This window comes from Rhodococcus sp. TAF43, assembly GCF_052113525.1.
Lineage (GTDB): Bacteria > Actinomycetota > Actinomycetes > Mycobacteriales > Mycobacteriaceae > Prescottella.
The window spans coordinates 1-55931 of the sequence record NZ_JBFRDL010000054.1 but is presented as its reverse complement, the minus strand read 5'-3'; the positions used below and the strand labels follow the sequence as shown (position 1 = coordinate 55931).

The window sequence follows — 55931 nt, the reverse complement described above, 5'->3', positions numbered from 1 at the left end:
GCGATCGGGGTGGGTTGTCGATCCGGGCTATTTCGGGAGGTCGGATCGTGGCGCCGGATGGCCATGGCGTCTCCTTCACGGCCGCGGCGAAGGCGCTGTTCAGGCTCGTTTATGGGGTGGATCGACGTTCCGGGCGTTCGGCCGCTCGGCGTCCCGGCCGGCCGTGTGCAACGTCCGGTGCCGCGGCTTCGAGGCATGGCGGGCGTCGGGGTTTCGGGTCCCGCGAGTGGAATTCTGAGACTCGGACACGGTGGACCTTTGACAGGTGAACACGTTCTAGTTAATATGACCTGGATCACAGGGCGTTTGTGCTGTTCGGGCGCTCTGGGGGATGTGCTGCGTCGCGGAAGCGATCGGCGCACACACGATCGACAACGACGAGTTACGAGTACTGGTGAGGAGGAAGATGTGGTCGACCTCCTCGAAGTACCCCTGAGAGCGGCCGGCGGATTCTTCGCGATGTCGGCGGACACGCTCAAGGCCGTCTTTTCGCGTCCGTTTCAACGGCGGGAGTTCATCGATCAGGCATGGTTCGTCGCCCGCGTGTCGATGATTCCGACCGTGCTTGTCGCGATCCCGTTCACGGTGCTGGTGAGCTTCACGATCAACATCCTGCTGAGGGAGATCGGTGCGGCCGACCTCAGCGGCGCGGGTGCGGCCCTCGGCGCGGTCACGCAGGTCGGCCCGATCGTCACGGTGCTCATCGTTGCCGGTGCCGGCGCGACCGCGATCTGTGCGGACCTCGCAGCGAGAACCATCCGCGAAGAGATCGACGCGATGCGCGTGCTCGGCATCAATCCGATCCACCGACTGGTGGTGCCGCGAGTGCTGGCCTCCACCGCGGTTGCGCTCCTGCTCAACGGCCTGGTCTGCACCATCGGTATTCTCGGCGGTTTCCTCTTCTCCGTGTACGTGCAGGACGTCAATCCGGGTGCCTTCGTCAACGGCATCACCCTCCTCACCGGCTTCGGCGAGTTGATGATCTCGATGCTCAAGGCCGGTCTGTTCGGAATGATCGCCGGTCTCATGGCCGCGTATCTCGGGATGAATGTCCGGGGCGGCGCCAAGAGCGTCGGCGACGCCGTCAACCAGACCGTCGTGTTCTCGTTCATGGCGCTGTTCGTGGTCAACGTGCTCATCACCGCCATCGGTATCAAGCTGACGTCCGGATGAGTGACAGGGGGGTGAAGTAGATGGCTCTGGTGGCATCGGGGCGTTTCGTCCGCACTCGGCGGCGGATCGCAAGAACGTCGCGGTCGGTGGACAAGGTTGGCGAGCAGGCGCTGTTCTTCTGGCGCGCGCTCGTGGGGGCGCCGCGCGCGCTGGTGCACTATCGGAGGGAAGTAATCCGCCTGATCGCCGAGATCGGCATGGGCACAGGCGCGCTCGCCGTCATTGGCGGCACCGTCGTCATCGTCGGCTTCCTGACGCTGTTCACAGGCGGTGTGATTGCCGTCCAGGGCTTCAGTTCGCTCGGGAACATCGGCGTCGAGGCCCTCACCGGCTTCTTCTCCGCTTTCATCAACGTGCGCATCGCCGCCCCGGTCATCGCGGGCATCGGCCTGGCCGCCACCATCGGCGCCGGCTCCACCGCGCAGCTCGGTGCGATGCGCGTCTCGGAGGAGATCGACGCGCTCGAATCGATGGCCATTCCGTCGGTTCCGTACCTGGTGTCGACACGTGTGATGGCCGGCATCATCGCGATCGTCCCGCTGTATTCGCTCGCGGTGATCGCGTCATTCATGGCGAGCCGGTTCGCGACCGTTGTGCTCAACGGGCAGTCGGGCGGCGTCTACGACCACTACTTCTCGACGTTCCTCATACCGACAGACATCCTGTGGTCGTTCGTGCAGGCGATCGTGATGGGCGTGGCCGTGATGCTCATCCACACCTACTACGGTTTCAACGCGAGCGGTGGACCGGTGGGTGTCGGTGTCGCGGTCGGTAACGCGGTCCGCGCCTCGCTCATCGCCGTCGTGACCGTGACCCTGCTGATCTCACTGGCCATCTATGGCCAGTCCGGCAACTTCAACCTCTCGGGATAGGGGGGACGATGCCCGAAGCAAGGTGGAAGACGAAACTCGCTGCGGCCGTGATGGTATTCGGCCTCGTGGCGATCGTCGTGGTGGCGCTGACGATGTTCGTCGGTGGATTCACGAAGAGCGAACCGGTCACGGTGACAGCCTCACGCTCAGGCCTGGTCATGGAACCCGACGCCAAGGTCAAACTCCGTGGTGTCGAAGTCGGTCGGGTGGCTTCGATCGACGAGGTCGACGGCCAGGCCCGGATCAAGCTCGACATGGATCCGTCGCAGATGCACCTCATTCCCGCGAACTCTCCCGTCGAGATCAAGTCGACCACGGTGTTTGGCGCCAAGTACGTCAACTTCGTTACTCCGAGCGATCCGTCGCCCAAGTCCCTTCAGCCGGGCTCGGTGATCGGCGCCGAGAGCGTCACTGTCGAGTTCAACACGCTGTTCCAGAACCTGTCGACGCTGCTGCAGCAGATCGAGCCGGAGAAGCTCAACGCGACGCTCGGTGCCATCTCGTCGGCGCTCAATGGGCGCGGTAACGAGCTGGGAGAGCTGCTGGGCGAGACGGATGCGTACCTGAAGAAGATGAATCCGACTCTGCCGCAACTGCAGCGGGATCTCGACGCTGCGGCCACCGTGACCAACACGTACGCCGACGTCACACCGGACCTGATGACACTGCTCGGCAATCTGACCGCGACCAGCGGCAGCATCGTCGAGGAGCGGGAGAACCTGCGCATGACGCTGGAGAACGCTGTGGCCCTCGCGAACAACGGCAACCAGTTGCTCACCGACAACGAGGCGAACCTGACGCGGTCGCTTGCGCTGCTGGAGCCGACCACGGCTCTGCTGTCCGGATATTCGCCGGCCATCTCGTGCCTCATCGTCGGGCTCAACAAAGCCCGCCCGATGGCCGAACAGATCGAGGGCGGTGGTCAGGCCGGGTTCGCGATGAGCTCGAGCTTCCTGGCGGGACTGGAGCCGTACACGTATCCGAGGGATCTACCCAAGGTCAACGCCACGGGTGGTCCGAGCTGCTGGGGCCTGCCCGACTTCGACCCGCGGCGTGACGGCAACGCGCCGTTCGTCGTGACGGACAACGCGAACACCCCGTACATGCCGGCGACGAAGTCGACCCTGAGCATGCCCACGCTGTTCCAGATGCTCTACGGCGGAACCCCGGTTGCGGAGGGTCAGAAGTGATGCGCGCGACCACAGTCAAGTTCCTTGCGTTCACCACTGTCATGGTGCTGATCTTCGCCGGTCTGGCAATCGTATTCAGTCAGGCCCGATTCAGCAGCACCGACGGCTACCGTGCGGTGTTCACCAACGCGTCCGGTCTCAAGTCCGGGGAGAAGGTGCGGATCGCGGGTGTCCCCGTGGGCACGGTCAAGGGCGTCGAGGTGAACTCCGACAACCTCGCCAAGGTGACGTTCGACGTCGATGCGAAATACCCTCTGGTGCAGAGCACCCGGGCCACGGTCCGCTACGAGAACCTCGTCGGTGACCGGTACCTCGAACTGCTCGAGGGCGAGGGCTCGACGGCGCCGCTCGACACGGGCGGGACCATCCCGGAGTCGCAGACAGCGCCGGCCCTCGACCTCGACCTGCTTCTGGGTGGCTTCAAGCCGCTTCTCCGGGGACTCAGCGCTGAGCAGGTCAACGATCTGAGTGGCGCGCTGCTGCACGTCCTTCAGGGACAAGGCGGCACGCTGGTGTCGCTGCTCGGCAACACCAGTTCGTTCACGTCGACGCTCGCCGACCGGGACAAGTTGATCGGCGACGTCATCACGAATCTGAACACCACGTTGACGACCATCAACGACAAGGGTGACCAGTTCTCGTCGACGATCGACCAGCTCCAGCAATTGGTGAGCGGCTTGGCGCAGGACAAGGACCCGATCGGAGCCGCGATCCCGAAGATCGCCACGGCGACCGACGATCTTGCGCAGCTGCTCCAAGGAGCACGTCCGGATCTGCAGTCGACGATCGCCCACGCGAGCGATCTCGCGACGAACCTGCAGAACGGCCAGGACGACATCAACTGGGTGCTCGAGCGGTTGCCTGAGGCGTACCGGAAGCTGATCCGCACGGGTTCATACGGCGCGTTCTTCCAGTTCTATACGTGCGAAGTGGCGTTCAAGTTCTCCGGGCCCGACGGGAAGGAGCTGCGGGTGGACCTGCCGACCACACCGCTTCAGACAACGGGGAGGTGTGCATTCGATGGCCAAGGGTGAGCGGAATTTCACGCGCATCGGCATCATCGGTGTCGCTGTCTCGGCGTGCCTGGTGTTGGCTGGACTGCAGTACGACAGACTGCCGTTCCTGTTCGGCAACGTGCGCTACGAGGCGCTGTTCGAGGACGCGGGCGGGCTTATGCCCGACGACTTCGTGACCCTCGCCGGCGTCAACGTCGGCAAGGTGGAGAGTATCGAACTCGACGGTGCCGAAGTGCGGGTCGCCTTCTCGATGAACGAGGGTATTCGCCTCGGCGGCAGTTCGGGCGCCGACATCAAGACCAACACGATCCTCGGACGCAAGTCGCTTCAAGTGACCTCCGAGGGCGAGGACGTCATGAAGGTCGGCAGCACCATTCCGTTGGAGCGCACCAACTCTCCGTACTCGCTCAACGATGCGCTCGGGGACCTCACCTCGACCGTCTCGGATCTCGACACGAACCAGCTCAACGAGTCGCTCAACGCGGTGTCGGAGACGCTCTCCGACACCCCGCCCGAATTGCGCGCCGCGCTCGACGGCGTCACTCGCCTGTCCCAGAGCATCAACTCGCGAGACGAGTCCCTGAAGGACCTGCTGGGCCGGGCCGAGGGCGTGACGAAGATCCTTGCGGACCGCAGCGACCAGATCAACACGCTGATCCTCGACGGCAACCAGTTGCTCGGCGAACTCGACCGTCGCCGCAACGCGATCAGTGAGCTGATCACGAACGTCTCGGCCGTCTCGCAGCAGCTCACCGGTCTGGTTCAGGACAACGAGCAGCAGATGAAGCCGACGCTCGACAAGCTCAACGCGGTCGTCGCGAACCTGCAGAACAACAAGGACAACATCGGCCAGGCGCTCGAGGGTCTGGCGCCGTACGCGCGTTCGCTGGGCGAGGCTGTCGGCAGTGGCCCGTTCTTCATGGCGTATGTCGCGAACTTCAGCGTCAGCGCGCTCACGCAGACTGCGGTCGATCAACTGTTGTGGCCCGAGCATGTGCCGCAGGACCTCGCCCAGCTCCCGCCATTGACGACCGAGCTCAAGGATCCGAACCGATGAGCGACGAACAGCAGCAGACAAGTACCAGGAAGAAGTGGCTGACGATCGGTGGTGCTGCCGTCGTCGTGGTTGCCCTTCTCGTGGCCGGGGTGATCTACCTGTTCCCCGGGCTCGGAAAGACCACCATCACGGCGCAGTTCCCCTCCACCACAGGCTTGTACGCCGGCGACGACGTTCGAGTGCTCGGTGTGACGGTGGGCTCGATCGAGAGCATCGACCCCACCGGAACCGGCGCGACGGTCGTCATGAACGTCGATCGCTCGGTGGACATCCCGGCCGACGCCAAGGCGGTCATCATCGCGCCCAGCCTCGTCGCTGCGCGGTTCGTGCAGCTCACCCCGGTGTACACCGGGGGAGAGGCGATGGCAAACGGTGCTGAGATTCCGATGGAGCGCACCGCTGTTCCGGTGGAGTGGGACGAGATCAAGACGGAGCTGACGAAGCTGTCGGACGCACTCGGTCCACAGGGCGGTGCCGATCAGGGCTCGCTCGGCAACTTCATCGACACCGTCGGGGACAATCTCGACGGCAACGGTGATGCACTGCGCAGCACACTGCGCGAGCTGTCCGACACGATGAAGACCCTGTCCGACGGGCGAACCGATCTGTTCGCGACGATCCGCAACCTGCAGGTGTTCGTGTCGGCACTCGCGTCGAGCAACCAGCAGATCGTGCAGTTCGGCGGACGCCTGCAGTCCGTGTCGTCGCTGCTGGCCGACACCAGTGACGAACTCGGCACGGCGCTGCAGGATCTCGACGTCGCGATCGGCGACGTGAACCGCTTCGTCACCGAGAACCGCGCCTCACTCACCGAGCAGGTCGGCCGGTTGGCGGACGCGACCTCGGTGCTCGTCGAGAAGCGCCCGCAGCTCGAGCAGATTCTGCATGTCGCACCGAACGCCCTGGCGAACTTCAAGGACATCTACACCCCCAAGCAGGGATCGGTGAACGGTGTTATTGCCGCGAGCAACGCAAGGAACCCGATCAATATGGTCTGTGGTCTCATCGCGGGGCTCGAAACCAATGATTCGGATCGATCGGCAGACCTTTGTGCTCAGTTCCTCGGCCCGGTGCTCAACTCGATCACGACGAACTACCCGGCGATCCTGACGCGTGTAGCGGATTCCCAGGGTGCGCTGCCAGAGCAGATCGAGTTCAGCCCGCCGAGTCTCGCCGGCCAGGTGCCGGCGCGGGCGCCGTCGGGACCGTCCTCCTCCGAGATTGCGCCGCTCTTCACTATGCCGTCGGTCCAGGTGCCCAAGGACCTCAGCGAACTGCTCAATCCGGGAGGTGGGCGATGACCGGGAACCGTAAGCGAACCCGAGTGCTGGCCACGTCGGCCATCGCCCTCACCCTCACGCTGGCCGTGACAGGCTGCGAGTGGAACGGTCTCAACTCGGTTCCGTTGCCGGGCACCGAAGGCCGAGGAGACGACTCGTACACCGTGCAGGTTCAGATGCCGAACGTGACGACTATGTCGCAGAACTCACCGGTTCGGGTGAACGACGTGACGGTCGGCGCGGTCACCGGCATCGAGGTACAGGACTGGCACGCCCTCGTCACGGTGTCGCTCAACAAGGATGTGCAGTTGCCGGCCAACACGACGGCGAAGATCGGGCAGACCAGCCTGCTCGGTTCGCAGCACCTCGAGTTGTTGCCCCCGGTGGGCATCGCCCCGCAGGGAACCCTGAAGGACGGGGACGTCATCCCGCTCGAGCGAGCGGGCGCATACCCCACGACGGAGCAGACGCTGTCGTCCCTGTCGGTCGTGCTCAATGGCGGTGGCCTGGCGCAGATCAACGACATCACCCGGGAACTCAACGCGGCCCTCGGCGGGCGCGAGGATTCGATCAGAGACCTCCTACCGCAACTCGATCAGCTTGTGGGCAGTCTCGACGATCAGCGCACGCAGATCATCTCCGCCATGGAAGGGATCGATCGACTGGCCGGCACGGTGAACCAGCAGACCGACACGCTGAACCGCGCTCTCGACGGGATTCCGCCTGCCCTCGAGGTGCTGGTGGCGCAGCGTCAGAACCTGACGAATGCGCTTGTGGCGCTGGGTAACTTCAGTGACACCGCGACGCGGGTCATCAACGAGAGCGGCGACGATCTGAAGGCGAATCTTGCTTCGCTGTCACCGCTTCTGGAGCAGCTCGCCAGCACGGGTAACAACCTGACCGAGGTGCTGTCGCTGATGCTGACCTTCCCGTTCACGATGAAATACATGGATCAGGTGTTCCAGGGTGACTACGCGAACCTCAACATGATGATCGATCTGACCAACGAGCGCCTGACCAGCAACTTCATCGACTCGACGGGTTTGGGGCCGACACTCGCAGGTGTCGAGGGCGCGCTCGGGACGTTGGCGGGCACTGCCGGCCAGACCAACGATCCGCTCAAGATCCCCGAGCCGAAGAAGCCTGATCTGATCCAGCCCCAGCCCAAACCTGCGACGGCGGACGATATTCCGTCGCTGCAGATTCCTGGCCTTCCGCAACTAGGAGCGCCGACGCCATGATGCTCTCGAGGTTCGTCCGCATTCAGTTGGTGATCTTCTCGATCCTGACCGTCATCGGTCTGGTCGTGATGGGCACCCAGTACGTGCAACTGCCCGCGCTGTTCGGCATCGGGCAGAACCGCGTGACCGTGCAGCTGCCCTCGAGCGGTGGGCTGTACGTCAACGCCAACGTCGCGTTCCGCGGCACCAATATCGGCAAGGTCGACGACGTCGTGCTCACCGAGGACGGTGTGGACGCGAAGCTGTCCATCAGCAGCAGCTACGACATCCCCGCGGACCTCGACGCGGCGGTCAAGAGCGTGTCCGCGGTCGGTGAGCAGTACGTCGACCTGATTCCGCGCACAGATTCGGAGCCGTACCTCACCGACGGGGACGTGATTCCCGTGGACCGCACGAGCATTCCGCAGGACGTCGGCGTGATGCTCGACCAGGCGAACACTCTCGTCCAGAGTATCTCGAACACCCAGTTGCGCACCGTCGTCGACGAGTCGTTCAAGGCGTTCAACGGCGCCGGCCCGGACCTGCAGCGGCTCATCGACTCGGCGCGCCTGTTCGTCCAGGAGGCCAACGCCAACTCGGACGCCACCAAGACACTGATCGAACAGGCCGAGGGCCTGCTTGACACGCAAGTGGTCACGAGCGACGCGATCCGTGCGTGGACACAGAACCTGGTGACCTTCTCGAACCAGTTGCGCGCCAGCGATCCCCAGATTCGAAGTGTGCTGGCGCAGACGCCGAACGCCGCGACCGAGGCCAATGCCCTGTTCCAGGAGCTGAAGCCGACCCTGCCGCTGCTGCTCGCCAATCTGGTGAGCGTCGGTGAGGTCTCCACCATCTACCACAAGAGCATCGAGCAGGTGCTCGTGATCTATCCGCCGCTGGTGGCGTCGCTGCTGACCATGGCGATGAACGGGCCGATCGACGACGGCGCGATCGTGAACTTCGCGCTGCAGGTGAACGATCCGCCGCCGTGCACCACGGGCTTCCTCCCGGCCGACCAGTGGCGTGCACCGAACGAGAGGACGACGCCTCCCACGCCGTCGGACCTCTTCTGCAAGGTGGCCCAGGACGACCCGAGTGTGGTTCGCGGTGCGCGCAACTACCCGTGCATGGAGTTCCCGGACAAGCGGGCCGCTTCGCCCGAGGAGTGCCGTAGCGCAGCTGGATACGTTCCGCTGGGCAACAACCCGCCCAGTGGGCCGCCGCAGGATCCGTCTGTACCCTCGTACACGACGGCTCCGGCGAGCGTCGGGAGCGCGAATGTGCCTGCCACAGCGCGCCCCTACGACCCGACGACGGGCAAGTACGTCGGGCCCGACGGCCTGCTGTACTCGCAGCCGGGGCTTGCGGGAGGAACACCGAGAGAGGACACGACGTGGCAGACGATGATGACACGTCAGCAGGGCTGACACCCGACGAGTACAAGCGGCCGACACGTCGGCGTGCCAGTCGAAGTGCGGGACCGGCGAACGGCGACGGCGCACAGTCGGTGAAGAACGTACAGTCTGCCGACTCGGGTACCGGCCCCACAGGCATTATCACGTTGGAGAAGGCCCGGACGCCGGTCGTGGATGCCTCGGCGACGGAATCCTCCGCGGACACCGAGGCGGCAAACCTCTCGGGTCCGGCGGGGGAGGCTGCGTCGGACGATCGGAACCCGGTCGCCTCGACCGAACCCGGTCGGAGCCGCGGTGCGCTGGCGGCCATGATCGCTGTGGGCTTGGTGATCGTGGCGCTTCTCGGGGTCGGTGGGTGGTTGGTGTTCGAGCGGATGGCCGCCAATGATCGTGACGCCCGGCGAGAAGCCTTCATGGGAACCGCTCAGCAGACGGTCCTCAATCTCACGACGATCAAGCCGGAGACTGCCAAGGAAGACGTCGAGAAGATCCTGGCGGGGGCGAGCGGCGAGTTCAAGTCCGAGTTCGATGGCCGCGAGGACCCGTTCGTCAGCATCGTGAAGGAAGCCGGCGTGACCACGGTGGGCCGGATCGTCGCGTCCGGAATCGAGAGCGACAGCGAGGACACTGCAAAGGTTCTCGTGTCCGCGCGCGCCGATGTGACTACCCCCGACGGAGCGCAGAACGGTACGCGTGACTTCCGGATGCGAGTCACGGTGACCGACAACGACGGGACGTTGACCGCTTCGAAAGTGGAGTTCGTGCCGTGACCGACAAGAGTGTTGAGAACGAGGGCGCTGCTATGAGCACCGACACAGGTTTGCCGCCGACCGAGCTCGCGTCCGAGTCCGTGCCCGTGAAGTCCTCGTTGCCGACGGCGCTCGTGGCCGTCGCCGGCGTGGTGGTTGCAGCCCTGCTGGTGGGCGTCGGGTTTCTGGGCTGGGGCTACCTGCAGGATCGCGCCACCGAACAAGCCAGGACCGACGCGGTCCAGGCGGCAACGGCTCAGGCTACGGCGATGCTGTCTTACAACTTCAACGACGTCGACCAGCAGTTGGCTGCCGCCGGTGACGGGCTCACCGGTGACTTCAAGGCCGACTACGACAAGTTGGTGAAGGAAACGATCGCGCCGGGCGCCAAGGAGAAGAAGATCACCGTCGAAGCCACGGTGCAGGCGGGGGCGATCGAATCGGCGAGCCCTGACGACGCGGTGGTCCTGTTGTACGTCAACCAGATCACAACCAGTGAGGACATGCCGGACGCCGCCACCACCGGCAGCCGGGTGCGGATGGAGATGCACAAGGACGGCGATCGCTGGCTGACAGGGCGACTCGCGCCGGTGTAGCGATCGAACCGAACGACCGAACGACAATGGGCTCCCGCACAGCGCGGGAGCCCATTGTCGTTCGGTGGCAGTCCTATTCGGTGTACTCGCCGTCCGCGGGCAGCAGAGCCGCCCCGGCGACGCCCTGCCGGCTGAGTGCGTCGAGGAAGGACCGGGCCCAGCGGTCGACGTCATGGGCCAGGACCTGGCGGCGCAGGGCGCGCATGTGGCGTCGGCCGTCCTCCCGGTTCTGGTTCAGTGCTTCCTCCATCTTGTCCTTGACGTCGTCGAGGTCGTGGGGGTTGCACAGGAAGGCCTGGCGGAGTTCGGCTGCGGCGCCGGTGAATTCGCTGAGCAGCAGGGCGCCGCCGAGGTCGCTGCGGCACGCGACGTACTCCTTGGCGACGAGGTTCATGCCGTCACGCAGCGGCGTCACGAGCATGACGTCGGCGGCGACGAAGAACGCGATCAGCTCGTCGCGGCCGATGGGCCGGTGGATGTAGTGCACCACCGGGCGGCCCACCTCGGCGTACTCGCCGTTGATGCGGCTGACGGTCTGCTCGATCGCACCACGCATCTGGACGTAGCTCTCCACACGCTCCCGGCTGGGGGTGGCGAGCTGCACCATGACGGTGTCGGCCGGATCGACCCGGCCCTCGTTGAGCAGCTCGTACAACGCGTCGAGTCGGACGTCGATGCCCTTGGTGTAGTCGAGGCGGTCTACGCCGAGCATGATGTGCTTGGGGTTGCCGAGTTCCTTGCGAATCTGCTTGGCGCGGTCGCGAATCGACTTGCGCCGGGACAGCTCGTCGAGCTTGCCGGAGTCGATGGAGATCGGGAAGGCGCCCACCCGCACGGTGCGGAATCCGACCTGGACGACGCCGAGCTTGGACCGGACACCGACCGTGCCGCGCGAGGTCTGCTGGCCGGCGAGACGGCGCGCGAGGAACATGAAGTTCTGTGCGCCGCCGGGCAGATGGAAGCCGATGAGGTCGGCACCGAGCAGTCCCTCGACGATCTCGCGCCGCCACGGCATCTGCATGAACAGCTCGACCGGCGGGAACGGGATGTGCAGGAAGAAGCCGATGGTCAGATCGGGGCGCAGCATCCGCAGCATCTTCGGCACCAGCTGCAGCTGATAGTCCTGGATCCAGACGGTGGCACCCTCGGCGGCCGCCTCGGACGTGGCCTCGGCGAAGCGCCGGTTCACCTCCACGTAGGCGTTCCACCATTCACGCCGGTACTCCGGCTTGACGATGACGTCGTGGTACAGCGGCCACAGGGTGGCGTTGGAGAAGCCCTCGTAGTAGTCCGCGACCTCCTGCGAGCTCAGCCGCACGGGGTACAGGTCGAGGCCGTCCTCGACGATGGGCTCGAGGTCCACGTCGGGGACGCCCGGCCAGCCCACCCAGGCGCCCTTGTTGTTGCGCAGGATCGGCTCGAGGGCCGTGACGAGACCGCCGGGGCTGCGCTTCCAGCGCGTGGTGCCGTCCGGCAGCTTCTCGAGATCGACCGGCAGACGGTTTGCGACGACGACGAAGTCGGATCCTCCGCGCTCCGCGTCATCGGAGTCGGCGCCCGCAGCGCCCTCGGAACTGTTCGATAATTCCGAGAGCTCAGCCACGGATTTCCTACTCTTTCTCAGTCGTCTTCTCAGTCGTCGTTCGTCAGTCGAGCTTCGCGGCAGGTCCGATGCCGAGCATCGAGAGCAGCATGCGGCACTCGTCGGCGTCCGTGGCATACGCAGCGACGACGCGCTGGGCCTGCCGGGCGGTCTCGTCGGCTACGGGCTCGAGGTCCTCGTCCGCGATCTCGTTCTCGGCGGTCGTCTTCGCGGCCATCTTGTTCCTTCCGGCTTGCTGCTACTTCACGAGCAGGTAGTTCCTGACTGCGACTCTATGAGAACTGCCCCGGTCAGCGCCACTCACCACCGGGTTAGGGTCTACTAACACACGCTGTGGTCGAGGGCTGGAGGGTTGATGGCAGGTGGTACCGCGGTGCTGCGCCGCACGTTGGCACGGAATCGTGCGCGTCTGATCGCGGGCACGGTCCTGGTGAGCCTGCATCAGGTGGCGGAAACGGCGGTGCCGATCGCGATCGGCGTGATCGTCGACCGCGCCATCGAGACCGGCGATGTCACCGCGCTGGTGGTGTGGCTGGCCGCGCTCGCCGCGCTGTTCGTGGTGCTGACGTCGGCGTGGCGTTTCGGTGCCCGATTCATCGTCGTCGCCGTCCAGCAGGAGGCGCATCGCCTCCGCGTCGAGGTCGCCGGACGGATCCTCGATCCGCGCGGGGTCCGCACCGACCTGCGGGCCGGTGAACTGCTGACGGTGTCCACGTCCGACGCGGACCGCGAGGCCTGGATCCTCGACGTGGTCCCGCGCGTCGCGGCCGCGCTCACCGCGTTGATCGCGTCGGCGATCGCGCTGCTGTGGATCGACGTTCCGCTCGGACTGGCGGTGCTGATCGGCACCCCCGTCGTGCTCGGCCTGCTGCAATTGGCGGCGCCGTTGATCACCCGTCGGGTGACGGCCCAGCAGGAGAGCACCGCGCGGGCGGTGGGCATGGCGACCGATCTGGTCAGCGGTCTGCGGCCGCTGCGGGGCATCGGCGCGGAGGCCACCGCCGCGCGGCGCTACGGCGACGTCAGCCGCGGCGCGCTGGCCGCGACGATGCGGGCCGCGAAGGCGACCGGTGTGTTCGTCGGGGTGTCGACGACGGTCAGCGCGCTGCTCGCGGTGGCGGTGGCCGGGTTCGCGGGCTGGTTCGCGCTCGACGGCCGCATCTCGGTCGGCGAGCTGATCACCGTCGTCGGCCTGGCGCAGTTCATCTCGGAACCGCTCGGCATGCTCGCTCTGGTGCCCGGCTACTACGCGAACGCGCGGGCGTCGGCGGATCGTCTCGCGTTGGTGCTCGACGCCGAGCCGCTGCTGCCGACCGGGACCGTCGAACCCTCCGGCGCGAGCGACGTGCGGCTGCGGTCGGTCGCGTACCGGTCCCTCGACGGCGTCACCCTCGACGTCGCACCGGGCGAGCTCCTCGGAATCGTCGCGTACCGGCCCGAGGACGCCGAGGCGCTCGCCGAGGTCCTGTCGGGGCAGGTGCCGCCCGACCGTCGCGCGGGCGAGGTGCGGATCGGCGGCGTCGACGTCACGGAGCTGGGGCTCGTGCACGCGCGCCGCACGATCCTCGTCGAACCTCACCACACGGATCTGTTCGCCGGCACCGTCCACTCCAATGTCACGGCCGGGGCCGCGGACGCCGACCACGACGTCGTGCAGCACGTGCTGCGGGCGTCGGCCGCCGTCGACGTCGTGGACGCGCATCCGGACGGTCTCGATCACGAGGTGACCGATCGGGGCGCGAGCCTGTCGGGTGGTCAGCGGCAGCGGGTCGCGCTCGCCCGGGCGCTGGCGGCGCGGGCCCCGGTGCTGGTGCTGCACGATCCCACCACCGCGGTCGACGCCGTGACCGAACACGCGATCGCCGACGGCATCGCGGCCGGCCGTCACGGTGGCACCCGCGCGCACTCGACGATCCTCATCACCAGCAGCCCGGCTTTGCTGTCCGTCACCGACCGCGTGGTGGTCCTCGCGGACGGCCGCAGCGCCGCCGAGGGCACCCACGCCGGGCTGTCGGCCACCGACGAGAACTACCGGAAGGCGGTGCTGCGATGAGCGCCCCGGAGCGGCAGTTGCTGCCGATCGCGTCGGCCTCGGAGAGCTGGCGCTGGCTGCGCGGCGAACTGGGCCGGCACAAGGGCCTGGCGACACTGACCCTGCTCGTCGGGCTGATCGCGGCGGCGGCCGCGGTGGTCCCGGTGTACGTGTTCGGTGTCCTCGTCGATCGGGTGCGTGAGGGCGCCCCGGCGTCGACGATCGTCGGGGTCGTCGCCGTCATCACGGCCGCCGCGATCGTGGCGGGCGCGCTCACCGGGCTGGGTTCGTATCTCATCGCACGCCTGGGCGAGGGCACGCTGGCGCGGCTGCGGGAACGGGTGGTGGCGCGGGCGCTGCGGCTGCCGATCCCGACGGTCGAACGCGTCGGCAAGGGGGATCTGCTCTCCCGCGTCGGCGACGACGTCTCGGTGATCGGCAAGGCCGTCGCCGACGTCGTGCCGGGACTGGTGTCCGCGCTGCTGCTGGTGGTGCTGAGCATGGTGGCGATGGTCGGCATCGACTGGCGGCTGGGTCTGGCCGGGATGGTCGCGCTGCCGATGTACGCGCTCGCGCTGCGCTGGTATCTGCCCCGGTCGGGCCCGCTGTACGCCGAGGAGCGCGTCGCGATGGGGCGGCGCTCGCAGGCGCTGATCAGCAGCATGCAGGGTGTGCGCACGGTCCGTGCGTACGGCCTCGAGGACCGTCATCTCGCGGACATCGACCGGGCGTCGGCGGAGGCGCGTGATGTTGCCGTCGGGGTGTTCGGGCTGTTCACCCGCTTCGCGGGGCGTGGCAACCGAGCCGAGTTCGTGGGACTGGCGGTGATCCTCGCGGTCGGGTTCGCGCTCGTGAAGCAGGACGTCGTCACCGTCGGTCAGACCACCACCGCGGCCCTGCTGTTCCATCGTCTGTTCAACCCGATCGGCACGCTGCTCTTCACGTTCGACGAGGTGCAGTCGGCCGGCGCGAGTCTCGCCCGACTGGTGGGCGTGCTGCGGATCCCGGAGTCGGACGACGAGGGCAGGACCACCGACCCTGCCGATGCGTCACTCGAGTTGGTCGATGTGCGGCACAGCTACGACGACGACCACGAGGTGCTGCACGGCGTGAGCGTGCGGATCGAGCCGGGGGAGCGGGTGGCGCTGGTCGGTTCCACGGGCGCCGGCAAGACGACGCTCGCGGCGCTGGCGGCCGGTTCGCTGCTGTCGACGTCGGGCGCGGTGCGGCTCGGCGGCGTGCCGATCGCCGACCTCGGGGACCGGCTGCGGCGTCACGTCGCGATCGTCAGCCAGGAGGTGCACGTGTTCGCGGGCCCGCTGATCGAGGACCTGCGGCTGGCCCGGCCGGACGCGACCGTGGACGACGTCACCACCGCACTCGACGCGGTCGGGGCGCTGGCGTGGGTGCGCGCCCTCGACACCGGCCTCGACACCGTCGTCGGCGAGGGCGGCCATGCGCTGACGGCGGCACAGGCGCAGGAGCTGGCACTGGCCCGGTTGGTGCTGGCCGATCCGCCGGTCGCGGTCCTCGACGAGGCGACCGCGGAGGCCGGCAGCGCCGGCGCCCGCGAACTCGAACGGGCCGCCGATGCCGCGACCCGGGGTCGGACGACGCTCGTGGTGGCGCACCGGCTGACCCAGGCGGCGGCCGCCGACCGCGTCGTGGTGCTCGAGCACGGCCGGATCGTGGAACAGGGCACTCCCGCCGAATTGGTCAGCGCAGGTGGCCGTTACGCACAGCTGTGGGCGGCCTGGGAGGGCGCCGGTTCAGGCGAGCAACTTGGTGCGCAGGGCGTCGACGGTCTGCTGATCGACACCTAGCCCCTTGCGCACGTAGTTCTCGACGCTGCCGTACAGCCGGTTCACCTGCGCGAAAGAGGCGTCGAGCCAGGACTTCTCGACGGCGTCGGAGCGTCCGAGGTAGGTGTTGCTGGCGAGGAAGTCGGCGTACACCGTCTCCTTCGGGACCCCGAGCAGCGTCAGCAACACCGCGGTGCCCCAGCCGGTGCGGTCCTTGCCGGCGCTGCAGTGGTAGACCGTGGCGCCGTCGGTGTTGCCGGCGATCGCCGTCAGCAGGTCGCGGAACGCGACGTCGGAGCCGCGGTAGGTGACCATGAACGGGTAGCCGATGGACTGGCCGATGTCGGACGATCCGTTGACCGCCGCGTCGATCAGCGCGCGGCCCAGCGTGAGCGGCACGAACTCGTGGAATGCGATCCCGTGCTCGAACGAGACGACATCGGCCACCTGATAGCGGACGCCCTCGGGGATCCGGTCGGGGTCGTCCTTGCGCTCCCACATGTTTCGCAGGTCCACGTCGAGCGTGACGTTCGCGGCGGTCAGCGCGGCCTGATCGGCGTCGGTGAGCGAGCTGAGCCTGTTCGACCGGAACACGAGGCCGGTGCGGACCCGCTTGCCGTCGGACGTCTCGTAGTCGCCGATGTCGCGGAAGTTCTTCGCGCCCTCGAGGCGGATCGCGGTGGTGGGCTCGGTAGCCGGTTCGGCGGATGCGAGCGGAGCGACGAAGGCCGGCGCCACCAGGGCGAGCACGCCCACCACGAGCAGCAGTAGGCGGTTGACGGCGGAGCGGACGGAGCGTGTCGATCCCATGGGGTCCTCACGTCAGACGGGGTAGGTGAGCGGCCCAGTGCCCCTCTCCGATTCGGTGGGAGGGTAGCCGGTCCGGAGCGGTGGCAGCAGGCGAATCGTCGAACCCGGCAGCGCGCCGGCCACATCCGGACCGCGACGCGCTCGATGTTCACGCGTCCTTCACCCGGCGGTCAGCGGGGGCGCACCTCGTACTGTCCGGCGCCACCTAGCTTAATTGGTCCAGACCAATTATCGGATCGAGTCTGGTGACCGCGCCGAAGACAAAGGAATTCTCGTGAGACGCAAACCTATCGTGATGGCTGCCGTGGCTGCGGCGCTCGTCGCCCCGGGCGTCGCCCAGGCGGATCCCGCGTGGGGAAGTGCCGGAAGCCTCGGGTCCGGATGGGGCAGTTCCGCCGGACCGAACGACGCGCCGCCCGCCGCACCGGGCGTCAGCGTTCCCGGTGGGCGGTACGAGCACCCAGTCGAGCTGAAGTTCACTGCCGAACGGGGCACGACCGTCCGCTACACCCTCGACGGGACGACCCCGACCCGGGACAGCCAGGTCTATGCGCCCGGCCGCCCGTTGAAGATATCGGACGACACGAACGTCACCGCCGTCGCCTTCCGTGGCGATCAGGCCAGTGCCCCGGTCTCGTTCGGATACCTGATCAGGACGGCGGAGAAGCCGATCGCGCAGCTCGTGGTGATGTCGGACGTCCACGTCGGGGACTACGAGAACAACAGCAAGAAGTACGAGAGCTTCTTCGAACCATCGGATCGATCTTCCCGGAGCCTGACGCGATCCTGTCGAACGGCGACATGATCAACGACAACTGGAACGGCAAGGGGCCGGACCACAAGATCGTCTCGCGTATCTTCCATGAGAACCTCGCGCGCAAGGGCATGACCGATACCGAGGTGCTGATGTCCTACGGCAACCACGACGCGTACCTCGACGACGTCCGGGCCGGCTATCCGAAGGAATGGTTCCCGGATTCCGGCGGGGGCTACTACGAATCGCAACAACAATGACGACCGGTCGATCCACCAGCGTGATTTCACGTCGGTGAACGACGGTTCGATGTCGTACATCGAGATCGATCACGGATATCAGATGGTCACCGAGACGGGGCTCGCGAACCGCTTCGAGTCGCCGACCGCCCAGGCACTGTTCGTCGAGGTGTATCAGGATCGGACGGACATCAGCCGCATCAACATGGCCGCCGACAAGCACGACATCTACGCCGGTGGACAGTGGTCCGCGAGTTGGCAGCCGCCGTACGCGAGCGCGGGCACGCTCAGCGGCCCGGGGTGGACGGTGGAGTCGAAGGGATCCACGGGCCAGCAGATCAAGGACAACTTCCGCTACACGTCTGCGGCCCGAAACGCTGTCGCCCCCGAATTCGCCACGGCCACACCGCTGTCGGCGGTGACCGCACCCGACGGCGCTGCGGCCCTGCGGATCGAGCAGGCGCGTGACGACCAGATGGTCCACCACTACCGCGTCGACATCACGGACACGACGACCGGTACGAAGGTCGTCTCGTCGAAGGTGCTCTCGGGCTTCTACTTCATGCCGCGCCCCAACGTCCTGGACATCCCCGTCCCGGATGCGGTGGCGGGCAACACGTACGAGGCCAAGGTCGTGGCGGTGGACGCGTACGGCAATGCCTCCCCCGAGGCGACGCTGACGTTCACTCGCTGACCGTCGACCGGAACGTTCCGAACTGGGGAAGACTGTTGCCGCAGGGGTTGTCGTGCTGTCGCACGGGTTGTCGGTACTGAATCGGCATGCGGCACTCGCACAAACCCTGCGGCAACTAGCCTGTGCGCGACTCGACGGCGGCTTCGATCACGACCAACTCGACGGATCGGATGATCTGGGCCGCATCGAGACCCCCGACTTCGACGGTGACGTGTGCTGATCGTGTCGAAACAATTCCGCCGCGTGGGGCCGGGATTCGTGGCACACTGGGCGCCCGGAAGTCAGCCACGCGATCAGGAAGGAACAGTCGGATGCACATCAATACGTATTCGCAGTGCATGTCGCATCCGCTGATTCAGCGCATGGACCGGCACTCCGAGAATCCTGTCGCCACAGCCGGATTCCGCGTCCTCTGACGCCCCACTTCTCGGGGCGTGCGCGCCCCGACGGTGTAGTCGCCTTCCGGTGATCCACTGGCCGATTCAGGCCGCCACGGGCCGTGCATACCTCGAGAACCCGCCGCTCCCTTTGTGAGAGAACGAGGTTGTCGATTGTCATGGCCCGTATATCCCCCAACGCAGTCACCGCGCGCACCTGGATGAACACCCACGTTCGGGTGCTCAACGTCACGTACGAGGACTTCGACGTAGTACCAGCAGCGCGCGCAATCGTGCTGATCGCCGAAGGGCTCGCCGTCACGCTGGTCGAGCGCACCCCGCGATTCGTGGTGCGCTCCCAGCACGTCGCGTTCCCGCTCCCGTGCACGATCCAGCTGCTCGAGTACGTCCACACACCGCCGCGTCCGGTCGTCGACGACGACTCCCGGGCCGCGTTCCCGGCGATCCTGGTGCGCGATCACTACCGGTGCGCGTACTGCGGCCGGACCGGCGCTCGCACGGTCGACCACGTGTTTCCCCGCAGTCGGGGCGGTGGAGACACGTACGACAACCTGGTCGCAGCGTGTGCGGACTGCAACGGCCGCAAGGCGGACCGGACCCCCGAGGAAGCCGGCATGCCACTGCTGTGGATCCCCCGGGCGCCGCGCGAGGACCTCAAGCGTCAGCGTGCGATCTGGCGCGATCTGACCCCGACGGCGTGAATCACCCTGTAAGGAGGCACAACCGATGACCACCGTGATCTTGGCCGATCTGTTGCCGGTCACCGACGACAGCGACGACTGGGATGTCGCCGCCTGCCGCGGCGACAAGCACCCTGACCGCTGGTTCCCGGACCCGAGCGAGCCGCTCGACTACGCCGCCAGCGTCTGCGCATGCTGCCCCATCGCGGCCGCGTGTGGCGACTACGCCGTGGCCACCCACCAATCCGGTGTGTGGGGCGGACGGGAGTACCGGCGCGGCACCATGGTGCGGTAGCCCGGCGGTGGCGCCGGCGGTTTCGAGGCGGTCGCCGGGTGGCCTCGCTGATCACGGGAGTGTTCGTGCACGGCTCAGTCTCGAAACAGCGCCGCGGCCGCGAGTCCGTCGTCCAGGTGCTCGTAATCCCCGATCATCGCAGCGCGAAGGATCGCTTCGTCCATGTCGGACCCGGCGGCCAGCAGTGTCTCGAGTGCCGTGTCGTCTCCGCGCACCGCTGAACCGAACAGGTCCTCGGATGCCTGCTCGAGGAAGTCGGCGAGGGTGGAGAGCGCGGACGTGGGCTCCCGTGACGGGCCCGGTGCCAGCATCATCGGCGCGATGCGCATCGGGTCGTGGCCGACCGCAAACCACCGTCCACTGTCGTACCCGTACGCGAAGTTCGAGATGGCTTCGCTGCATGCTGATTCGAGCCACCAAGGAGTGGATCCGAGGTCCTGCAGCACCTGGCGATTGTCCTCGAGGGGGGGATCGGGGCAGGCGCGATCGAAACCGAAGATCGTCGCCCGACCGTTCGAGAGTCGGGCGAAATGGAAGTGGGAGCCGCCACCATCGTGGTAGGTGACCCGACCAGCCTCGATGGAGAAGGCGCTCTCGAGTTCCGGCAGGGAGAAGATTGCCGCGTGGACGGCAGCCCATCCCGCGAGCATCCGATGAACTGAATCCGGATCCGGTAGTTCGACCTGAATCTGTTCCATGGGGTGTGCTCTGTCGGCCGGCCCGGACCTACTGGGCGGCGGGGGGCTCGTGCGCGGCGCTCGACGCGGCCAGCAGCTGGTCGAGCAGCGCCGGGATGGCGTCCTTGGGCTCGAACCCGAACAGGCGGCCGATCGAGGTGAGCATTCCCATTCGTGTCTCCTGAGGTCTCGGCCCGGCCGAAGCCGTGCCCGGTGGGGGGAGAGGTGATCTCCGCGGTGCCGTCGGGGACGGTATCAATCGGGTGGGGAGCGCCGACGTGATTCGGCCCAAACCGGGTGTGCGGTGCATTCGAGCAGGGTGACGCCCGGCACCGCCTCACGATCCGGGTCCGGGACCGACTGCGGGGTACCGTTGCCCCAGGATTGGTAGCCCCAGGCCCGATCGCAACTAGCCGAAACGTCACGAGGAAGGCCGACATGCCCATCGCCACCATCAACGGGATTCCTCTGAACTACCAGGTCAAGGGTGACGGCGACCTGGTCGTGATGATCATGGGCACCGGAAGCCCCGGCCGGGTGTGGGACCTGCATCAGGTTCCGGCCCTGTTGTCCGCAGGATATCGGGTGTGCACGTTCGACAACCGTGGGATCGCCCCGTCGGGGGAGAGCGTCGACGGCATCACGATCGAGGACCTGGTGGCCGATACGGCGGGGCTGATCGAGCTGCTCGGCGGCGGCCCCACGCATGTCGTCGGCACGTCGATGGGTGCCCGTGTGGCGCAGGAGCTGGCGCTCGCGCGTCCGGAGTTGGTGCGCAAGGCGGTGTTCCTCGCGGGCCACTCCCGGATGGACCAGTTCCAGCGGACCCTCAACGAGGGCGAGCGCGAGCTCGAGGATGCCGGGATCACGCTGCCGTCCAAGTACCGCGCCGCCATCACGGCCGTCATGAACCTCTCGCCCGCGACGCTCGCGGACCAGCATGCCGCGCGGGACTGGCTCGACGTCTTCGAGTTCTCCGGCGGCAAGACGTCGGCCGGTGTGCGGGCCCAGCTCGCGATGGACCGCGACTTCGACCGGGCCGACGCCTACCGCGGCATCACCCGTCCGTGCCTGTCCGTCGGATTCGCGGACGATCGGATGATTCCGGCCTACCTGTCGAAGGAACTCGCCGACGCCATCCCGAATGCGGTGTACCAGGAGATTCCGGACACGGGGCACTACGGTTACCTCGAGCGTCCCGAGGCCGTGAACAAGGTGGTTCTGGACTTCCTGGCGGACTGAGACCGACGGGCTGAAGAAAGCTGCAGGACATGACCGGCCTATCGGTGACCGCTGCGCAGTCCCGGATCCTGATCGCACGGCAACCGGATCCGCAGAGCCCCGCCCACAACCTGTCGCTCGTCGTCGAGGTCGCCGGTCCGATCGATCTGGATCGGACCGCGGAGGCGATCCGCCGCACCGTCTCCCACGCCGAGGCGCTGCACGTGCGGTTCCGGGCGGGGGAGGACGGCACGCCGCGGCAGGTGCCGGCCCCGGCCGATACGTGGCCGCTCGACGTGGTCGACCTGCGCGCGGCCGCAGATCCGGAGGCGGCGGCGCAGGCGTGGATGGAACGCGACGCGCGCACCCGCGTCGACGTCACCGGGTCCGACCCGCTCTTCGCGCACGCGCTGCTGCGGGTCGCCGACGACCGCACCGTCTGGTACCAGCGCTACCACCCCGCCCTCGTCGACGGTTACGGGATCGCGCTGCTCGTCGCCGACACGGTCGCCCGCTGCGACGACCCCGATCTCGAATCGAATGCGGGGGAGTGGGCGCTGCGCGATCTGGTCGACGCCGACCGCGCCTACCGCGGCTCGGCCCGGTTCGCCGCGGACCGCGACTACTGGCTCGCCGAGGTCCTCGGATCGCCCGAGCCGCCGCAGCTGTGCGCCGGTGCCATCGACGCGTCGGCGCCCCCCGAATCGACGACCGTCCACATCGACGCCGGCATCGCGGATGCGTTGTCCGCGTTCGCCGCCGACGTCGGTATCCGTCGCAGCCGGCTGCCGATGGCGTTGCTCGTCGCCTACCTGCACCGGATCACCGGACTGCGCGACCTCACGGTGTCCGTGCCGATCGCCGCCCGCGTGGGACGCGGGATCCGTCGCACGCCGGGCGCCGTGTCGACGGTCCTGCCGGTGACGTTCCACGTGGATCCGGACGCCACCGTCGGCGAACTCGCCCGCGCGATCGACGTCCGACTGGTGGCGGCGCTGCGCCACGGCCGCTTCCCGGGCGGGGATCTCGAGCGCGAGGTCCAGGCGATCGACCCGGACCGCCGGGTGTTCGGCCCCGGCATCAACTCCATGATGTTCGAGCATCCGCCCGCGCTGGGCGGTTCGCCCGCCGGCGTTCGGGACCTGGTCACCGGGCCGGTTCGCGACCTCGACTTCTCCATCCTCGGCGGCGGGGACGGTGAACCCGTCCGCATCGACCTGCGGGTTCCCGCGGGTCGGCGCGCGGACCTGCTCCGGCACCAGGATCGGTTGGTGCACTTCCTGTCCCAGTTCTTCGCCGACCCCATGGCCACGGTGGGCACGCTCGACCCGATGACCGACGACGACCGCAGCCCGACGCTGGTCCCGACGGACGGGTCCGGGCCGGTCCCGCTCGCGCCGTCGCAGCGCCTGCACTGGCTGCGGCATCGCGCGGCGGGCAGGTCGGCCCGTGCCGACCACGCGCTGGCGCTGCATTTCGCCGGATCGGTGGATCCCGAGCACCTGACGCACGCGCTGGACGACGTCGTCGACCGGCACGCCCCGCTGCGGACATTGTTCGCAACTGACGGGCGGGAGGTGCTCGCGTCCGACGGCCCGCGGCCGCGCCTCGAGGTGATCGACATCGGTGACGACGACCTGCAGCGCCGGGTCCACGGACTGGCGCAACTGCGGATCGACCTCACCGAGGAGGCGCCGGTGCGGCTGCACCTCGTGTGCGACGACGCCGGACGGCAGGTGCTGCTCCTCACGATGCACTACCTGGCGGTCGACGACCGGTCGGTGGGTCTGCTTCTCGCGGACCTGTTGTCCGCGTACGCGGCTCGATCCGGTGGCGGCCGTCCGCCGTGGGCGCCGCTCGAGGTGGCGTACCCGGACTACGCCCTCTGGCAGGACCGGTTGCTGGGCGATCCCGCCGACCCGGACAGCAGGCATGCCCGGCAGCTCGACTACTGGCGGAATCGGCTGTCGGACATGCCTACCCGGCTCCACCTACCGGCCCCGGCCGGTGTCCGCGAGCCCCGGCGCGAGACGATCCGGGTCGAGATCGGCGCGGCGCTGCGCGACGGCATCGACCGCCTCGCGGACCGGACGGAAACCAGCACGTTCATGGTGCTGCAGGCGGCGCTCGCCACGATCCTCACGAGACACGGTGCGGGGAACGACATCCCGATCGGTTCGCTGGTCGCGGGTCGTACGGAGGACGCGCTCACCGGCCTGGTCGGGTGCTTCTCCAACCTGGTGGTGCTGCGTACCGACACGAGCGGCTCGCCGAGATTCGACGAGTTGCTCTCTCGCATTCGAGCGTCGAACCTCGAGGCTTTGGATCATCGGGATGTCGGATTCGCCTATGTTGCAGCCGAACTCGGTGGTCGGGCGGGCACCGGCTACCCGCAGGTGCTGCTCGTCCACGACGAGCAGCCCCGGGTCGACGCCCCCGACGGTGTCCTCGACGGACTTCTGCCGGTTCCGGTCGGGATGCCCTCGGCGGAACTGACACTCGGCTTCCGCGAGCCTGCGGGCGCAGGTCCCGTGCACGCGTACTTCGAGTTCTCCACGGGAGTTCTCGATCGGGATACCGTCGAGCGATGGGCGCGAGAGGTGCCGGTACTGCTGGAAGTGGTTACGGACGCCGAAGCGCGGGTCTGAGCGGGGGCGCGAGCGACGAAGCGCGCGGTCGGTCCTCAGTTGGCCACATCCCTGGGTGAGGATAGCCTTTGCTATCTTCTGCAATGCGCCCGACGTGCGGATCACCGCACGCTTCTTCGAGAAGCAGGATCAGTTCGGCTGGCACCAGGGCATGCTGCTCGACGGTGCCACCATGCAGATCGCGTTCCCGAAGGATCTGGTCACGTTCCGTAATCCGCGCAGCGGCTACAGCTTCTTCGCCTACCTGTACGCCCGCGACCGGCTCGTCGACTTCGTCAACCATCAGACGTTCTGCCCGACTCGCCACGAATTCCAGGACTACCTGCAGTGGGCGGCGGAGCGGGTCGAGGCCGACGTCCGCTACGGCACGGTCGACGAACTGCACGCCGCTCCGCCGGAGGAACGCGCCCGACTGATCGAACTGCACCGCAGCACCAACTATTCGGTGGTCGACATCGAACTGATCAACGAGCTGTACGCGACCGAGTACCGGGAACGGGTCCGCGGTGAGTGGCGCCTGTTCATGCGCCGCGCCTCCGAGATCGACGGCGTCCGCGAAGTAGAGGACGGCATCGAGGTGTCGGTGCGCAGCGCGGTCGACGGGCTCACCGACACGCTGACCTGTGACGCGCTGATCCTTGCCACCGGGTTCTCGGCCGCGCCGCTCGAGTCGCTGTTCGGGAGTTCCCTCCCCGAGGTGAGCGTCGATCGTGGTGTCGGCCGGGGCTACCGACTCGAGGTCGGTCCGGCTGTTCGCGGCGGCATCTACCTGCAAGGTGGGACCGAGAAGACCCATGGTCTGACAGCATCACTGTTGTCCGATGTTGCGGTGCGCGCAGGAGAGATTCTCAATTCGATTCTCGCTCATCGAGATCTCGGCGGCAGCCTTGCTAGGCTGAACGCAGACAACCCGTACGCGACAAGCGAGGTTAGATGAGCACCAATCCGTTCGACGACGAAGACGGCCGCTTCTACGTGCTGGTCAACGACGAAGACCAGCACTCACTGTGGCCCACGTTCTCCGAGGTCCCGCAGGGCTGGAGGATCGTTTTCGGTGAGGATTCGCGTCAGGCATGCGTCGAATACGTCGAGAAGAACTGGACCGACATGCGGCCCAAGAGCCTGCGTGAGGCGATGGAGCAGGACCAGAAGAACGCCGGGAAGTAGCCACTTCCGGCCCGCCCCGTCGACCTACTGCGTCACGGAATCGGGCACCGAATCGCTCATCACGACGCTGCGTCGTCCGAACCTCGGACGGCGCAGCGTCGTGTTTCGGCGAACTATCGCATTCCGGCGCATCCGGGGCGGCCGCCGTAGCGTCCGGGCGCCCCATTCTCCGAGCGTGACCCCCGCCGCCAGCGCACACCCGATGCCGAACGCGGACAGCAAGGCGCTCAGCCCGATGATCAGTTCGTCGTTCAGCAGCGCGTACAACCCCCGGTAGAGCGACAGACCGGGCAACAGCGGGGTGATGCCCGCGACCGCGACCACGAGTGGCGGTGTCAGGGCGCGGCGTGCCATCAGGCCACCCGCGAAACCGACCACCGTCGCCGCGATCGCGGACGAGATGACCGGGCCGATACCCACGCTCTGGGCAATCACGAAGAAGAGGAGCCCGGCGGCGCCGCCCAGTCCGGCCGCTGTGAGTGCCCGACGCTCGGCGTAGCAGGCCAGCGCGTAGAACATAGAAGCCAGCGCGCCCGCGGCCACCTTGACCGGGAGCTGTGTGAGGTCCGGTTGCGCGGCGTTGCTGATCACCGGCAGGTCCGCCCCCAGCGCCGACGCCACCCGCAGCGACAACGCGACGCCGGCAATGATGCCTCCCGTCATCATCACGACCTCGAAGAACCGGGCGGCCGCCGTGATCGGAGCCCCCGTGATCGCGTCCTGCACCGAGCCGACCAGCGACAGCCCGGACAGCAGCACCACCACACCGGCGGCGATGACCTGGGAGGGTCTGATGACGACCCCCAGGTGGTCCTGGACCGTGTACAGCGCGGTCGCCGGCGCCGCCGCGATCAGTCCACCCATCATCTGTTGGAAGAAGTACGGAAGGCCGAAGCGGTTGAGGACCCGGTTGACGCGGTCGATGACGACGGTGGTGAGGAACGCGACGGCCGTGATGAGCGGACCACCGCCGAGCAGCACGGCCACCGCGGCCGCCAGTCCGGCCCAGCCCAGCGTCGCGATCCACCGGTTGTAGGGGTGCGGCGCGGAGACGATCGCGTCGGTAGTGCACGATGCGCATCGTGCCCGSCGGCGGGATCAGCGGACCGCGGTGCGCGGAGACCACGATCGAGTTGTAGGTGACGTCCACGTCACACTGCGCCAGCCCGTAGGTCGCCGCGATGAACTTCACCTGTGTGGCGGTGTCCATCGCGGCGGTGCCGGATGCGAGCAGCACCTCGCCGACCCGGACCGCGAGATCGAGCACTTCGGCCACTCGCGCATCGTCGGTGAGGTCGATCGGCTGCAGCGGGGTCGGCGCGGCGGTGACCGAGTCGACCGTCGCCCGGCGGTCCTTGACGAGACTGCCGATCGACGCTGCAAACCTGCGCACGTCAGATGTCGGTGACGAGATCCTTCTCGCTGAGATCGGTGGCCTCCAGTGCCTCTTCGAGGGTGTCGTGCCGGAAGACGGTGGTCACCTGGTCGTTCACGACACGGAAGGCGGTCGCCACGGTCTTCGACTGGTCCGGCTGAGACGCCCAGGTGGCCTGCTCCTCGACGACGATCACCCCGTCGTGCATGAACATCCGGCCGGGAACCAGTGTAAGGCCGGACGATGAGGCCCATTCTCGGAGCACCGTGAGCCCCTGCGCCGCGCCCTCCTCCCCGGCGATGTCGATGTCGTCACTCGAGACCGCGAGGAGAGTGTCGATGTCGGACGAGTTGAGAGCGTCGTGCCACGCGAGGACAGTGGCGATCTCCGAGATGCGCATGGGACAACGCTAACGAAAACGGGCGGTCGCGGCACGGTTACGCACACCACTGTCGGCTATGGATATGATGAGCGCGCTCGAATGCCTCCTTAGCTCAGTGGTAGAGCACTCGCCTTGTAAGCGAGYGGTCGTCAGTTCAATCCTGACAGGGGGCTCCACCAGCGGAAACCCGTCGAAGCAGGTCAGGGGTCGGTACCGGAAACGGGACCGGCCCCTTCTCGCGTTCCGGCCCACTTCTCGCCCACACGTGGGCCTCAGGGGTGCAGTGGCGCCTGGAGGAGCACGTGGTCGTTGCCGGGGGCGCTGATTCCGAGCGTCGTCGCGTCCGACATCGGCAGAGCCACCGCCAGTTGCATCGACATCGTCCGATCGCCGCCCGCGATGAAACTGCCTGCATTCATGCGACTTCCGTCCGGGCGCTGCAGCCAGACGTTGTAGGTGCCCCCTTGCGGGAGTCCGGTGACGTCGAGGCTGATGCCGGTTCCCCAGGCCCGGTTCTCCACCCGTGCGGACGCCTCCACTCCCGGGGACAGCGCGGTGAACGCCACGGCCTGTCCGGGCGAACCGCCCGCGGTGGCGCCGCGGAGCAGGAACCCTGCGGTCACCAGGCCCACGGCGATCACGGCGGCCGCGGCGACCAGTCCGATCCGGCGGTACCGCTGCCGTCCGCGTTCGCGGTCGAGGGCTCCGAAGATCGTGTCGGGCAGAGTCGGTGGCGGCAGTGGCGGCGGCTCGGCGAGCCGATCCGGGTCGGCCTCGGACAGGGCCGCCGCGACGGGCGCCAGCTGGCGCAGCTCGGAGCGGCAGTCCGGACATCCGTCCAGGTGGGCGCGCAGCGCGACGGTCTCGCGGCCGTCGAGGTGCCCCAGCGCGTACATCCCCAGCAGGGGACGCGTCTGCCGGCAGTGCTCACTGGTCACCGTGCCACCCCATTTCCTCCAGTACGAGTCTCAGTGCCTTCAGCCCGTAGTACACGCGACTGCGGACGGTGCCCACGGGTATGCCCAGTTGTGCCGCGACCTCGGCGGCGGGGCGATCGCGCAGATGGATCTCCACGAGCACGAACCGATGCTGATCGGACAGCCGTCGCAGCGCCTCCTCCATCTGCAGTCCCACGAGGAGTTGTTCGAGCGGTCGTTCCGCCGTCGGCAGGTCCGGGGGCTCGGCGTCGGCCAGGCGTGGGCGGGCGGCGAGGGCACGACTTGCGTCGATGACGACGTTGCGGCAGATGGCGTACAGCCACGTCCGGACCGTCGAGCGCCGCGGGTCGTATCGGTCGGCGCCGCGCCAGGCCCGGAGAAACGTCTCCTGGACAGCCTCTTCCGCGCGTCCCCGGTCCCCGAGCGAGCGGTAGGCCAGGGCGAAGAGTTCGCCGCCGTGGTCGTCGTACGCGGCCCGCAACACCGTGCCGTCGGCCAAACTGCCGACCGACTCGTCCGTTTGCCGACGCGACCTGCGTAGCCGCACGCCGTCACCTCCTGCCTCAGCGGAAACTCGTCGGTGCGCCCGACGTCCACCGAGGAGTACGTGACCGAGAGCCGCGGCGTTCACGGTCGATCCTCGCATCGGTCCGAGTTGCCGCGTCGAGTTACCCGTGAACGGTCCGGGTGGACGGTCCGTACTCCTGTGCGTCGCCCGCAGCGAGTGGGTGAGTGCCCCGAAACCTGACGATGGAGACCCTGATGAAGTCCAAGAAGTCGATCATTGCCGCGGTCTGTGCCGGTACCGCCCTCGTATTGACGTCGGGATGCGGCGCGAACACCGACGAGCAGGTGGCCGCCCCCGCGACGGTCAGCACGAGCGCCGCGCCGGCGGTGACGAGCACCACCGCTGCGCCGACGGGCGGCCTCGAGATCGGCACCGCCGAGACCGCGCTCGGCACCGTGCTGACCGATGGCGACGGCTTCACCCTCTATCGATTCGACGAGGACGTGCCGGGCGCCATCAAGTGCACCGGTCAGTGCGCCGAGATCTGGCCGCCCGCGATCGGGGCACCACAGGCCGCCGGGCCTCTCTCGGGTGCTCTGGGAACTGCCGCGCGTCCCGACGGGACCACACAGGCGACCTACGACGGCCAGCCCCTCTACAGGTTCGCGAAGGACACCGCGCCGGGCCAGACCAGTGGCGACGGGGTCAAGGGCACCTGGCACGTGGTGAGGGTGGACACCGCCGACGAGTGACGTGGCGGAGCGCTCGCGTTACAGGGCGAAGCCGTCACCCACGCTCGATTCCGCGACGGCGAACAGTGGGTACTTCCCGCCGGCGTCGTGCTGCAGGAGTTGGACGCGCACACCGGACTCGCAACGCCGTCGTCCGACGATCCTGCCGAAGCACCAGTTGCCGCTGTCGAGAGCAACGAGCGTCTTACGTCCGCGACGCATCATGAACTGTTCACCTCAACCGTCGTCCTGAATTGGTCTACTACCAGGTTCTCTCGGGAGGGGATCCGGGGCCACGTCAGAACTACCTGTTCCACTACCTGTATTCGGCCCGTAGGCAGGGGCTTTTCCGGGCCGCGCCGCGCACCGACATGCGCGCGGCGCGGCCCGCCCGACCGGGCGTCACCGAACGGGGACGAATCCGTTCAGGCCACCGGTCGGCTTGATGACCTCCAGCCCTTCGGGCAGGTACGGATCGACGTACGTGCGACCGGGGCGAGTGACGTCGTGGTCATGACGCCGAGGGTGGCGAACATGCGTCCGTCGGGGGCGATCGCGAGAATGCCCTCGGTGGTGTCGGTCGCGAAAGCGACGTTGCGGCGGCCCTTTCCGGTCGCCGGTGAGCACGTAGATCGACCCGTCCGGGGACAGGCCCGGGCTCGATCCGCTGCCCGGGCCCATCTGCGCGGCGAAGGCGATGTCGACGCTGCCGGGGGTGGTGCCGGCGGGCGGCGTGACGTCGATGCCGTACAGCGCGCCCCGGTCCCCGTTCGGTGCTGATGCTGAGCACCACGATGCTGTCCCCGCGTGCACAGGACCTGGCCGGTCGACGCCGGTTGCCGCTCGGCGCAGTCGATTTCGAGAAGAACCTCGTATCGATGGTGACGGCGGCCCGCACCGCGCCGGCGGACGGGTAGCAGGAGTTACGTCGCCGGACCGCGTTCGATCGGATTGTCCGGGTTCGCCGACCACTGCGACCACGACCCGGGAAACAGGGTGACGTCGAGTCCGGCCGTCTCGGCCGCGGCGAGGACGACTGCGGCGGTCACCCCGGAACCGCAGTAGGCGCCGGCCGGCCTCGTTCCGTCCAGGCCGTGCTCGGCGAACAGCGCGCGCAGTTCCTCGCTCGACTTGAACCGCCCGTCGGCCGCCAGCACCCAGGTCGACGGGACGTTGCGGGCCCCGGGGATGTGCCCCGCCACGGGATCGACGGGTTCGACCTCGCCCCGGAAGCGTTCGGGCGCACGCGCATCCAGCAGCCGGCCCGAGCGTGCGAGGGCCGCGGCCTCGCTCTCGGTGAGGGTGCCCGCATACAGGTCCCGACGCGCGAGCGATATCGTTCCGGCGGGCGGTGTCACCTCCCCGGTTTCCACCCGACCCGACGCCTCCCGCCACGCCGACCACCCGCCGTCGAGGATCCGGACATCGCCGAGCCCGGCGGCGCGCAGCACCCACCACGCCCGCGACGATCCGGCGGCGTTCCAGTCGTCGTAGACGACGACCGTGTCGCCGTCGTCCACGCCCCACCGGCGCAGGGCCGCCTGCAGGTCGTCCGCGGAGGGCAGGGGATGGCGGCCCCGATCGGCGACGGCATGGTCACTGAGTTCTCGCTCGAGGTCGACGTAGACCGCGCCCGGGACGTGCCCGGCCGCGTGGGCGGCGCGGCCGTCGGGCTCGGGCAGCGACCATCGGACGTCGAGGACCCGTGTGACTGCGCCCGAGGCCAGTCGGGCGGCGAGGTCCGGTGCGGAGATCAACGTCATGCTGGGTCCTGTCTGAGGTGCTGCCGGATGGATTGCCCTGCCGGGGTGGATGATTAACGCTGTCCGGCCAACTCTGCGGGGGTCGTCAACGGTGGGATCGCGGGTACTCTGCACGGTACCCGTGCCCGCACTGCAAGGAGTGACGAGATGATGCCGACCAGTGGACTGCAGCCTCCTGCGCTGCGCACGGTCTGGCACAGCTGGCGGTTGTATGTGGACCTGTGCCGAGTCGGCGCCCTGCGCTGTCGTAGCTGATCCTTCCCGATCGCCGAGGTGATCGGGGCATTCGGCTCCCGCGTCATCCCGACACACGAAGGTATCTCGTCATGTCCGCTACGTCCTTGTCGTTCCATTGGTTCCTGCCCACCTCAGGCGACAGCCGCAAGATCGTCGGCGGTGGCCACGGCGCAGATCTGCGCTCGTCGGCCGGCGACCGGCCCGCGACGTTGGAGTATCTCGGCCAGATCGTGCGTTCGGCCGAACAACTCGGCTTCGAGGCGGCGTTGACCCCGACGGGCCTGCAGTGCGTGGATGCCTGGGTCACCACCGCAATGCTCGTTGCGACCACCGAGCGGCTCAAGTTCCTGGTCGCGTTCCGCCCCGATGCGCTCTCACCGACCCTCGCCGCGCAGATGGCGACGACCTATCAGCAGCATTCGCAGGGACGCCTGCTGGTCAACATCGTCACTGGCGGCGAGAGCGCCGAGCAGCGGGCCTTCGGTGACTTCCTCGACAAGGACGATCGCTACCGCCGCACCGACGAGTTCCTGTCGGTGGTCCGGCGCCTGTGGCGCGGCGAGCGAGTCGACTTCCACGGCAACCATATTCGGGTCGAGGGAGCCGAGCTCGAGCAACTGCCCGATCCGGCGCCGCAGGTGTACTTCGGTGGCTCCTCGGCGGCGGCGCTGCCGGTGGCGGGTGCGCACTCCGACGTGTACCTGACGTGGGGCGAGCCGCCGGCCGCGGTCGCGGCGAAGATCGCCCGCGTCCGGGCCGCCGCGGCGGAGCGCGGCCGCACCCTCCGGCTCGGTGTGCGCCTGCACGTGATCAGCCGCGACACCTCGGCGCAGGCCTGGGCGCAGGCGCAGCTGCTGCTGGACGACATGGACCCGGCCGACGTCGCCCGGGCGCAGGCCGGGATGGCGGCCAGTGAGTCCGAGGGTCAGCGCCTGATGCGGGAGTTGCACGGCGGGGCCACCTTCGGAGACGGAGACGCCCGCTCCCTCGAGATCTACCCCAACCTGTGGAGCGGTGTCGGCCTGGTCCGCGGCGGTGCCGGGACGGCCCTGGTCGGCAGCCACGCCGAGGTCGCCGCCCTCATCGAGGAGTACCGCGCCGCCGGGATCGACGAGTTCGTGCTCTCGGGTGCGCCGCACCTCGAGGAGGCGTACTGGTTCGGGGAGGGCGTGCTCCCGCTCCTCGAACGCAAGGGACTGTGGACACACCCCGCCGCCACCGCTGTCCCGTCCACGGTGCGGCGGCTGGCGGGGGTGTCGGCGTCGTAGGGCCGAGGCCGGAGCACAGGCGGCGGCCCGGTGCTCCGGCCAGGGCCAGGCCGGCGTCAGCGAAGGCGCTGCGCGCGGACGACGCTGTCGTGGATGGTGACCTCGTGGCCGTCGTGCTCGACGGTGCGCGACGTCGCGGCCGCGGTGACGATCTTCCATTCCTTCGGATCGAGCCGGGACACAACGTCTTCCGGCGTGAAGTACAGATCGGCGTGGCGTGGACGCTGCAGGTGGGTATCCAGATCCGACGGGTGATGTCCCACGATCAGCAGGGTGCCGCCCGGCGCGACGAAGTCGGCGAGGCGGTCGTACAGCGCCTCGCGCGGACCGCTGGGCAGGTGCACGTACTGCGACGTCACGAGGTCGTACCGGTCGGTGCCCGGATCCCATTCGAGCAGGTCGGCCTGCTGCCAGGTGATCCGGCCGGCGATGTCGTCGCCGGAGCTCGCTGCGTGCTCGGCGGCGCGCTCGACCGCGACGATGGACAGGTCCAGGGCCTTCACCTGCCATCCGCGGCCGGCGAGCCAGATCGCGTCGGCGCCCTCGCCGCAGCCGACGTCGAGTGCCGTTCCGGGATCGAGGTCCGAAACCTCGTTCACCAGACCGCCGTTCGGGCTTCCGCTCCACACACGGTGGCTCGATCGGTAGCGCTCGTTCCAGAAATCCTCGTCGAACTRCACGGTCATGCGTCCACTCCCTTCGATTCGCGTGCGCGACGTTCCGCGACGGCAATCTGTGTGTCCTCGGCGATCAGATCGTTGTTGATGGCGACGGCGGCGATCGCGGCGCCCGCCGCGGCCCCGAGCACCTGCAGCTTGGCGTCGGCGACGTTGCCCGCGACCCAGACCCCGGGCACCTTCGTCAGTCCCGACCAGTCGCCCGGCACGAACTGGCCACCACTCATCGGCTCGACCTCGGTCTCGAGGCCCAGCGAGGTGAGCGCGTCGACGCGTGCCACGAACCGCGGCGCCACGACCAGCGCCCGACGGTCGACGACGGTGCCGTCGTCGAGACGGACCCCGGTGAGGCGTCCGTCGTCGGTCACCAGCGACTGCACGTGTCCGGGCACGACGCTGATGCCGCGCGCCGCGAGCTGCTCGTGCTCGTCGGCCGTCGGCTCGGGGCCGGTGTGCTGGAACAGGACGACGTCGTCGCTCCACTGCCGGAACATCAGCGCCTGGTGCACGGACATCGGTCCGGTCGCCAGCACGCCCACCGGCTGATCGGCGATCTCCCACCCGTGGCAGTACGGGCAGTGCAGCACGTGGTGCCCCCACAGTTCCCGCAGGCCCGGGACGTCCGGCAGCTCGTCGACCAGCCCGGTCGTCACCAGTACGCGTCGCGCCTGCACGGTCCGGCCGTCGGCGAGCGCCACGGTGAACCGGGACCCGTCGCGGCGGATGTCCGCGACGGTGCCGTCCACGATGTGCCCGCCGTAGCCGCGGACCTCTTCCCGGCCGATCCTCGCCAGCTCGGCGGGCGGGACGCCGTCCCGGGTCAGGAAACCGTGCACCCCCTCCGCCGGCGCGTTGCGCGGATCGCCCGCGTCGATCACCAGCACGCTCCGGCGGGACCGAGCCAGCATCAACGCCCCCTCGAGCCCGGCCGCGCCGCCCCCGACCACTACTACGTCGTATCCGTCCGACATCTGTTCGCTCATCGATACCTCCCTTGGTGCCACCACCATGCCGACCCTCGGCCGGATCGAGCAAGCTTTATTGCCGAAGTGGCAACTTCCGGGCAGTCTGGAGGGCATGGACGACGTCGAGGACATGGACCGGATTCTCGGGGCGGTGGGCCCGCGGTTGCGGGATCTACGGCAGCAGCGGGCGGTGACGCTGGCGGATCTGTCCGCGGACACCGGGATCTCGGTGAGCACGCTGTCGCGGCTCGAATCGGGTCAGCGCAAGCCGAACCTGGAACTGCTGTTGCCGCTGGCCAGGGCGTACGGGGTGCCGCTCGACGAGCTCGTCGGCGCACCACCGACCGGTGACCCGCGGATCCACATGCGTCCGGTCACCCGGGGGGACAAGACCATCGTGCCGCTCACCCGGCGACCGGGCGGAATCCAGGCGTACAAGCACGTCATGCCGGGCGTCACCGGCCGGCAGGAACCGGATCCGCGGGTGCACGAGGGCTACGAGTGGCTGTACGTCCTCAACGGGAAACTGCGACTGGTGCTCGGCGACCAGGACATCGTGATGCTCCCGGGCGAGGCGGCCGAGTTCGACACGCGCGTCCCGCACTGGTTCGGGGCCGCCGACACGAACCCCGTGGAGTTCCTGGGGCTCTTCGGGCGCCAGGGCGAACGCGCGCACATCCGGGCGCGTCCGGCGCGGGACGAAACGGGGGAGTGATCGAATTGGGAAGGGGCCGGGACTACTTGTCCTGATGGCCGGCGGGGGCGTCTCCGAACATTGCCGCGATGCGTGACTTGATCTCTTCGGTGCTGATGGATCCGGTGCTGATACCGCTCGCGGTGGTCTGGCGAGAGTTCGAGATGAGGTTCATCGACTGCTTCCGTGCCTTTCCAGGTACTTCCAATGCCGTCCGGTGCATTTCGCACCGGTATGACCGGCGGCGCCGCATCCGAGGTGGAGCAACTGCGCCAAGGCCAGGCTAGCGACGGAACGACCCCGCGGGAGGGCCTCGGCGAAGTGGTTACGCAACCGGAATGAAATGGCGGCAGCGGCGGTCGAATCGTTACGAATCCACCGTGTATCCGGGACCGAGGACCCTAGTCTCGGAGGATGTCCACGGTTTCGCTGCCCACACCGGACGGTCCGATCGACGCGGTGCTCGAGACACCCGGGCACGACGGACCGTGGCCCGGCGTGGTGGTCGTCCACGACGCGCTCGGGGTCGGCCGCGACGTCCGCGAGATCACTGCCCGTGTCGCCGCGCGCGGATACCTCGCGCTCGCCCCCGACCTGTATTCCCGTGGGGGTCGAACCCGATGTGTCACCCGGGTCTTCCGCGAGTTGATCCGGCGGCAGGGGCGCGCGGTGGACGACCTGCTCGCCGCGCGGGACCTGCTCGCCGCCCGACCCGACTGCACGGGACAGGTCGGCGCGGTCGGGTTCTGCATGGGCGGTGGGTTCGCACTCGTGCTCGCGCCCAAGGGGTTTGCGGCCTCCGCGCCGTTCTACGGGCCGCTGCCTCGGCACCTCGAGGAGGCCCTCGGCGGGACGTGCCCGATCGTCGGAAGCTACGGCGCACGGGACCCGATCCTGCACGGTGCCGGACGCAGACTCGACGCGGCCCTCACCGGCTTGGGCGTCGCGCACGATGTCGAAACGTATTCCGGGGTGGGACACAGCTTCGCCAACCGCATCGTCTCGGGTCGGGCGAACACGCTCGCGCGGATCGCCGGGATGGGGTACGACCACGAGACGGCCGAGGACGCGTGGCGTCGGGTGTTCGCGTTCTTCGACGCGCACCTGTCAGGCGGGTCCGAGGGTTAGGTCGGGTCCGCGGCCGCCCTTGAGCCAACGTCCGGGCAGGCGTCCGGCGAGGTCGCCGAGCGGTCCGACCGCGGCACTGAGCACCCCCACGGTCTCCTGGAGCAGATCGATGCTCGCGCTCATCCGCTGCAGGTTCGGGGCCAGCGCCGTGAGTGTCTCCGACAGCGCGACGATCTGGTCGAGCGGACCGCCCTCCGCGATGAGTCGCTCGAAGGCGCCGTCCTCCGCGAGCAGCGTCTCGAGGATGCCGTCCTCGGCCAGCGCGCGGTCGACGATCCCGTCCTTCTTCGTGAGCCGTTCGACCGCGCCGTCCTGCGCGGTGAGCCGCTCGAGCGGGCCGTCCTCGGCGGTGAGCCGGTCGAGCAGACCGCCCGGTGCGAGCAGGCGTTCGAGCGGGCCGTCCTCGGACAGCACGCGGTCGAGCGGGCCGTCCTCCGACGTCACGCGGTCGAGCGGACCACCCGGTGCCAGCACGCGATCGAGCGCTCCGCCGGGCTCGAACAGCCGCTCGAGGGTGCCGCCGTCGGACGTGAGCCGGTCGACGACCCCGCCCGGCGCCAGCAGTCGATCGAGCGGACCGCCGGGATGCAGTGCCTGGCCCAGAGGGCGGTCGTCGGAGGCCAACGCCGCCAACTGCTGCACCAGCTGCAGCGGTCCGCGAGGATTGGCGAGTGTTGCCGCGCTGACGCTGGTGACGGTGGTGCTGGACAGCGCCAGCCGGGTCGTGGCCAGCGCCGTCTCGGCGACCTCGAGCGCCGCGTCCGTGATGGCGAGGCCGGCACGGACCGGGAACGTGATCGCTGACACCAGGTTCATCCGATTACTGTAACCCCCGCCACACAGTCAAACGGGGTGTTCGGTACGCGGGGCGCGGGTCCGTCGGGCGGTCAGTGCAGGACCTTCAGGCCGACGACGCAGCCGACGATGCCGAGGATCAGCAGGACCTTGACGAACGAGGCGCTCTCGTCCCCGCTGAGCATCGCGTAGGCGACGGTCAGGGATGCGCCGATGCCCACCCAGACCGCATACGCGGTACCGGTGGGCAGGGTGCGCATCGCGTAGGCGAGTCCGGCCATGCTGAGCGCGATGCCGACGGCGAACACGATCGAGGGGGCGAGGCGGGTGAAGCCTGCGGACTTGCCGAGGGCGGTCGCCCACACGGCTTCGAGAACGCCGGAAATTACGAGAACGATCCAGGCCATGGTGTTTCAACTCTCCAAACACCGTCTTGTCGCTGGCCGGGTACGGTGTGCTCGTCCGGGTGTCGTCTGACCGGTACCAAGGTACCGAATTCGCGCACCGATTCCGAGTTCGGTGGCCGCTCTCACCACCCGTTCAGGCGCTCGCCGGGCATTCACAGGAATCTCGCAGGGAACGTCCAGCATGCGACCAGACATGTGGGGGAGTCTGGAGCTGTGAGTGAGATGTCGCAGGTCCGGGTGCTGATCGTCGACGACGAGCCGTCGCTCGTCGAACTGCTGTCCGTCAGCCTCCGCTTCCAGGGGTTCGAGGTGGAGACCGCGTCCAACGGGGCCGAGGGCCTCGACAAGGCGCGCATCTTCCGACCCGACGCGCTGATCCTCGACGTCATGATGCCCGGCATGGACGGGTTCGGGATGCTGCGCCGCCTGCGGGCGGACGGCATCGACGCGCCGGTGCTGTTCCTGACCGCCCGGGACGCCGTCGAGGACAAGGTCACCGGATTGACGATCGGCGCCGACGACTACGTCACCAAGCCGTTCAGTCTGGAGGAGGTCGTGGCCCGGCTGCGGGTGATCCTGCGGCGCTCCGGTCACGGCGACCAGGACAAGCAGCCCGCCCGGGTCCGGTTCGCGGACATCGAACTCGACGACGACACCCACGAGGTGTGGAAGGCGGGCGACCAGGTCTCGTTGTCGCCCACCGAGTTCACGCTGCTGCGCTACTTCATGGTCAATGCGGGCACGGTGCTGAGCAAGCCACGGATCCTCGACCACGTCTGGAACTACGACTTCGGCGGCGAGGTGGGCGTGGTGGAGTCCTACGTCTCGTACCTGCGCCGCAAGGTCGACACCACCGAGCCGCGCCTGATCCACACCCTGCGCGGCGTCGGCTACGTGATGCGCGAACCTCGGTAGGCGGACGGATGAGGCGCCTGCGCGCGTTACCGCTGCGGATCACCCTGGTCGCGGCGCTGCTGCTGTTGGCCGCGGCCGGGCTGCTCGCCTCCGGTGTCGCGGTGACCTCCGCGATGGAGAGTTCGCTGATCGCCCGCACGGACCGGCAGTTGTTCGACGCGGCGCACGGGTGGGCGAAGCCGCGGGACTCGCGCCCCGGTCCACCAGTCGCCGAGCCAGGACCGAATCGGCCGCCCAGCCCGTTCTACGTCCGCGTCACCGCCCCGGACGGCACGGTCCACCTCGAAGTGAACGACGAGAGCACCAACGCGACACCACAACTCGTCGCCGACCCCGGACCGGTGACCGTCGGATCCGCCGGTGGTGGCGACATCCGGTGGCGGGAGATGACGGTCACCACCCCCTCCGGGACGACGACGGTGGCGATCAAGCTCACCGACATCGACGAGACCGTGGACCGGTTGGTGGTGCTGCAACTCGGAATCGGCATCGTGGTTCTGGCGGTACTCGGATTCGCGGGGTACTTCGTGGTGCGTCGCAGCCTGCGACCGCTGCAGGAGGTGGAGGAGACGGCGGCCGATATCGCCGCGGGCGATCTGCACCGACGGGTGCCGGAGCGGGACCAGAGCACCGAGGTGGGTCGGCTGTCTTCGGCGCTCAACGGGATGCTCGCGCAGATCCAGTCGGCGTTCGCCGCGACGGAGGCATCGGAGGAATCGGCGCGTCGGTCCGAGGAACGGATGCGGAGGTTCGTCGCCGACGCCAGCCACGAACTGCGCACGCCGCTGGCCACGATCCGGGGCTTCGCCGAGTTGTACCGTCAGGGCGCGTCGACGGATGCCGAGATGGTTCTGAGCCGGATCGAGAGCCAGGCCACCCGGATGGGTCTGCTGGTCGAGGATCTGTTGATGCTGGCGCGGATGGATGCGCAGCGACCGTTCGAGCGGCATCCGGTGGACCTGCTGACGGTCGCGGCCGACGCCGTCCACGACGCGCGCGCGCTCGCGCCCCGGCGGCGGATCACGTTGGAGGTCTTGCCCGGTTCGGAACCCGCCCAGGTGATGGGCGACGACGCCCGACTGCGGCAGGTGCTCGGCAATCTGATGGGAAACGCGCTCGAGCACACCCCCGGCGCGGCGTCGGTGACGGTGCGCGTCGGCACCGACGGCACCGACGCGGTCCTCGAGGTGTCCGACACCGGACCCGGCCTCGGTGACGAGGACGCGGCCCGGGTGTTCGAGCGGTTCTACCGCGCCGACGAGTCCCGGACTCGGGCGAGCGGCGGCAGCGGACTGGGGCTGTCGATCGTCGCGGCCATCGTCGCCGCGCACGACGGCACGGTCACCGTCGACAGCGCACCCGGGAAGGGTGCGACCTTCCGGGTGCGGCTGCCGAGAGGCTGACCGGTCAGGCCGGGACGTTCTCGGCGTGGCCGAGGTCGCGCAGCGCGGCCTTGATCTTGGTGGCGGCCTCGTCCATGGACTCGGGCGACGGGTCGGTGTCGGCGCCACTGATGTCGAAGTTCCCCATGGTGTACGCGGGAAAGACGTGCATGTGCAGGTGCGGAACCTCGAGGCCCGCGATCAGGAAGCCGGCGCGGGGCGCGTCGAACGCCTTGCGGACCGCCTTCGCGATCGTGCGGGAGACGGTGGTGCACTTGGTGAACAATTCGTCGTCGACGTCCTGCCACTGGTCGACCTCCTTGCGGGGGACGACGAGGGTGTGGCCCTGGGTGACGGGCGCGATGGTCAGGAACGCGACCACGTCCTCGTCCTCCCACACGAAACGACCCGGCAGATCTCCGGCGATGATGGCGCTGAACACAGAAGGCATATGGCGAGGATAGGTCCCGGCCGTGGCCTCCGGTACTCGGACCGCGATCGCGGCCGCGCACCCGGGCGTGCCCGCCGGCGACCCGGGGAAAATCACGGTTCGTGATGTGCGAGCGCATTGCGTGGGTCACACTGTAATCCGTCTTTCACATCTCGGTCGGGGGACCGTTACGCCAAGGAGCGTCATGTCCGTCCGTTCGTTACGCCCCCGCCGGATCCTCGTTTCGGCCGTCATCGCGGCGGCCGCCGCCGGACTCGCGCTGCCCGGCCAGGCCGGTGCCGAGTCCTCGCTCGGCATCGTCAATGCGGTGTCGCCCACCACGCTCGTCAACGGTGCGCTCTCCGTCGTCGGCGGATGCCAGACGCCGGTCCGGGACCTCATTGTCAGCTGCACCCGGCTCGAGACGCTGACCACGCAGGTCCCGGTGATGCTGGCGATCAATCCGTTCACCACGAACATCGTCGTGCTCGGCGCCGGACTGTTCCCGGACGGCACTATGCGGCCGGTGCTCGAATCCCGTCTGCGGGCGGCCCTCCAACTGGCGCAACAGTATCCGCTCGCGCCGATCATCGTCAGCGGCGGCGTGCCGCAGTCGGGTGTCACCGAGGCGCAGGCGATGCGTCAGTGGCTCGTCGCGAACGGGGTCGTGCCGTTCCGGATCACGGAGGAGAACACATCCCGCTCCACCGTCGAGAACGCGGCCAACACCAACGTGATCCTGCAGCAGCGCGGGGCGGTCGGCGCGGTGGTCGTGACCAGCCCCGACCACTTGCAGCGGGCCATGGTCGACTTCCGGGTCGCGGTGGCCGGCCGCATTCCGATCGCGGGCGTCGTCGCACCGTAGGCGGAGTTCCCCGGAGGTTCGTGGCCGCTTCGCGCAGGCTTCCGTGAAATGTTGACACCCATCACGCGCTGAGCCACTATGTGCACCGAGCGATCGATCGGTCGGCTCGGTGGTGAGGATGGAAGAGGATCGCTTTATGGCGCCGTCGGCGCGTGCTCGGCAGGCTCCGGATGCTCGCGACAAAACTGTCATCGACCGTCCGGAAGGGTGAAACATGCAGCTGCTCATCGTGAGACATGCTCTGCCGGAACGCATCACGGTTGCGGAGGGGCCTGCTGATCCCGGGCTCGCCGAGCTCGGACATCGGCAGGCGGGCCGCCTGCCGCAGGCACTTGCCGAGTACSACATCGCACGGATCGTCACGAGTCCGCAACGTCGGGCACGGGAGACTGCCGCGCCGATCGTCGAGGCGACGGGGCTGACACCCGAGGTCGACGAGGAACTGGCCGAGTACGACTCCCAGATGGACCACTACATCCCGATCCACGAGGCGCGGGACAGGGCTCCGGAGGTGTTCGAGCGGATCCGCGGCGGTCTGCTGCCCGAGTTCGTCGACGAGGACGCCTTCCGGGGCCGGGTGGTCGGTGCGATCGAGCGGGTGGTGGCGGGCTCGCGGCACGAGGACACCGTGGCCGTCGTCGCGCACGGTGGCGTGACGAACGTCTTCCTGCAGCAGGTTCTCGGGCTGCCTCGGCCGTTGACCTTTCCGCTGGACTACACGTCGATCACGCGGGTGCTCGTTTCGCGCAACGGCAATCGACGTGTGGCCTCGGTCAACGAAACCGGACACGTGCGGGACCTGCTGCACCACTGACGGCCGTCCCCGGCACGACCGCCCGCCGTCGCTGCCGGGGTCCGATTGGCAGGTACCTCACAGCTGGGCTCCCGCCGGGCCGCAGGCGCGAGCGCCAACCTGGGCTCCATGACGACCGAACCCCAGCCCTCGGTTGACGTGCAGCGGCCCGAGGCGGTGACGACTGCGCCGGCCCTCGACGTAGTGGAGCCGGTGTACAACGAGCAGCAGTCACTCGAGGGATGCGTGCGGCGCCTGCGCGCCTACCTGTCCACCGAGGTGCCCTTCACCGCGCGAATCACGATCGCGGACAACGCCAGCACCGACCGCACCCTGGAGATCGCGCGGACACTCGCCGACGAGTTCGGCGACGTCCGGGTGGTGCACCTCGCCGAGAAGGGCCGCGGTCGCGCGCTGCGCACCGTGTGGAGCGGCTCCGACGCCCGCGTCCTCGTCTACATGGATGTGGACCTGTCCACGGGACGGTATGGGCGGCGGTCGCGACGGCGTGGGCACGGCGTCGCAGATCTCCGAATGGGTGCAGGCGAACTTCACCGCGACCACCGTCGACGGGATCACGATCTACGACCTGACGCGGTAACCGGACAGCGCTGCCGATCCGGTTTACCCTGAGGTGGGAGGCACACCATGTCCGAGCACGACATCATCGAGAGCATCGACGAACTCGTCCGTGAGGAAAGGGAATTGCGCTCACGGGCCGAGAGGCAAGGGCTCTCGGACGAGGAGAGTGCCCGCCTGACATTCCTCGAGCAGCGGCTCGACCAGTGCTGGGACCTGCTCCGGCAGCGCCGTGCCAAGGTCGAATTCGGCGAGGATGCAGCGCGGGTCGCTCCGCGACCGGTCGACGAGGTCGAGTCCTACCGTCAGTAATCGGCCGGTCGGGATTGTCCGATCGATGAAAGCGGCTGCGCACCAGGATTTCCGGTGCGCATTCGCAGTGCGCGGCGGTGTGCCTGCCGGTACGGAACGAAGAATCGAACTGCTTGGTGGTGATTGCCATATGACTTTGGTGGAAGACGTGTACACGACCCGGGTTTCGGATGAGCCGCAGGTGATCGGCCGCCCGGATCCGGTGTTCTGGGGCGATCCCATCACCGCGGAGTATGCGGATTTCGACCGACGCGGATATCTGCAACGGGAGAACGTGATCGGCGACGCGGACGTCGGGGCCTGCCTCGCGGAGATCGACCGGATCCAGCACGATTCGACGTTGCGGGATGACGAACGCATCGTCCGCGAGGACGGCTCCGATGCGGTGCGCTCGATCTTCGACATTCTCGAACTCAGCGATGCCGTTCGTCGGGTCGTCGAGTTGTCCGGCGCGTACGACATCGCGCGCGACGTTCTCGGCTCGGACGTCTACGTCCACCAGAGCCGGCTCAACTACAAGCCGGGATTCCAGGGCGGCGCGTTCTACTGGCACTCGGATTTCGAGACCTGGCACGCGGAGGACGGCATGCCCCGTCCGCGCGCGGTGAGCGCCTCGATCGCGCTCACCGGAAACACCGAGTACAACGGCCCGCTGATGATCATGCCCGGCACCCAGCGGTCCTTCGTGCAGTGCTCGGGGGCCACACCGGACGACTTCTATCGCGAGTCGCTCGTGACCACGACGCCCAGGATCGGGGTGCCGTCGGAGCGCGTCATCACCGACATGTGGCAGCGGCACGGCATCGAGGTGCTGACCGGCGGCGCCGGTTCGATGACGATGTTCGACTGCAACGCCCTGCACGCGTCCGGTGGGAACATCTCGCCGATGCCGCGGGCCAACGTGTTCGTCGTGTTCAACAGCGTCGAGAACGTCGTGCAGGCGCCCTACTCGGGTTCGGCACCGCGGCCCTCGTTCCTGGCGAAGCGCCCCCGCTGACGAGGGTGGGGGTGGTCGAGGCGTCGGCGTCCGGCCCGTAGTCTGAGACCCGTGCGCGTACTCGTGATCGGCTCCGGAGCCCGTGAACATGCCCTCCTGTTGGCCCTCGCCCGTGACCCGGGCGTCGACAAGCTGATGTGTGCCCCCGGCAATGCCGGCATCGCCCGCATCGCCGAGACACATGGGGTCGACGTCGCGTCCGGTGACGCCGTCGTCGAGCTCGCGAAGTCGCAGGCCGCCGACCTGGTCGTCATCGGCCCCGAGGTGCCGCTGGTGCTCGGTGTCGCCGACGCCGTCCGCGCCGCGGGGATCGCTTGCTTCGGCCCGTCCGCCGAGGCCGCCCGCATCGAGGGCTCCAAGGCGTTCGCCAAGGACGTCATGGCCGCCGCCGGTGTCCGCACCGCGCACAGCGAGGTCGTCGACACCCCGGCCGATCTCGACGCCGCCCTCGATCGCTTCGGCCCCAACTGGGTCGTCAAGGACGACGGACTGGCCGCCGGCAAGGGCGTCGTCGTCACCACCGACCGCAGCGCCGCGCGCGACCACGCCGCCGAGTGCCTCGAGATCGGGCACCCCGTGCTGCTCGAGTCGTTCCTCGACGGCCCCGAGGTGTCCCTGTTCTGCCTGGTCGACGGCGAGACCGTGGTCCCGCTGCTGCCCGCGCAGGACCACAAGCGCGTCGGCGACGGTGACACCGGCCCCAACACCGGCGGCATGGGCGCCTACACGCCGCTGCCGTGGCTGCCCGCCGAGGCCGTCACCCAGATCGTCGACGACGTCGTCAAGCCGGTCGCGGTGGAGATGGCGAAGCGTGGTTGCCCGTTCACCGGCCTGCTGTACGCGGGTCTGGCCATGGGCAAGAACGGCCCGGCCGTCGTCGAGTTCAACTGCCGCTTCGGCGACCCTGAGACCCAGGCCGTGCTGGCGCTGCTCGAGTCGCCGCTCGGCGAGGTGCTGAACGCCGCCGCGACCGGCACCCTCGCGTCGGTCCCGCCGCTGCAGTGGCGCGACGGCTCCGCGGTCACCGTCGTCCTGGCCGCCGAGAACTACCCGGCCACCCCGCGCACCGGTGACGTCATCACCGGGTCCGACGCCGAGCGCGTCCTGCACGCCGGTACCGCCGCCCGTGAGGACGGCGCGATCGTCTCCGCCGGTGGGCGCGTCCTGAGCGTCGTCGGCGTCGGCGCCGATCTGACCGAGGCCCGGGAGGATGCGTACGCACGCCTGTCCGAGGTCAAGCTGCCCGGCGGCCACTTCCGCACCGACATCGGCCTCGCCGCCGTCGAGGGGGCGCCCGCCCCACGACTGTTTCCGGCGCGGCAGCGGGGCCTCCGCCGGTGCGCGGCGGGGCCTGTTCACCCATCCGATCAGCAGCCCTGGTCTCGGAAGATGTACGGGGGAACCCCGGCGGCCTCACCGCGCACAGTCCGATCGCCGCGAGCCGCCGCGTCCTGCTCGACGACTGACCTCGCGACGTCGAATTCCGGTACCTCGTTGCACAAGTTCGGGCCGTTGCTAGCGTCGAAGATGTGCGTACCGAATCCCAGCGATCGTCCATCCCCGCCTTCCACGTCATGGACGTGTGGAAGGCCGCCACCGAGCGGCAGCGCACGCACGGCGATGTGCTCACGCTCGCGGCCGGTCAGCCGTCGACGCCGGCCCCGCAGCCGGTACTGCGCGCCGCGCGGGAATCGCTGGACAACCACCTGCTCGGGTACACCGAGACGTTCGGCATCGAGCCGCTGCGCGAGGCCATCGCGGGATACCACAGCAGCCGGTCCGGGATCTCCGTCGACGCCGACGACGTCGTGGTCACCACCGGTTCGTCGGGTGCGTTCACGCTGCTGTTCCTCGCGGCGTTCGACGCCGGTGACACCGTCGTCGTCGCCCGGCCCGGCTACCCCGCGTACCGCAACACGCTGACAGCGTTGGGCTGCAACGTGATCGAGATCGACTGCGGACCCGAGACCCGGTTCCAGCCGACCGTCGCGATGCTCGAGCAGATGGACACCCCGCCCGCCGGGCTGATCGTCGCGAGCCCCGCGAACCCCACCGGCACCGTCATCGACCCTGCCGAGTTGGCCGCGCTGGCCCGCTGGTGCGAGGAGCACGACACGCTGCTGATCTCCGACGAGATCTATCACGGGATTGGGTTCGGAGCGCAGGTCACGGCATCGGCGTGGGAGACGTCGCGGCAGGCCGTGGTGATCGGGTCGGTGTCGAAGTATTTCTCGATGACGGGCTGGCGTCTGGGTTGGATGCTGGTGCCCGAGAGCCTGCGCCGTCCACTGCAGCGGCTCGCGTCGAACATGACGGTGTGCCCGCCGGCGATCTCGCAGTACGCGGCCGTCGCGGCGTTCACCGACGAGGCGCGTGCCGAGCTCGACGGTCACGTGCAGCGGTATGCGGTGAACCGGGAGCTGCTGCTGACCGGGCTACCCGAGCTGGGGCTCACCGAGCTGGCGCCCGCCGATGGTGCGTTCTACGTGTACGCGGACATCGCGCACCTCACCGACGACTCGACGTCGTGGTGCGCGCGGCTGCTGGCAGACACGGGTCTCGCGCTGGCGCCGGGCATCGACTTCGACACCGTGCACGGCGACCACACGGTGCGGTTGTCGTTCGCGGGTTCCACCGCGGAGATCCGGGACGCGCTGGCCCGGCTCGAGCGATGGCTGCCCGCGCCGAAGTAGGACCGAGACAGGGCGAGAAAGGTCGAGAAAGGTCGAGAAGGGTCACTGCCTGCGCTGTTTGGTCGAATTCACTCGGGCGTGTCGCCGTGGCTGGCACGATGGAGGGATGACGTCCGCGGCGACCCCGAAGGGTGAGAGGCGCCGTCAGGCGCTCGTCACCGCCGCGGCCGACCTGCTCCTCGAGGGCGGCTTCGACGCGGTCCGGCACCGTGCGGTGGCCTCCCGTGCGGGTCTGCCGCTCGCGTCCACCACCTACTACTTCGGCTCGCTCGACGAGCTGGTGGCCCTCGCCGTCGAACACAACGGCAACCGGGAACTGGACGCGATGCGCGAACGCATCGACGACGTCACGCAGCGGCGGCGCGGCGTCGAGGCGACGGTCGATCTGATCGTCGACCTACTGATCGGTCCCGACGAGGTCGGCGACGGTGCCCGGGAACGGCTGATCGCACGGTACGAACGGTTCGTGGCGTCGGCGCGACATCCCGAGCTGCGGGACGTGCAGCTGCGGCTGCGGGCGCAAACCGACGACCTGCTCGCCGAGGTGCTGCGCCGGTCCGGCCGAGTCGTGCGCGAGCCGCAGCTGCGTCGCCTGGTCGCTGTGGTGGACGGGGTGGTCGTGGGCGCGCTCAGCGAGGTGGACCCCGATCCGCGGGGGATGGCGCGCGCGATGCTGCTCGACCTGATCGACGAGTTCGCTCCTCCGAGCACGCACTGACGAGGGGCTTGGGGTCTCGCCGTAAACTGGGATCTCGTGAGCCGCATCCCGAATGTCCTTGCCAACCGTTACGCCAGCCCCGAGCTGAAGGCGCTGTGGTCGCCGGAGTACAAGATCGTGCTCGAGCGTCAGCTGTGGTTGGCGGTGCTGCGGGCGCAGGCCGAGCTGGGGATCGACCTTCCCGCCGAGGCGCTCGCCGACTACGAGCGGGTGCTCGAGAGCGTCGACCTGGACTCCATCGCCGACCGTGAGCGCGTCACCCGCCACGATGTGAAGGCCCGCATCGAGGAGTTCAACGCCCTCGCCGGCCACGAGCACGTGCACAAGGGCATGACCAGCCGCGACCTCACCGAGAACGTCGAGCAGCTGCAGGTGCTCCGGTCGCTCGAGCACGTGTACAACCACGGTGTCGCGATCGCCGCCCGCCTGGGCGAGCGGGCCGCCGAGTACACCGGTTTCGTGATGGCCGGACGCTCCCACAATGTCGCCGCGCAGGCCACCACGCTGGGCAAGCGTTTCGCGTCGGCCGCCGACGAGCTGCTGGTGGGTCTCACCCGGCTGCGTGAGCTCATCGACCGCTACCCGCTGCGCGGCATCAAGGGCCCGATGGGCACCGCGCAGGACATGCTGGACCTGCTCGACGGCGACGCCGCCAAGCTCGAGCAGCTCGAGAAGAAGGTCGCCGAGCACCTCGGCTTCGCGCACGTGTTCACCAGCGTCGGCCAGGTGTACCCGCGCTCGCTGGACCACGACGTGCTGTCCGCGCTGGTCCAGGTGGGTGCCGCGTCGTCGTCGTTCGCGCACACCATTCGCCTGATGGCCGGCCACGAGCTGGTCACCGAGGGCTTCCAGCCCGGCCAGGTGGGCTCGTCCGCGATGCCGCACAAGATGAACACCCGCTCGTGCGAGCGGGTCAACGGCCTGCAGGTGGTCCTGCGCGGCTACGCGTCGATGGCGTCCGAGCTGGCGGGTGCGCAGTGGAACGAGGGCGACGTGTTCTGCTCCGTCGTCCGCCGTGTCGCGCTGCCGGACGCGTTCTTCGCGATCGACGGCCAGATGGAGACCTTCCTGACGGTGCTCGCCGAGTTCGGTGCGTACCCGGCCGTCATCGAGAAGGAGCTCACCCGCTACCTGCCGTTCCTGGCGACCACCAAGGTCCTCATGGCCGCGGTCCGCGCCGGTGTCGGACGCGAGACCGCGCACGAGGTCATCAAGGAGCACGCCGTCGCCGTCGCGCTCGCGATGCGCGAGCAGGGCAAGGAGCCGGATCTGCTGGATCGTCTGGCCGCCGACGACCGGCTGCCGCTCGACCGCGCCGCGCTCGACGAGGCCCTCGCCGACAAGTCCGCGTTCATCGGTGCCGCCGGCGCGCAGGTCGACTCCGTGGTCGCCGAGGTGCAGAAGCTGGTCGACGCCAACCCGGATGCTGCGCGCTACGCGCCGGGCGCCATTCTGTGACAACGGGTTCCACGGTGAGGTCACGGACCGTCACGGTCGGTGACCTCACCGCGCACCTCGCGCAGCCCGACGGCGGCAGCGATACCGTCATGCTGCTGCTGCCGATGATCAACGGCGTCGATGCGCAGGTGCGCGATTACGCCGCCGACATCGCCGCGGCGGGGATCACCGCACTGGTGTGGGATCCCTGGCACGGACCGAGCCTGGACGACACCCCGAAGGAGCGCCTCTTCGAGCTCATGGGGCAGCTCGACGACGAGGAATGCCTGTCGGAGATGGGCGCTCTGCTCGACTACGCCCGAGGTGAGCTGGGCGCACGGCGCGTCGGAGTCATCGGCTGGTGTCTGGGCGGCCGGTTCTCGCTGCTGCTCGGCGCGCGTGACCGTGAACTCGCGAATGTCGTTGCCTACCATCCGTCGATCTGGGATCCGGCCGCGGCGAACCACGCGCTCGACACAGTGGCGCTGGCTCCGGCGATCGCCGCACCGGTCATGGTGCTGCACGCCGGCGCCGACACGATCCTGTCGACCGGAACTTTCGGGGCCTTGCAGTCGGCGCTGCAGTCCCGCGACAGCGGCGCGACGATCGTGCACGCGTATCCGGGTGCCGCGCACGGCTTCAGTGCCCGTGCGCGCCAAGACGATCCGGTGAACAAGGTCGCGTGGGACATCTCCTGGCCGCAGGTGCTCGCCTTCGCTTCCGCATCGATGGCCCGGTAGCGGTCGGGACGTCTGCACCGCGCCAGGCGGATCAGCCGGAAGTCGGCGGAGTCAGGGTGCCGTCGACGACTTCAGCGGCAATGTCGTGGAGCGGTCGGCCATGGGTGCGGGCGTAACGGCGGAGCGCGTCGAATGCCACCGCCGGGGTGCATCCGGCACCTTCGGCGAGCATCCCCTTGGCTTGCTCGATAATGATTCGGCTGGTCAGCGCCTGCCGCAGTTGTGCGGCCTCTGCCTGCGCGTTGCGCGCGGTGCGATTGTGCAGCAGCCCGATGGTGGCGATCCGCGCCAGCGCCCGGCTCGTGTCGACGTCCTCCGCTGGGAGGCTGCCGGTGGCGACACAGAACATGTTGAGCGACCCGATCACCTGGTTTCCCAGCTGCAACGGAACGGCATGGACGGCCCCGAAGCCGACCTCTCCGGACAGGTGCTGAAACCGTGGCCAGCGCGCCGAGGTCGCGTCGCGGCCGAGGTTGACGAGGGGGCGCCCCGTGGTGAAACAGTCGTAGCAGGGGCCACGTGCGTCCGCCACCTCCAACTGTTCGAGGGTGTGCGCCGGCTCGGTGGTGGACGCCACCGAAGCGAGGTGCCCGCGTTCATCGGTCAGCAGGATGCCGGCAGCGTCGATCGCGACCAGTGCCACGGTTCGGTCGGTCAGAGTGCGTAGAAAATCGGTGGTGTCGAAGCCGGGTACGAGGGCGTCCGCCAGTTCCTCGAACACATGGACCAGTCGTTGTTCACTCATGAGTTTCCGGTCTTTCTGGCCGCTCGTCGCCGCAGTCGGTTCCAGGCTAGCCACGTCTGGCGTTGTCGGCACGGAGCACTTCGAGCGGTTGGCGCGTGTCGAGTGGCTCTGGCAGGATGGGTGAGCGGCCACCAAGTGGCCCGAGACGTCACAGGCGTCAATTCGCCACCCCGGACCCGGTGGCACGGTCGGCACGTTCGGGCGAGAAGACTCCACCGCTGCTCCGATATCGGGCACTCGCCGAGCAGGTCGGCGTCACCGCGCGTCGGCGGTTCGTCCCTCGGGACGTGGTGCGTGACGCGCCACTGCGCCCGCTTGTTCACGGGCCGGTTATTCCACCCGCGACAGCCAGGTCGCGACGACACGACCAGATTGCACTCTGATGGACGAACAGGCGGAGTCGACGTCAACCGGATTCGGGACATCTCCCATGGAAGTTTCTGCCCTGAAACCCTTTCCGCTGTCGTCGGCGCAGTACGAGGTCTGGCTCGCGCAGCGACTGGCCCCGCACCTTCCGTACTGCATCGCTCAGTACGTGGAGTTCCACGGCGACCTCGATCTCGACCTGTTCCGATGGGCGGCCGTGACCGCGGGACGTGAGACTCAGGGCGCCTTCCTCCGGCTGGTCGAGGTCGACGGGGAGCCCAGGCAAGTTGTTGATCCGTCCTTGGATAACTCGTTGGGGTTCATTGATTTTCGTGGAGAGAGTGATCCGGTGGCGGCCGCGGATGGGTGGATGCGCGAGGACCGGTCGAGTCCGGTGGACCCGATGCACGACCCCCTGGGGGTGTCGACCATATTGCAGGTCGGCGATGCGCAGTACCTGTGGTACAGCCGTGCTCACCATGTCGCGTTGGATGGGTATGCCGCGATGACGTTGGTCAACCGCATCGCGGCTCTGTACTCGGCTGCGGCGTCGGGCCGGGACCCGGAACCCAGCAGAGCTGCCGATCTGCGAACGTTGTACGAACTCGACTGTCGGTACCGTGCCTCGAGTCGGTTCGAGGCGGACCGTGCGTACTGGATCGAGCGGTTCCAGGGGCTGGCGGAACCCGTGAGTCTGGCCGACCGAGACGGCACTGCGGTGGCCCGCGACATGCTGGTGGCCACATCACTCGACGAGGACACGGCCACCCGGCTCGAGGACTCCGAGGGTCGGGCGAGCAGAACGTCCGCTGCGGTGATCATCGCGGCGTTCGCCTGCTACCTCTCACGGATGACGGGCCGGGAGGAGGTTCGCGTGGATGTCCCGGTCTCCGGGCGGACCACTGCGGTGTTACGCAGTTCGGGTGGGATGTTCGTCAACGTCGTTCCGCTCCGGATTCGGGTCGGTCCCGGCGACACCGTGGGCGATCTGGTCGAGCGGGTGAGTCTGGAACTGATGGGCGCGTTGCGACACCAGCGCGGCAACCTCGCCGAGATTGCGCGAGAGGTGAGCGTCGGTGCCGAGGCCCACCGGACCGCCGCGCCGATGGTCAACGTGATGCTCTTCCGTCAGGAGCTCGATTTCGGTTCGGTGACGGGTGAATTTCATGTGCTCACCTCCGGTCCGATCGCGGACCTGCTGATCAATGTCTACCAAAGCGGCACACCCGCAAAGACGTTCGTCGAGTTCCGCGGAAATCCGCTGCGATACCGCATCGACGAGCTGAGGCTCCATCACGAGCGGTTCGTCGGCGTGGTCGAGGACTTCGTCGCGGCCGGTCCGGAGTCGCTGATAGCGACGATCCACCCTGACAGTGCCAGGGAAGGCGAGCGCCGGCTGGAGGCGGCCCGGGACCTGGACTATTGGCGACGGACGCTGGCGGGGTTGCCGGTACTGCTCGGGCTGCCGACAGATCGGCGGCGACCGAAACAGCGGTCCCTGGACTTCGGAAGCCTGCAGTTCACGCTCGGCGCGGAGCTGCATCGCAAGCTGCAGCAGCGCGCTCGCGAGTACGACTCGTCGATGTTCATGACGATGCATGCGGGGCTGGCCGCACTGCTGGCCCGGGTGAGCGGCTCCGACGACATCGCGGTGGGTGCGCCGATTGCCCGACAGGCCGACGCCGCGCTCGACGACGGGGCGGACGCGTTGGTCGATGGCGTGGTGTTGCGGACCCACGTGGATCCGGGACTCTCGTTTGCGGACCTGTTGGAGCGGGTGAAGCATTGTCAACTCGGCGCATTCGCGCATACGAGGGTGTCGTTCGACCGGTTGGTCGAGGCGCTCGCCCCGGACCGCACGACGCCCTGCCCGCCGCTCGTCCAGGTTGTCCTCGGCCCCACTCGTGCCGAGCCGACCGCGGTCGCCGACGTGTCCGTCACGGCACCCGAGAACTGTTGTCCCGAACGCTGCGATCTGCAGATGACCGTAGGTGAAAGCTTCACCGACTCCGGCCGACCGTCGGGACTGTCGGTCGACCTCGTGTTTGCCACCGATCTGTTCGACTCGGCGACAACGCAGGCATTCGCGGATCGGCTGGTGCGGATTCTCGAGTATGCGGCGGCAGATTCGTCGGCTCCGGTCGGCGACGTCGATGTGCTTGCCCCCGAGGAGCGTGAGCAGTTGATGCCGGTGTCCGGGGCAGCGGCGTTGCCCGCGTTGACTTTGCCGGGGCTGTTCGCGGCATCGGTGGGCGCGGACCCGAATGCGGTCGCGGTTGTATACGGCGACCGGAGCTGGACGTACGGCGAGCTCGACAGCCGGTCGAACCGTCTGGCGCGCTGGCTGATCGGTCATGACGTGGGGCCGGAGAAGGTCGTGGCGGTGGGACTGCCGCGGTCGCTCGAGTCGGTCCTGGCGGTGTGGGCCGTCACAAAGACCGGTGCGGCCTTCGTTCCGCTGGATCCGGGGTATCCGTCGGCTCGGCTCGAGTACATGCTCACCGATTCGGGCGCCGTCCTGGGGCTGACGACGGAGGACGTGTCGAGAGACCTGCCACCGACCGTGCCGTGGCTGGTGCTCGACGACGAAGCGGTCGAGGCGGAGGTGGCGGGGACTCCCTCGACGGCGGTGACCGACGGCGAACGGGTCTCGGCACTGACACCCGACCATCCGGCATACGTGATCTACACATCCGGGTCGACGGGGGTCCCGAAGGGCGTGGTGGTGCCGCATCGGGGTTTGGCGGACCTGGCGGCCGAACAACGCGACCGTTTCGCGACGGGGCCCGGTGCGCGGGTCCTGCACTTCGCATCCCCGAGTTTCGACGCGTCGGTGTTCGAGCTGGTGTGGGCGTTCGCGGCGGGCGGGTGCCTGACGATCGCACCACCGACGGTGTACGGCGGCGACGACCTGGCGGCGCTGCTCGATCGTTGCCGCGTGACCCATGCGATCCTGACACCGTCGGCGTTGTCGTCGGTCGATCCCACGGGTCACGGCTGCTTGCGGTGTCTCGTGGTGGGGGGTGAGGCGTGTTCCCCGGAGTTGGTAGCGCGGTGGGCGCCGGGGCGCGCGATGTTCGACGCCTACGGCCCGACGGAGTCGACAATCATGGCGAATCTCGGAGTGATCGGGTCGGCGGAAGAGCCGGTGACACTCGGCGGCCCGATCCGGGGTTTCGAGGAGTTGGTGCTCGACGGGCGGCTGCGGCCGGTGCCGGTCGGTGTGGCGGGGGAGCTGTACCTGGCCGGTCCGGGCCTGGCACGTGGGTATCGGAATCAGGCCGGTCAGTCGGCCGCTCGATTCGTCGCCGATCCGTTCGGTGCACGGGGACAACGCCTCTACCGCACCGGGGATGTGGTGAGGTGGCTGCGCGATCGGGAGGGGGACCTGACGCTCGAGTACCTGGGCCGGACCGACTCCCAGGTCAAGATTCGTGGCTTCAGGATCGAGCCCGGCGAGGTGGATGCGGCGCTGACGGCTCACCCCCATGTGAGATTCGCGGCGACACTCAGTCGTGCCGGCCCGACCGGCGACCCGGTCCTGGTGTCCTACGTGCTTCCCGCCGCCGAGCACGTCCCCGACCCCGCCGACCTGAAGGCCCAGGTTCGTGTGGTGGTACCGGGCTACATGGTGCCCGCGGCGATCACAATGATCGACGAGATTCCGCTGACCCCGGTCGGCAAGCTCGATCGCACCGCACTACCCGCACCGGACTTCGGGACGAGGCCCACCGAGTCCCGGCCGCCACGCACGCCGACCGAGGAGACAACCGCAGTCGTCTTCGCCGAGCTCCTCGCGGTCGACCACCTCGGTGTCGATGCAAACTTCTTCGATCTCGGCGGAAACTCCCTCGTCGCGACCAAGGTGGTCACGCGGATCAACTCGGCGCTGGATCGGAACATCGATATCCGCGACCTGTTCGAGGCGCCCACCATTGCCGCGCTCGCGGCCCGGATCGATGGCATCGACGGCATCGACGATCGATCGTCGGCCCGACCGGCACTGACCACGGGCACTCGGCCCGACAGTGTTCCGACCTCCCCGGCGCAGCACCGAATGTGGGTCGTCAACCAACTGGATACGTCGTCGCCTGCCTACAACATTCCCATCGCGCTCCGGTTCTCGGGCGATCTGGACACCGGTGCCCTGCGGTTGGCGCTTGCTGACATCGTGGATCGGCATGCCACGCTCCGGACCGTCTACCCCGACTCCACGGACGGTCCCCGCCAGGTGGTGGTCCCGACGGAACAGGTGCATCCCGACCTCACGCCGATGTCCGTGTCCGGCGCGGCAGACCTGCGGGCGCACCTCGTGCGGGGTGCCTCCGCCGGATTCGACGTCACCGACGAGACACCCATCCGAACGGCACTGTTCTGGAACGGTCCGCAGCAGCACGTGCTGATGATCGTGGTGCACCACATCGCGGCAGACGGTTCGTCGATGGCGCCGCTCGCCCGGGACCTGACGGTCGCATACACCGCCCGCCTGCACGGGCGGGCACCCGACTGGGCGCCACCGGCAGTGCACTACGCGGACTACGCCCTGTGGCAGCGCCGCATGCTCGGCAGCGAGTCCGAGCCCGATTCGCCGATCGCACGCGAGTTGGCGTACTGGCGGTCGGCGTTGTCAGGGATGCCTGCGACCGTCGAACTGCCGACGGACCGACCACGACCGGCGCAGCGATCGATGCAAGGGAAGGAGGTTCATTTCGAGATCGGTTCGGATCTGCACGAGCGACTGCAATCCCTTGCTCACGAACATCATTCGACAGTATTCATGGTCATGCACGCGACGCTGGCCGTGCTGCTGAGCAGGGTGAGCGGGAGCACGGACATTGCGGTGGGTACGCCGACAGCGGGGCGAGGCGAGGCTGCACTCGACGACGTGGTGGGCATGTTCGTCAACACCGTCGTGCTGCGGACGCCGGTGGAGCCCGAGTCCACGTTCGCCGACCTGCTCGATCGGGTGAGGGAGCGCGATCTCGGCGCCTTCGCCCACGCGCAGATGCCGTTCGAGCAGGTCGTGGAGGCCATCGATCCCGTGCGGTCGACGGCGTACTCCCCGCTCTTCCAAGTGATGCTGGAGTTTCGGAACGCCGAGTCGCCACGCCTGGACTTGCCGGGGCTGACGGTCGAGCCTGTCGACATCGATCTCGATGTCGCCCGTTACGACCTACATCTGAGCCTCGCCGAGAAATTCGACACCGGCGCCGGCGCTCCCCTCGGGATGTCGGCTTCCTTCGGCTTCGCTGCCGACATCTTCGACTCGGACACCGTGCAGCGCCTAGCGGACCGATTCGTCCGCATTGCCGAGGAAGTCGTTTCCTCGCCCTCGATTCGCGTCGCGGACATCGATCTGCTTTCCCGGGCTGAGTGTGGGGAGTTGGTGCCGGTGTCGGGTGGGTCGGGGGTGTCGGGGCGGGTGTTGGTGGAGTTGTTGTCGGCGTGGGTGGTTCGGGATCCGGGTGCGGTTGCGGTGGTGTGTGGGGGTCGGGGGTGG

General features: G+C 68.4%; 54 protein-coding genes, 1 tRNA gene, 4 pseudogenes and 1 riboswitch. Of the genes and pseudogenes, 41 read left to right on the top strand and 18 right to left on the bottom strand.

Going from position 1 to position 55931, the window contains the following annotated elements:
• Nucleotides 1–408: 408 nt before the first annotated feature.
• From AB4Z09_RS24935 to AB4Z09_RS24890, 10 genes are read left to right on the top strand one after another with little or no spacing between them, the layout of a single operon-like run.
• Complete coding sequence (locus AB4Z09_RS24935) at nt 409–1173, top strand: MlaE family ABC transporter permease (protein WP_114720517.1); 765 nt, start codon at nt 409–411, stop codon at nt 1171–1173.
• 20 nt (nt 1174–1193) lie between these two features.
• Nucleotides 1194–2045 (top strand): MlaE family ABC transporter permease, encoded by an 852-nt coding sequence (locus tag AB4Z09_RS24930; protein WP_442240908.1) that lies wholly within the window; start codon nt 1194–1196, stop codon nt 2043–2045.
• An 8-nt stretch (nt 2046–2053) separates the two neighbouring features.
• Nucleotides 2054–3235 (top strand): MCE family protein, encoded by a 1182-nt coding sequence (locus AB4Z09_RS24925; protein ID WP_442240907.1) that lies wholly within the window; start codon nt 2054–2056, stop codon nt 3233–3235.
• Nucleotides 3235–4269, top strand: a complete 1035-nt coding sequence (locus AB4Z09_RS24920) for an MCE family protein (RefSeq protein ID WP_429520033.1) — start codon at nt 3235–3237, stop codon at nt 4267–4269. Before AB4Z09_RS24925 ends, AB4Z09_RS24920 begins: the two co-directional genes overlap by 1 nt.
• On the top strand, nt 4256–5308 hold the full coding sequence (locus AB4Z09_RS24915; protein WP_442240906.1) for an MCE family protein: 1053 nt from the start codon (nt 4256–4258) through the stop codon (nt 5306–5308). Before AB4Z09_RS24920 ends, AB4Z09_RS24915 begins: the two co-directional genes overlap by 14 nt.
• Nucleotides 5305–6609 (top strand): MCE family protein, encoded by a 1305-nt coding sequence (locus tag AB4Z09_RS24910; protein WP_429520035.1) that lies wholly within the window; start codon nt 5305–5307, stop codon nt 6607–6609. The genes AB4Z09_RS24915 and AB4Z09_RS24910 overlap by 4 nt, the downstream gene beginning before the upstream one ends.
• The gene (locus AB4Z09_RS24905; RefSeq protein ID WP_429520036.1) at nt 6606–7829 is read left to right on the top strand and encodes an MCE family protein; all 1224 of its coding nucleotides are present in this window, start codon (nt 6606–6608) and stop codon (nt 7827–7829) included. The genes AB4Z09_RS24910 and AB4Z09_RS24905 overlap by 4 nt, the downstream gene beginning before the upstream one ends.
• Entirely contained in the window at nt 7826–9238 is a 1413-nt protein-coding gene (locus tag AB4Z09_RS24900) for an MCE family protein (protein ID WP_442240905.1), read from the top strand. Before AB4Z09_RS24905 ends, AB4Z09_RS24900 begins: the two co-directional genes overlap by 4 nt.
• On the top strand, nt 9205–9996 hold the full coding sequence (locus AB4Z09_RS24895) for a hypothetical protein (RefSeq protein WP_429520038.1): 792 nt from the start codon (nt 9205–9207) through the stop codon (nt 9994–9996). Before AB4Z09_RS24900 ends, AB4Z09_RS24895 begins: the two co-directional genes overlap by 34 nt.
• A 32-nt stretch (nt 9997–10028) precedes the next feature.
• Entirely contained in the window at nt 10029–10571 is a 543-nt protein-coding gene (locus AB4Z09_RS24890) for a h domain protein (protein ID WP_442240904.1), read from the top strand.
• 73 nt (nt 10572–10644) lie between these two features.
• Here AB4Z09_RS24890 and AB4Z09_RS24885 read toward each other — a convergent pair whose 3' ends face one another.
• Both AB4Z09_RS24885 and AB4Z09_RS24880 read right to left on the bottom strand, forming a co-directional pair.
• The gene (locus AB4Z09_RS24885) at nt 10645–12174 is read right to left on the bottom strand and encodes an alpha,alpha-trehalose-phosphate synthase (UDP-forming) (protein WP_114720535.1); all 1530 of its coding nucleotides are present in this window, start codon (nt 12172–12174) and stop codon (nt 10645–10647) included.
• A gap of 43 nt (nt 12175–12217) precedes the next feature.
• Entirely contained in the window at nt 12218–12391 is a 174-nt protein-coding gene (locus AB4Z09_RS24880; protein WP_174908216.1) for a hypothetical protein, read from the bottom strand.
• Between the two features lie 138 nt (nt 12392–12529).
• On the opposite strand from AB4Z09_RS24880, the gene AB4Z09_RS24875 reads away from it, so the two are divergent.
• Complete coding sequence (locus tag AB4Z09_RS24875) at nt 12530–14227, top strand: ABC transporter ATP-binding protein (RefSeq protein WP_442240903.1); 1698 nt, start codon at nt 12530–12532, stop codon at nt 14225–14227.
• Nucleotides 14224–16029, top strand: a complete 1806-nt coding sequence (locus AB4Z09_RS24870) for an ABC transporter ATP-binding protein (protein WP_442240902.1) — start codon at nt 14224–14226, stop codon at nt 16027–16029. Before AB4Z09_RS24875 ends, AB4Z09_RS24870 begins: the two co-directional genes overlap by 4 nt.
• Here AB4Z09_RS24870 and AB4Z09_RS24865 read toward each other — a convergent pair.
• Nucleotides 15976–16818, bottom strand: a complete 843-nt coding sequence (locus AB4Z09_RS24865; RefSeq protein ID WP_442240901.1) for a tyrosine-protein phosphatase — start codon at nt 16816–16818, stop codon at nt 15976–15978. The genes AB4Z09_RS24870 and AB4Z09_RS24865 overlap by 54 nt on opposite strands.
• Nucleotides 16819–17092: 274 nt before the next feature.
• Here AB4Z09_RS24865 and AB4Z09_RS24860 point away from each other — a divergent pair, with 274 nt between their 5' ends.
• The 6 genes from AB4Z09_RS24860 to AB4Z09_RS24835 all read left to right on the top strand — a co-directional run bounded on the left by AB4Z09_RS24860 (nt 17093) and on the right by AB4Z09_RS24835 (nt 19878).
• Entirely contained in the window at nt 17093–17623 is a 531-nt protein-coding gene (locus AB4Z09_RS24860) for a chitobiase/beta-hexosaminidase C-terminal domain-containing protein (protein ID WP_442240900.1), read from the top strand.
• A complete protein-coding gene (locus AB4Z09_RS24855) occupies nt 17572–17832 on the top strand; it encodes a metallophosphoesterase (protein ID WP_442240918.1) in 261 nt (86 codons plus the stop codon). The genes AB4Z09_RS24860 and AB4Z09_RS24855 overlap by 52 nt, the downstream gene beginning before the upstream one ends.
• A gap of 49 nt (nt 17833–17881) precedes the next feature.
• Nucleotides 17882–18505, top strand: coding sequence for a hypothetical protein (locus AB4Z09_RS24850; protein WP_442240899.1), 624 nt, complete (start codon nt 17882–17884; stop codon nt 18503–18505).
• A gap of 52 nt (nt 18506–18557) precedes the next feature.
• On the top strand, nt 18558–18725 hold the full coding sequence (locus AB4Z09_RS24845) for a hypothetical protein (RefSeq protein ID WP_429520052.1): 168 nt from the start codon (nt 18558–18560) through the stop codon (nt 18723–18725).
• Nucleotides 18726–19061: 336 nt separating this feature from the next.
• On the top strand, nt 19062–19604 hold the full coding sequence (locus AB4Z09_RS24840) for an HNH endonuclease (RefSeq protein WP_174908222.1): 543 nt from the start codon (nt 19062–19064) through the stop codon (nt 19602–19604).
• Between the two features lie 25 nt (nt 19605–19629).
• Nucleotides 19630–19878, top strand: coding sequence for a WhiB family transcriptional regulator (locus tag AB4Z09_RS24835; RefSeq protein WP_114720543.1), 249 nt, complete (start codon nt 19630–19632; stop codon nt 19876–19878).
• A 74-nt stretch (nt 19879–19952) separates the two neighbouring features.
• Here AB4Z09_RS24835 and AB4Z09_RS24830 read toward each other — a convergent pair whose 3' ends face one another.
• A complete protein-coding gene (locus AB4Z09_RS24830) occupies nt 19953–20576 on the bottom strand; it encodes a hypothetical protein (RefSeq protein ID WP_174908224.1) in 624 nt (207 codons plus the stop codon).
• A 28-nt stretch (nt 20577–20604) separates the two neighbouring features.
• On the bottom strand, nt 20605–20727 hold the full coding sequence (locus AB4Z09_RS24825; protein WP_302675473.1) for a hypothetical protein: 123 nt from the start codon (nt 20725–20727) through the stop codon (nt 20605–20607).
• A gap of 266 nt (nt 20728–20993) precedes the next feature.
• Between AB4Z09_RS24825 and AB4Z09_RS24820 the strand changes: the two genes are divergently transcribed.
• The 4 genes and pseudogenes from AB4Z09_RS24820 (at nt 20994) to AB4Z09_RS24805 (ending at nt 25591) form a co-directional block, all read left to right on the top strand.
• On the top strand, nt 20994–21797 hold the full coding sequence (locus tag AB4Z09_RS24820) for an alpha/beta fold hydrolase (protein ID WP_442240898.1): 804 nt from the start codon (nt 20994–20996) through the stop codon (nt 21795–21797).
• Between the two features lie 29 nt (nt 21798–21826).
• Nucleotides 21827–24424, top strand: coding sequence for a condensation domain-containing protein (locus AB4Z09_RS24815; protein WP_442240897.1), 2598 nt, complete (start codon nt 21827–21829; stop codon nt 24422–24424).
• A 79-nt stretch (nt 24425–24503) separates the two neighbouring features.
• A pseudogene (locus AB4Z09_RS24810) lies at nt 24504–25361 on the top strand (SidA/IucD/PvdA family monooxygenase); the annotation flags it as partial.
• Nucleotides 25358–25591 carry an MbtH family protein gene (locus AB4Z09_RS24805; RefSeq protein WP_031937199.1) on the top strand — a complete coding sequence of 78 codons (234 nt, stop codon included), beginning with the start codon at nt 25358–25360 and terminating at the stop codon, nt 25589–25591. The pseudogene AB4Z09_RS24810 and the gene AB4Z09_RS24805, both read left to right, overlap by 4 nt.
• Nucleotides 25592–25615: 24 nt before the next feature.
• Here the strand turns inward: AB4Z09_RS24805 and AB4Z09_RS24800 are convergent.
• A pseudogene (locus AB4Z09_RS24800) lies at nt 25616–26984 on the bottom strand (threonine/serine ThrE exporter family protein).
• A 1-nt stretch (nt 26985) separates the two neighbouring features.
• Nucleotides 26986–27366: a nuclear transport factor 2 family protein gene (locus tag AB4Z09_RS24795; RefSeq protein WP_114720553.1), complete on the bottom strand. Its 381-nt coding sequence runs from the start codon at nt 27364–27366 to the stop codon at nt 26986–26988.
• 83 nt (nt 27367–27449) lie between these two features.
• Here AB4Z09_RS24795 and AB4Z09_RS24790 point away from each other — a divergent pair.
• Nucleotides 27450–27524: transfer RNA gene (locus AB4Z09_RS24790), tRNA-Thr, on the top strand.
• A gap of 96 nt (nt 27525–27620) precedes the next feature.
• On the opposite strand, the gene AB4Z09_RS24785 is transcribed toward AB4Z09_RS24790, so the two are convergent.
• Together AB4Z09_RS24785 and AB4Z09_RS24780 are read right to left on the bottom strand one after the other, a co-directional pair.
• Nucleotides 27621–28286, bottom strand: a complete 666-nt coding sequence (locus AB4Z09_RS24785) for a zf-HC2 domain-containing protein (RefSeq protein ID WP_442240896.1) — start codon at nt 28284–28286, stop codon at nt 27621–27623.
• Entirely contained in the window at nt 28276–28833 is a 558-nt protein-coding gene (locus tag AB4Z09_RS24780) for a sigma-70 family RNA polymerase sigma factor (RefSeq protein WP_114720555.1), read from the bottom strand. The genes AB4Z09_RS24785 and AB4Z09_RS24780 overlap by 11 nt, the downstream gene beginning before the upstream one ends.
• Nucleotides 28834–29048: 215 nt before the next feature.
• Between AB4Z09_RS24780 and AB4Z09_RS24775 the strand changes: the two genes are divergently transcribed.
• Nucleotides 29049–29546: a COG4315 family predicted lipoprotein gene (locus AB4Z09_RS24775; protein ID WP_114720973.1), complete on the top strand. Its 498-nt coding sequence runs from the start codon at nt 29049–29051 to the stop codon at nt 29544–29546.
• Between the two features lie 18 nt (nt 29547–29564).
• Here the strand turns inward: AB4Z09_RS24775 and AB4Z09_RS24770 are convergent, their stop codons facing one another.
• On the bottom strand, nt 29565–29750 hold the full coding sequence (locus AB4Z09_RS24770; RefSeq protein ID WP_114720557.1) for an enoyl-CoA hydratase: 186 nt from the start codon (nt 29748–29750) through the stop codon (nt 29565–29567).
• A gap of 554 nt (nt 29751–30304) precedes the next feature.
• Here AB4Z09_RS24770 and AB4Z09_RS24765 point away from each other — a divergent pair.
• Nucleotides 30305–30442 carry a hypothetical protein gene (locus AB4Z09_RS24765; RefSeq protein WP_442240895.1) on the top strand — a complete coding sequence of 46 codons (138 nt, stop codon included), beginning with the start codon at nt 30305–30307 and terminating at the stop codon, nt 30440–30442.
• A gap of 6 nt (nt 30443–30448) precedes the next feature.
• On the opposite strand, the gene AB4Z09_RS24760 is transcribed toward AB4Z09_RS24765, so the two are convergent.
• Nucleotides 30449–31288: a sulfurtransferase gene (locus AB4Z09_RS24760; protein WP_442240894.1), complete on the bottom strand. Its 840-nt coding sequence runs from the start codon at nt 31286–31288 to the stop codon at nt 30449–30451.
• A gap of 326 nt (nt 31289–31614) precedes the next feature.
• Between AB4Z09_RS24760 and AB4Z09_RS24755 the strand changes: the two genes are divergently transcribed.
• On the top strand, nt 31615–32793 hold the full coding sequence (locus AB4Z09_RS24755) for an LLM class flavin-dependent oxidoreductase (protein ID WP_442240893.1): 1179 nt from the start codon (nt 31615–31617) through the stop codon (nt 32791–32793).
• 56 nt (nt 32794–32849) lie between these two features.
• On the opposite strand, the gene AB4Z09_RS24750 is transcribed toward AB4Z09_RS24755, so the two are convergent.
• Nucleotides 32850–33479, bottom strand: coding sequence for a class I SAM-dependent methyltransferase (locus tag AB4Z09_RS24750; protein WP_442240892.1), 630 nt, complete (start codon nt 33477–33479; stop codon nt 32850–32852).
• Nucleotides 33476–34441 (bottom strand): NAD(P)/FAD-dependent oxidoreductase, encoded by a 966-nt coding sequence (locus AB4Z09_RS24745; RefSeq protein ID WP_442240917.1) that lies wholly within the window; start codon nt 34439–34441, stop codon nt 33476–33478. Before AB4Z09_RS24745 ends, AB4Z09_RS24750 begins: the two co-directional genes overlap by 4 nt.
• Before the next feature lie 106 nt (nt 34442–34547).
• On the opposite strand from AB4Z09_RS24745, the gene AB4Z09_RS24740 reads away from it, so the two are divergent.
• Nucleotides 34548–35150, top strand: coding sequence for a helix-turn-helix domain-containing protein (locus tag AB4Z09_RS24740; RefSeq protein ID WP_174914441.1), 603 nt, complete (start codon nt 34548–34550; stop codon nt 35148–35150).
• A 22-nt stretch (nt 35151–35172) separates the two neighbouring features.
• On the opposite strand, the gene AB4Z09_RS24735 is transcribed toward AB4Z09_RS24740, so the two are convergent.
• Nucleotides 35173–35304 carry a hypothetical protein gene (locus AB4Z09_RS24735; protein ID WP_302675474.1) on the bottom strand — a complete coding sequence of 44 codons (132 nt, stop codon included), beginning with the start codon at nt 35302–35304 and terminating at the stop codon, nt 35173–35175.
• Nucleotides 35305–35543: 239 nt separating this feature from the next.
• Here AB4Z09_RS24735 and AB4Z09_RS24730 point away from each other — a divergent pair, with 239 nt between their 5' ends.
• The gene (locus AB4Z09_RS24730) at nt 35544–36257 is read left to right on the top strand and encodes a dienelactone hydrolase family protein (RefSeq protein WP_174908239.1); all 714 of its coding nucleotides are present in this window, start codon (nt 35544–35546) and stop codon (nt 36255–36257) included.
• Here the strand turns inward: AB4Z09_RS24730 and AB4Z09_RS24725 are convergent.
• Both AB4Z09_RS24725 and AB4Z09_RS24720 read right to left on the bottom strand, forming a co-directional pair.
• Nucleotides 36237–37073, bottom strand: a complete 837-nt coding sequence (locus AB4Z09_RS24725; RefSeq protein WP_174908241.1) for an ABC transporter — start codon at nt 37071–37073, stop codon at nt 36237–36239. The two genes, AB4Z09_RS24730 and AB4Z09_RS24725, sit on opposite strands and share 21 nt — an antisense overlap.
• A gap of 71 nt (nt 37074–37144) precedes the next feature.
• A complete protein-coding gene (locus AB4Z09_RS24720) occupies nt 37145–37459 on the bottom strand; it encodes a DMT family transporter (RefSeq protein ID WP_174908243.1) in 315 nt (104 codons plus the stop codon).
• Nucleotides 37460–37474: 15 nt separating this feature from the next.
• Nucleotides 37475–37535, bottom strand: a riboswitch (guanidine-III (ykkC-III) riboswitch).
• A gap of 146 nt (nt 37536–37681) precedes the next feature.
• On the opposite strand from AB4Z09_RS24720, the gene AB4Z09_RS24715 reads away from it, so the two are divergent.
• The gene (locus tag AB4Z09_RS24715; RefSeq protein ID WP_174914442.1) at nt 37682–38374 is read left to right on the top strand and encodes a response regulator transcription factor; all 693 of its coding nucleotides are present in this window, start codon (nt 37682–37684) and stop codon (nt 38372–38374) included.
• 8 nt (nt 38375–38382) lie between these two features.
• The gene (locus AB4Z09_RS24710) at nt 38383–39777 is read left to right on the top strand and encodes a sensor histidine kinase (RefSeq protein ID WP_442240891.1); all 1395 of its coding nucleotides are present in this window, start codon (nt 38383–38385) and stop codon (nt 39775–39777) included.
• 4 nt (nt 39778–39781) lie between these two features.
• Here AB4Z09_RS24710 and AB4Z09_RS24705 read toward each other — a convergent pair whose 3' ends face one another.
• Complete coding sequence (locus tag AB4Z09_RS24705; protein WP_114720580.1) at nt 39782–40207, bottom strand: HIT family protein; 426 nt, start codon at nt 40205–40207, stop codon at nt 39782–39784.
• 184 nt (nt 40208–40391) lie between these two features.
• Here AB4Z09_RS24705 and AB4Z09_RS24700 point away from each other — a divergent pair, with 184 nt between their 5' ends.
• The 10 genes and pseudogenes from AB4Z09_RS24700 to AB4Z09_RS24655 all read left to right on the top strand — a co-directional run bounded on the left by AB4Z09_RS24700 (nt 40392) and on the right by AB4Z09_RS24655 (nt 49320).
• Nucleotides 40392–41051 (top strand): YdcF family protein, encoded by a 660-nt coding sequence (locus AB4Z09_RS24700; RefSeq protein WP_174908246.1) that lies wholly within the window; start codon nt 40392–40394, stop codon nt 41049–41051.
• Between the two features lie 214 nt (nt 41052–41265).
• Nucleotides 41266–41865 (top strand): histidine phosphatase family protein, encoded by a 600-nt coding sequence (locus AB4Z09_RS24695; protein ID WP_442240890.1) that lies wholly within the window; start codon nt 41266–41268, stop codon nt 41863–41865.
• 108 nt (nt 41866–41973) lie between these two features.
• A pseudogene (locus AB4Z09_RS24690) lies at nt 41974–42324 on the top strand (glycosyltransferase); the annotation flags it as partial.
• A 168-nt stretch (nt 42325–42492) separates the two neighbouring features.
• Nucleotides 42493–42735 (top strand): DUF2630 family protein, encoded by a 243-nt coding sequence (locus AB4Z09_RS24685; RefSeq protein ID WP_174908248.1) that lies wholly within the window; start codon nt 42493–42495, stop codon nt 42733–42735.
• Between the two features lie 130 nt (nt 42736–42865).
• Entirely contained in the window at nt 42866–43732 is an 867-nt protein-coding gene (gene thpD / locus AB4Z09_RS24680; RefSeq protein ID WP_174908250.1) for an ectoine hydroxylase, read from the top strand.
• Between the two features lie 51 nt (nt 43733–43783).
• Nucleotides 43784–45022 (top strand): annotated as a pseudogene (gene purD, locus AB4Z09_RS24675) (phosphoribosylamine--glycine ligase); the annotation flags it as partial.
• Between the two features lie 239 nt (nt 45023–45261).
• Complete coding sequence (locus AB4Z09_RS24670) at nt 45262–46425, top strand: pyridoxal phosphate-dependent aminotransferase (protein WP_114720599.1); 1164 nt, start codon at nt 45262–45264, stop codon at nt 46423–46425.
• A 106-nt stretch (nt 46426–46531) separates the two neighbouring features.
• The gene (locus AB4Z09_RS24665; protein ID WP_114720602.1) at nt 46532–47143 is read left to right on the top strand and encodes a TetR/AcrR family transcriptional regulator; all 612 of its coding nucleotides are present in this window, start codon (nt 46532–46534) and stop codon (nt 47141–47143) included.
• 36 nt (nt 47144–47179) lie between these two features.
• Entirely contained in the window at nt 47180–48601 is a 1422-nt protein-coding gene (gene purB / locus AB4Z09_RS24660) for an adenylosuccinate lyase (RefSeq protein WP_442240889.1), read from the top strand.
• Nucleotides 48598–49320 (top strand): dienelactone hydrolase family protein, encoded by a 723-nt coding sequence (locus tag AB4Z09_RS24655; protein WP_442240888.1) that lies wholly within the window; start codon nt 48598–48600, stop codon nt 49318–49320. The genes purB and AB4Z09_RS24655 overlap by 4 nt, the downstream gene beginning before the upstream one ends.
• A gap of 31 nt (nt 49321–49351) precedes the next feature.
• On the opposite strand, the gene AB4Z09_RS24650 is transcribed toward AB4Z09_RS24655, so the two are convergent.
• Nucleotides 49352–50065, bottom strand: coding sequence for an ANTAR domain-containing protein (locus AB4Z09_RS24650; RefSeq protein WP_442240887.1), 714 nt, complete (start codon nt 50063–50065; stop codon nt 49352–49354).
• Nucleotides 50066–50495: 430 nt separating this feature from the next.
• Between AB4Z09_RS24650 and AB4Z09_RS24645 the strand changes: the two genes are divergently transcribed.
• Nucleotides 50496–55931: amino acid adenylation domain-containing protein (locus AB4Z09_RS24645; RefSeq protein WP_442240886.1), on the top strand; the 5436-nt coding region annotated here is incomplete at its 3' end.

Bases quoted from the DNA above. Each gene is read 5' to 3' on its own strand.
- AB4Z09_RS24825 (WP_302675473.1), bottom strand. From the start codon at position 20,727: ATGGGAATGCTCACCTCGATCGGCCGCCTGTTCGGGTTCGAGCCCAAG.
- AB4Z09_RS24735 (WP_302675474.1), bottom strand. From the start codon at position 35,304: ATGAACCTCATCTCGAACTCTCGCCAGACCACCGCGAGCGGTATCAGC.
- AB4Z09_RS24815 (WP_442240897.1), top strand. From the start codon at position 21,827: ATGACCGGCCTATCGGTGACCGCTGCGCAGTCCCGGATCCTGATCGCA.
- AB4Z09_RS24755 (WP_442240893.1), top strand. From the start codon at position 31,615: ATGTCCGCTACGTCCTTGTCGTTCCATTGGTTCCTGCCCACCTCAGGC.
- AB4Z09_RS24930 (WP_442240908.1), top strand. From the start codon at position 1,194: ATGGCTCTGGTGGCATCGGGGCGTTTCGTCCGCACTCGGCGGCGGATC.
- AB4Z09_RS24905 (WP_429520036.1), top strand. From the start codon at position 6,606: ATGACCGGGAACCGTAAGCGAACCCGAGTGCTGGCCACGTCGGCCATC.
- AB4Z09_RS24705 (WP_114720580.1), bottom strand. From the start codon at position 40,207: ATGCCTTCTGTGTTCAGCGCCATCATCGCCGGAGATCTGCCGGGTCGT.
- AB4Z09_RS24665 (WP_114720602.1), top strand. From the start codon at position 46,532: ATGACGTCCGCGGCGACCCCGAAGGGTGAGAGGCGCCGTCAGGCGCTC.
- AB4Z09_RS24835 (WP_114720543.1), top strand. From the start codon at position 19,630: ATGACCACCGTGATCTTGGCCGATCTGTTGCCGGTCACCGACGACAGC.
- AB4Z09_RS24875 (WP_442240903.1), top strand. From the start codon at position 12,530: ATGGCAGGTGGTACCGCGGTGCTGCGCCGCACGTTGGCACGGAATCGT.
- AB4Z09_RS24740 (WP_174914441.1), top strand. From the start codon at position 34,548: ATGGACGACGTCGAGGACATGGACCGGATTCTCGGGGCGGTGGGCCCG.
- AB4Z09_RS24765 (WP_442240895.1), top strand. From the start codon at position 30,305: ATGCTGAGCACCACGATGCTGTCCCCGCGTGCACAGGACCTGGCCGGT.
- AB4Z09_RS24715 (WP_174914442.1), top strand. From the start codon at position 37,682: ATGTCGCAGGTCCGGGTGCTGATCGTCGACGACGAGCCGTCGCTCGTC.
- AB4Z09_RS24650 (WP_442240887.1), bottom strand. From the start codon at position 50,065: ATGAGTGAACAACGACTGGTCCATGTGTTCGAGGAACTGGCGGACGCC.
- AB4Z09_RS24870 (WP_442240902.1), top strand. From the start codon at position 14,224: ATGAGCGCCCCGGAGCGGCAGTTGCTGCCGATCGCGTCGGCCTCGGAG.
- AB4Z09_RS24890 (WP_442240904.1), top strand. From the start codon at position 10,029: ATGAGCACCGACACAGGTTTGCCGCCGACCGAGCTCGCGTCCGAGTCC.
- AB4Z09_RS24745 (WP_442240917.1), bottom strand. From the start codon at position 34,441: ATGTCGGACGGATACGACGTAGTAGTGGTCGGGGGCGGCGCGGCCGGG.
- AB4Z09_RS24915 (WP_442240906.1), top strand. From the start codon at position 4,256: ATGGCCAAGGGTGAGCGGAATTTCACGCGCATCGGCATCATCGGTGTC.
- AB4Z09_RS24770 (WP_114720557.1), bottom strand. From the start codon at position 29,750: ATGATGCGTCGCGGACGTAAGACGCTCGTTGCTCTCGACAGCGGCAAC.
- AB4Z09_RS24865 (WP_442240901.1), bottom strand. From the start codon at position 16,818: ATGGGATCGACACGCTCCGTCCGCTCCGCCGTCAACCGCCTACTGCTG.
- AB4Z09_RS24840 (WP_174908222.1), top strand. From the start codon at position 19,062: ATGGCCCGTATATCCCCCAACGCAGTCACCGCGCGCACCTGGATGAAC.
- AB4Z09_RS24850 (WP_442240899.1), top strand. From the start codon at position 17,882: ATGTCGTACATCGAGATCGATCACGGATATCAGATGGTCACCGAGACG.
- AB4Z09_RS24760 (WP_442240894.1), bottom strand. From the start codon at position 31,288: ATGACGTTGATCTCCGCACCGGACCTCGCCGCCCGACTGGCCTCGGGC.
- AB4Z09_RS24710 (WP_442240891.1), top strand. From the start codon at position 38,383: ATGAGGCGCCTGCGCGCGTTACCGCTGCGGATCACCCTGGTCGCGGCG.
- thpD (WP_174908250.1), top strand. From the start codon at position 42,866: ATGACTTTGGTGGAAGACGTGTACACGACCCGGGTTTCGGATGAGCCG.
- AB4Z09_RS24700 (WP_174908246.1), top strand. From the start codon at position 40,392: ATGTCCGTCCGTTCGTTACGCCCCCGCCGGATCCTCGTTTCGGCCGTC.
- AB4Z09_RS24720 (WP_174908243.1), bottom strand. From the start codon at position 37,459: ATGGCCTGGATCGTTCTCGTAATTTCCGGCGTTCTCGAAGCCGTGTGG.
- AB4Z09_RS24685 (WP_174908248.1), top strand. From the start codon at position 42,493: ATGTCCGAGCACGACATCATCGAGAGCATCGACGAACTCGTCCGTGAG.
- AB4Z09_RS24730 (WP_174908239.1), top strand. From the start codon at position 35,544: ATGTCCACGGTTTCGCTGCCCACACCGGACGGTCCGATCGACGCGGTG.
- AB4Z09_RS24830 (WP_174908224.1), bottom strand. From the start codon at position 20,576: ATGGAACAGATTCAGGTCGAACTACCGGATCCGGATTCAGTTCATCGG.
- AB4Z09_RS24795 (WP_114720553.1), bottom strand. From the start codon at position 27,366: ATGCGCATCTCGGAGATCGCCACTGTCCTCGCGTGGCACGACGCTCTC.
- AB4Z09_RS24820 (WP_442240898.1), top strand. From the start codon at position 20,994: ATGCCCATCGCCACCATCAACGGGATTCCTCTGAACTACCAGGTCAAG.
- AB4Z09_RS24900 (WP_442240905.1), top strand. From the start codon at position 7,826: ATGATGCTCTCGAGGTTCGTCCGCATTCAGTTGGTGATCTTCTCGATC.
- AB4Z09_RS24880 (WP_174908216.1), bottom strand. From the start codon at position 12,391: ATGGCCGCGAAGACGACCGCCGAGAACGAGATCGCGGACGAGGACCTC.
- AB4Z09_RS24925 (WP_442240907.1), top strand. From the start codon at position 2,054: ATGCCCGAAGCAAGGTGGAAGACGAAACTCGCTGCGGCCGTGATGGTA.
- AB4Z09_RS24805 (WP_031937199.1), top strand. From the start codon at position 25,358: ATGAGCACCAATCCGTTCGACGACGAAGACGGCCGCTTCTACGTGCTG.
- AB4Z09_RS24910 (WP_429520035.1), top strand. From the start codon at position 5,305: ATGAGCGACGAACAGCAGCAGACAAGTACCAGGAAGAAGTGGCTGACG.
- AB4Z09_RS24920 (WP_429520033.1), top strand. From the start codon at position 3,235: ATGCGCGCGACCACAGTCAAGTTCCTTGCGTTCACCACTGTCATGGTG.
- AB4Z09_RS24725 (WP_174908241.1), bottom strand. From the start codon at position 37,073: ATGAACCTGGTGTCAGCGATCACGTTCCCGGTCCGTGCCGGCCTCGCC.
- AB4Z09_RS24775 (WP_114720973.1), top strand. From the start codon at position 29,049: ATGAAGTCCAAGAAGTCGATCATTGCCGCGGTCTGTGCCGGTACCGCC.